Source organism: Buttiauxella sp. JUb87 (assembly GCF_004361975.1).
GTDB classification, from domain to species: domain Bacteria; phylum Pseudomonadota; class Gammaproteobacteria; order Enterobacterales; family Enterobacteriaceae; genus Buttiauxella; species Buttiauxella ferragutiae.
In genome coordinates, this window is sequence record NZ_SNVY01000002.1 from 499943 (window position 1) to 557613 (window position 57671).

Here is a 57671-nt window from a genome sequence, read left to right on the forward strand (position 1 = left end):
GACGAACCTCTTCGTAGGTCGGATAAGCGCAGCGTCATCCGACACTTTTATCTGCAACAACAGGCGAAAATGGTGGATGGCGCTATCGCTTATCCACCCTACAACACCTGTTTAGTGACCTTTGTCAGCAATCTAAAAGGCCAGCGCTCTGCTGGTCTTTTTTATTTCCACAACCCCCATCTGCCCCCCAGCCATCTCCAACAAACGCCCAGTGAAAGCGATTACATATGCGTTAAAAGATAGTTAATTAAGATTAATCCTCATGACAGATTAATGTTGACGCACTGTTTACATAAATGTTCAGACTAGTCCGGATTACTTATTTTCTCTTTTATTATCCGCATTTAATGCTATGTTTTATATAATAAATTTATACATACACTTCTTGACATTAGTGTAAGCGATTACACTAACGTGAGTTGCATCACATAATTTCACGTAGCGTTGCCCTACCCTTAATAGCGAGACACCCCCAAATAATTCAACTGGAGAGCACTATGCCTGACATAAAAAAACAAGGGCGCTCGAACAAAAGCATGACCTTTTTCGTCTGTTTCCTTGCGGCCTTGGCAGGTTTGTTGTTTGGCCTTGATATCGGCGTTATTGCCGGTGCGTTGCCGTTTATCGCGAAAGATTTCCAGATAACCGCACATCAACAAGAGTGGGTTGTCAGCTCGATGATGTTTGGTGCAGCAGTCGGTGCAGTAGGTAGTGGCTGGCTCTCGTTCCGTATCGGGCGCAAATACAGCCTGATGATTGGCGCAGTGCTATTCGTTGCAGGTTCGCTCTGTTCTGCGTTTGCACCGAATACCGAAATCCTGATTCTTTCCCGCGTGTTGCTTGGGCTGGCAGTCGGTGTTGCGTCTTATACCGCACCGCTTTATCTGTCTGAAATTGCGCCAGAAAAAATTCGTGGCAGCATGATTTCGATGTACCAGCTGATGATTACCATCGGGATTCTCGGTGCTTACCTTTCTGATACCGCATTCAGCTACAGCGGCTCATGGCGCTGGATGCTGGGCGTCATTACTATTCCAGCCCTGATTCTTCTGGTTGGCGTGTTCTTCCTGCCAGACAGCCCGCGCTGGTTCGCTGCTAAACGTCGTTTCCACGATGCCGAGCGCGTCCTGTTGCGCCTGCGTGATACCAGTGCCGAAGCCAAACGTGAACTGGAAGAAATCCGTGAAAGCCTGAAAGTTAAACAAAGCGGTTGGTCGCTGTTTAAAGACAACAGCAACTTCCGCCGTGCGGTGTTCCTCGGCATTCTGCTTCAGGTGATGCAGCAGTTCACCGGTATGAACGTCATCATGTATTACGCGCCGAAAATCTTCGAAATAGCGGGCTTTACCAACACCACTCAACAAATGTGGGGCACCGTAATTGTTGGGCTTATCAACGTACTGGCGACATTTATTGCGATCGGTCTGGTGGACCGCTGGGGCCGTAAACCGACGCTGGTACTGGGCTTCATGGTGATGGCTGTTGGCATGGGCATACTGGGTACCATGCTGCACATTGGTATTCACTCCCAGGGCGCGCAATACTTCGCCATCGCAATGCTGTTGATGTTTATCGTCGGTTTTGCAATGAGTGCGGGTCCACTGATTTGGGTGCTGTGTTCTGAAATCCAACCGCTGAAAGGCCGCGATTTTGGTATCACCTGCTCTACCGCCACCAACTGGATTGCCAACATGATCGTCGGCGCAACATTCCTGACCATGCTTAACACTCTGGGTAACGCGAATACCTTCTGGGTCTACGCGGCGTTAAATCTGTTCTTTATTGTGCTCACTCTGTGGCTGATTCCAGAAACCAAACACGTTTCCCTGGAACACATCGAACGTAACTTGATGAAAGGCCGCCGCTTACGTGAGATTGGCGCTCACGAATAAACCACACTCGCCCCTTTCCACAATGGAGAGGGGCTTGCACCCTGCTTCGCCTGGCACTAATCTGTGCCGTTATGAAATCCCCAAGACTCCCCATCGCACTCCAACAGGCCGTTATGCGCTGCCTGCGAGAAAAACTCCAACAAGCCAATCAGCAGTTGGGCCGAAACTATCCTGAACCGAAACTGGTCTATCAGCAGCGCGGCACTGCTGCGGGTACCGCATGGATGGATAGCTACGAAATTCGTCTAAATCCGGTATTGCTGATGGAAAATCAGCAAACTTTCATTGATGAAGTTGTGCCGCATGAACTGGCACATCTGTTGGTCTGGAAACACTTTGGCCGCGTAGCACCACACGGCAAAGAGTGGAAATGGATGATGGAAGCGGTGCTTGGCGTCCCCGCTCGTCGCACGCATAAGTTTGAAGTGCAATCCGTGCGTAAGAACACCTTCCCCTATCGCTGCCGCTGCCAGTTACATCAGCTTACCGTCCGACGCCATAACCGTGTGGTGCGTGGCGAAGCAGAATACCGCTGCGTTCAGTGCGGCGACCTGTTAAAAGCAGACGCTACAACCTCCTGTAATTAAAAATAATAATCGGAAAGTTTCCTGATTTAGCTTATTGAATCCTGATAACCCATCAGTTAGGGTGCGAGCACGTTTTAGTAAGGATTCTGGAAATGTCTCGCAAATATTCTTTGGCTGTTGCAGTTGTTGCAGCCCTCTCCTCTTTTTCCGCACTCAGTGCCGGTATTAATAACTTCTCTCAAGCTAAAGCCGCTGGCGTCAAAGTGAATGCCGACGCGCCGGGTGACTTCTATTGTGGATGTAAAATCAGCTGGGAAGGGAAAAAGGGCGTTCCCGATCTCGAGTCCTGCGGTTACAAAGTCCGTAAGAATGAAAACCGCGCAACACGCATAGAGTGGGAGCATGTCGTACCGGCCTGGCAGTTCGGCCATCAGCGCCAGTGTTGGCAAGATGGCGGCCGTAAAAACTGCTCCAAAGATCCGGAATATCGCAAGATGGAAAGCGATATGCACAACCTGCAACCCGCAGTAGGCGAAGTGAATGCTGACCGTAACAACTTCATGTATAGCCAGTGGAATGGCGGCGAAGGTCAGTACGGGCAATGTGAAATGAAAGTCGACTTCAAAGATAAGATTGCCGAGCCACCTGCGCGTGCGCGTGGTGCTATTGCTCGTACTTATTTCTACATGCGTGACCAATATCAGCTCAACCTTTCTCGCCAGCAAACCCAGCTGTTTGAGGCGTGGAACAAGCAATATCCGGTCACTGCCTGGGAATGTGAGCGCGATGAGCGCATATCCAAAGTTCAGGGTAATCATAACCCTTATGTGCTACGAGCTTGCCAGGCGCAAAACAGCTAACCTACACTAGCGGTTTAGTCCCCTCTCCCTCAGGGGGAGGGAGAAAAACACGACCTCTTTTGGATATTAAAAACCATGCGTATACCCCGCATTCACCATCCTGAATTACTCACCGTTGGCCAGGACGTGGCACTTTGTGAAGATGCGGCTAACCACGTCGGCCGTGTACTGCGCATGAATGCAGGCCACGCACTGCAGTTGTTCGATGGCAGCAATCAAGTTTTTGATGCTGAAATCGTTCAGGCAGATAAGAAAAGTGTGCGGGTGAAAGTGCTTAGTGCCACCATCGATAACCGCGAATCCCCACTGCATCTGCATCTTGGTCAGGTCATGTCGCGTGGCGAGAAAATGGAGTTCACCATTCAGAAGGCCGTTGAGCTGGGTGTGAATGTGATTACCCCTTTGTTTTCTGAACGCTGTGGCGTAAAACTGGATGCCGAGCGGCTGAATAAAAAGCTCTCGCAGTGGCAGAAAATTGCCATTGCTGCCTGTGAACAGTGTGGACGCAATGTGGTGCCGGAAGTGCGCCCGGCGATGGATCTTGAAGCGTGGTGTGCTGAGGACGATGCAAGTCTCAAGCTCAATCTGCATCCACGCGCTAACGCCAGTATTAATACCTTGCCGCAACCTGTTGAACGTGTGCGCCTGCTGATTGGCCCGGAAGGCGGTTTAACTGCTGACGAAATCGCCATGACCTCGCGCCATCAATTTACTGATATTCTGTTGGGACCTCGCGTTCTGCGTACTGAGACTACCGCGCTCACCGCGATTACCGCACTGCAAGTGCGTTTTGGCGACCTGGGCTAAAACCGGAGAAAACAATGATCAAGCTTGGCATCGTGATGGATCCCATCGCAAACATTAACATCAAGAAAGACTCCAGTTTTGCCATGCTGCTGGAAGCCCAGCGCCGTGGTTACGAACTCCACTATATGGAAATGGCCGATCTGTATTTGATCAACGGTGAAGCGCATGCGCGCACCCGTCTGGTCACTGTCGAGCAGAACTACGATAAATGGTACGAATTTGGCAGCGAGCAAGATATTCAGCTTGCCGATCTCGACGTGGTGTTGATGCGCAAAGACCCGCCGTTTGATACCGAGTTTATCTACGCTACCTATATTCTTGAGCGCGCCGAAGAACAAGGCACGCTGATCGTTAACAAACCGCAGAGCCTGCGCGACTGTAACGAAAAGTTGTTCACCGCCTGGTTTGCTGATTTAACCCCAGAAACACTTGTCACTCGCAACAAAGCACAGTTGAAAACATTCTGGCAAAAGCATGGCGACATTATCCTCAAGCCGTTAGATGGCATGGGCGGCACGTCGATTTTCCGCGTCAAAGAAGGCGACCCTAACATTGGCGTTATTGCTGAAACACTAACAGAGCTGGGCAATCGTTACTGCATGGCGCAAAACTACCTGCCAGCCATTGTTGATGGCGACAAACGTGTTCTGGTTGTTGATGGTGAACCTGTTCCATATTGCCTGGCGCGTATTCCGCAAGGTGGTGAGACTCGTGGTAACCTGGCGGCTGGCGGTCGTGGCGAACCACGTCCATTGACTGAAAGCGATTGGGAAATTGCCCGCCGTGTCGGCCCAACATTGAAAGCCAAAGGATTGATTTTTGTTGGTCTGGATATCATCGGTGACCGCCTCACTGAGATTAATGTCACCAGCCCAACCTGCATCCGCGAAATCGAAGCCGAGTTCCCTGTATCGATCACGGGTATGCTGTTCGACGCTATCGAAGTACGTCTGGCGAAATAGCCTGCACCACCCCGGCCCAAGGATGGGCCGAGTGTCCAGTGCAGTTCAAAAGTGATAAACTGACTATTCCTCGCGCATCTAATGCCGCTTTTTCAACCGGAACCAGAACCTCTGACAATGAATTTACAGCATCACTTTCTAATTGCCATGCCGGCGCTCCAGGACCCTCTGTTTAAGCGTGCAGTCGTTTATATCTGTGAATACAGCGAAGATGGCGCAATGGGGATAATCATCAATAAACCTCTCGAAAATCTTCAGGTTGACGGTGTTCTGGAAAAACTCAAAATCGATCCAGAGCCGCGTGACCCAGCCATTCGCCTTGATAAACCGGTGTTTATTGGCGGCCCACTGGCAGAAGACCGTGGTTTTATTCTGCACTCCCCACCGGACTGTTTTGCTTCAAGCATCCGAATTTCAGATGACACAGTGATCACCACATCCCGTGATGTACTCGAAACCATTGGCACCGCAAAGCAGCCAGCCGATATTATTGTCGCGCTCGGCTACTCGTCGTGGGAAAAAGGGCAACTGGAACAAGAGATTTTAGACAACGCCTGGCTCACAGCACCAGCAGACGCGTCGATTCTTTTCCACACCCCTATTTCTGAACGCTGGCGTGAAGCAGCAAAATTAATCGGCATTGATATTCATAATATGCCTAGTGAAGCGGGGCACGCTTAATGAGCAGCGGAACACTGTTATCCTTTGATTTCGGCACCAAAAGTATTGGTGTCGCCATCGGTCAGCGTATTACCCGAACGGCACGGCCTTTAACAGCACTGAAAGCACAAGACGGTACCCCTGACTGGAATGTCATCGAGAAAATCCTTAAAGAGTGGCAACCCGACGAAGTGATTGTTGGCTTACCTCTGAATATGGACGGCACCGAGCAACCGCTTACTGTCCGCGCAAGAAAGTTTGCCAATCGCCTGCATGGCCGTTTTGGTGTAAAAGTTTCGTTGCAAGATGAGCGCCTGAGTACCGTTGAAGCCCGTGCTGGTTTGTTTGAACACGGCGGTTTCCGCGCGCTTAACAAGGGCAGCATTGATTCAGCCTCTGCGGTCATCATTCTTGAAAGCTGGTTTGACTATAACCCTTAGTCTTTTTTGCTATCAGGCATGTCTGAAGACGCACCGATCAGCTCATGCCTTGCCGCGACTGCCAGAAAATGGCTGCGATCCTTGTAACCAGATGACGGCTGTTTTACACGGTTATCAATCCGCTCCAAAAGTGCATCTGGCAGAGAAATATTGATTCGCTGTTGCTTCCCCTCCAAAGCTGACAAATCCACATCCACCAGCAGCCACTGATTACAGTACGCATATTCTGGATTTGCCGCATAAACAAATGGCCCGGCATCTTTAAGCTGAGTGATATCCATACCACGCTCAACCATGAGATCAACAATCGATAAAATCGCCTCGCGTACCATCAGTGCAATTTCATCTTGATTATCTGCCGCTGAAATACAGCCGAAATCATCATTGCATAACGCAGGAACAATCATGCCATACGCTTCGTTATCGTTTGCAGGCATCTCCACGCCAACAGAAAAAAACATAGGCTTTACTCCTGAATTGGAAGAATCCATTGACCTTCCCTGAGATGAAAATCACACACACACAAACACACAGAAGCAATAATTCTAATCATCGGAATATCCCTCACCCCAGCCCTCTCCCCCAGGAGAGGGAGCAATACCAATACGACCTTCCGCACGTAACCGCGCTTGGCTGTGCGAAAAACTCTGCATGCCATATTGCTGCCCGGTTTGAATCTGCCCGGGCAACTGATGAGCTTTCCCTTCACGGATAAGGCTCGCTACGGCTGGTGTATTCACCAACAACTCGAACAAAGCCACCCTTCCACCTTGGGCATCAGGCTGTAATTTCTGCGCCAGCACCGCTTTTAAACTGCCGGCTAATTGGCTGCGCACCATGTTTTTTTCTTCCGCAGGAAAGACATCCACCAGCCGTTCTACAGCTTGTGCGGCTCCGCGAGTATGCAATGTTGCCAGTACCAGATGGCCTGTTTCCGCAGCGGTGAGCGCCAGGCGTATGGTTTCGCTATCGCGTAATTCCCCCAACAAAATCACATCGGGATCTTCACGCAATGCCGCACGTAACGCTGCAGCAAACGAGCGGCAATGTGTGCCAGGTTCTCGTTGTTGAATCAGGCAGCGCTTTGATTGATGGACGAACTCAATAGGATCTTCCAGTGTCAGGATATGCCCATCTAGCTGATGGTTGAGATGCTCAACCATCGCCGCAAGCGTGGTGGATTTACCGCTGCCTGTCGCGCCAGTCACCAGAATTAGCCCGTCTGGGGATTGCAACAATTCGGGGATCAACGGTGGAACGTTTAGCGCCTCGAGTTTGGGACAGTCCGACGCCAATAACCGCAAGGCAAGTGAGTTGCCTTGCAACTGGTGAAAAGCGTTCGCCCGCAATCGTACTCCAGAATGTAGAGTCACGGCGAAATCCACTTGCCCGCTTTCTTCCAGTTGTTCCTTTTGTGCTTTTGACAGCCAGTCATCAAGCAATGCTTGTGGTTCAGGCGCGCTGCCAGGCAGTAGTTCAAGCCGTCCTTGCCGCCGCCAACGAGCAGGAAGCTGCGCGCACAGGTGTAGATCAGAGACATTATGCTTTACACTAAGGGCCACAATTTCTTCGATATCCATATCACTTTCCAACCTATGAACGAGATAACGCACAATCTGGCACAGGTTCAGCACAAAATCTTAGCGGCAACTGAACGCTGCGGCCGTGCTCCAGAAGAAGTTACTTTGCTTGCAGTAAGCAAAACCAAGCCTGCAAGCGCTCTCGCAGAAGCGATTGCTGCCGGCCAACGCGCATTCGGTGAAAACTACGTGCAGGAAGGCGTGGATAAAATTCGTTACTTTGCCGATAACAGTGAAGCCACACTGGAATGGCACTTTATTGGCCCTTTGCAGTCGAACAAAAGCCGTCTGGTGGCTGAACATTTTGACTGGTGCCACACCGTCGACAGGTTACGTATTGCTACTCGTTTAAGCGAACAACGCCCGGTTGAGCTTCCACCGCTTAACGTGCTGATTCAAATCAACATCAGTGATGAGCAAAGCAAGTCTGGTATTACGCTGAGCGAGCTTGAAACGCTTGCTGCTGGTGTCGCTGAATTACCGGGTTTGGTATTACGAGGTTTAATGGCGATCCCTGCCCCTGAGCCTGATTACGAGCATCAGTTAGCGGTTTGCCAGAAGATGGCAGCGGCTTTCGAATCGCTCAAAAACCGCTATGCAACGGTTGATACGTTGTCCCTGGGCATGACCGATGACATGGACGCCGCGATTGCCGCAGGCAGCACCATGGTGCGCATTGGAACCGCTATTTTCGGCGCGCGGGATTACTCCGCTCGTTAATCACCATAATTATTGAGGAACGCCATGCTGACGTTGACTTTCCTGGTCAAAACACTGATTGAACTGTATGTGATGGTGCTGTTGATTCGCATCTGGATGCAGTGGTCGCGTTGTGATTTTTACAACCCTTTTGCACAGTTTATCGTCAAGATTACCCAGCCGATTGTCGGGCCACTGCGTCGGATAATCCCTTCAATTGGGCCGATCGATACTTCTTCCCTGTTGGTGGCGTTTATTCTCACCACGCTGAAGTACCCGATCCTGCTGCTTATTCAGGTCGGTGCGCTATCACTTGACCCAATGAACCTGCTGGTTGGCTTGTTATCGTTGCTCAAGTCCGCCGGTACGCTGGTATTCTGGGTTATTATTATTCGTTCGCTTATGAGCTGGATTAGCCAGGGTCGCAGCCCAGTAGAATATGTGCTGATGCAATTAACTGAACCGATGATGGCACCGATTCGCCGCATTATCCCGGCAATGGGCGGGATTGATTTCTCCGCGATGGTGGTGATTTTGATTCTGTATGCGCTGAACTACCTTGGTATGGATCTGTTCCCGGGGCTTTGGTTCTTGCTGTGAGTGCAGTGAGTCAAACCGCAGACGGGCTGGTTTTACGGCTGTACATTCAGCCGAAAGCCAGCCGCGATAGTATTGTCGGGCTGCATGGCGACGAACTAAAAGTCGCCATCACTGCCCCACCGATTGACGGCAAAGCTAACGCCCATCTGGTAAAATATCTGGCTAAACAGTTCAAAGTCGCCAAAAGTCAGGTGCTGCTTGAGAAAGGCGATCTGGGCCGCCATAAACAAATTAAAATTATCGACCCGCAACACATCCCGACGGAAGTCGCGGCATTGCTCGAATAATTACCTAATTTCACAGGATTTTCTCACTATGCAAAAAGTTGTCCTCGCGACCGGTAACGCCGGTAAAGTGCGTGAACTCGCCGATTTACTGAGCAATTTTGGTCTGGATGTCGTGGCGCAAACCGAACTGGGTGTGGAGTCTGCCGAAGAAACGGGCCTGACATTTATCGAGAACGCCATTCTGAAAGCACGCCATGCGGCGCAGATAACGGGTTTGCCAGCCATTGCTGACGATTCAGGTCTGGCGGTTGATGTGTTGGGTGGTGCGCCGGGGATCTATTCTGCCCGCTACGCAGGCTTAGAAGCCTCCGATCAGCAGAACCTCGAAAAGCTTCTGGCTACACTGAAAGATGTACCAGACGAGCAACGCAAAGCGCGTTTCCATTGTGTGCTGGTTTATATGCGTCATGCAGAAGACCCCACTCCGCTGGTTTGCCACGGCAGTTGGGAAGGCCAGATTACCCGTGAAGCTGCGGGTACCGGTGGCTTCGGCTACGATCCTATTTTCTTTGTCCCGAGTGAAGGCAAAACTGCCGCTGAATTGACTCGTGACGAAAAACGCGCCATTTCCCACCGCGGGCAAGCGCTAAAACTGTTACTGGAAGCAATGAAAAATGGCTAATTTGCCACCACTGAGTCTCTATATTCACATCCCGTGGTGCGTGCAGAAGTGCCCCTACTGTGACTTCAATTCCCATGCACTTAAGGGCGACGTGCCGCACGATGAGTATGTCGCCCACCTGTTGCGCGATCTGGATATCGACGCGCCAATGGCACAAGGACGTGAAATAAAGACCATCTTTATTGGTGGTGGTACGCCTAGCCTGCTTTCAGGCGAGGCGATGCAAAACCTGCTGGACGGTGTGCGCGCGCGCCTGCCGCTGGCAGCCGATGCGGAAATCACAATGGAAGCTAACCCTGGAACGGTAGAAGCTGACCGTTTCGTGAGTTATCAGCGTGCTGGCGTGAACCGTATTTCTATTGGTGTGCAGAGTTTCAGCGAGCCTAAGCTCAAACGTCTGGGGCGTATTCATGATTCTGGTGAAGCGAAACGCGCGGCGAATCTGGCAAGCGGACTCGGTTTGCGCAGCTTTAACCTCGATTTGATGCACGGCCTGCCGGATCAATCGCTAGAAGAAGCGCTGGACGATTTGCGCCAGGCAATTGCACTCAACCCGCCGCATCTTTCCTGGTATCAGTTAACGATTGAGCCGAACACTTTGTTTAGTTCGCGTCCGCCAAAACTGCCGGACGACGACGCATTGTGGGATATTTTCGAGCAAGGCGATAAGCTGCTGACTGCGGCAGGTTATCAGCAATATGAAACCTCGGCCTATGCTAAACCGGGTTACCAGTGCCAGCACAACCTGAACTACTGGCGCTTTGGCGATTACCTGGGGATTGGCTGTGGCGCACACGGCAAGGTAACGTTCGAGGACGGGCGCATTGTTCGTACCGCGAAAACACGCCATCCACGCGGTTATATGGAAGGTAAATACCTCGACAAGCAGCACGATGTGGAACAAGCCGATAAACCGTTCGAGTTCTTTATGAATCGTTTTCGTTTGCTCGAAGCGGCGCCACGCAACGAATTTAGCTTATATACCGGGCTTGATGAGTCGGTGATTCGCGCGCAGTTAGATGAAGCGATAGCTAAAGATTACCTGGTTGAGACTGAGGATTATTGGCAGATTACCGAGCACGGGAAGCTGTTTTTGAATTCGCTGTTGGAGCTGTTTTTGGCTGAATAATCAGGCATTACTGGCGGATGACGCTGCGCTTATCCGCCCTACGAAAACCGATTTGCATTACTGGCGGATGACGCTTGCGCTTATCCGCCCTACAAAAACCGATTTGCATTACTGGCGGATGACGCTTGCGCTTATCCGCCCTACGAAAACCGATTTGCATTACTGGCGGATGACGCTGCGCTTATCCGCCAGTAATGCAGTTGTAGGTCGGATAAGCGCAAGCGTCATCCGACATTACTCCAACACCAAAACTTAAATATTCTTCACCCGGCTGGTCAAAACCAACGCAAACACCGCTAACCCGGCAATCAACCAATATACCGAATAATGCCCAAAACTCTCGGTCAGCGCGCCTTGTAAAACCCCCGCCAGAATCACGCCCGTCGAAATACTATTGGTGAACAACGTGGTCGCCGACCCCGGCCTGCCCGGCATCAAATCCTGGAACCACAACATGCCAATCCCGGCAACAATGCCGATAAATACCGCGTTAAATAGCTGAAGCAACAGCAGCGCCGTACGGCTGTGGAACATAATCAGTCCGACGTAGAACAACACGCCGGCGGCTACGGCAATCACCATCATGCGCCGTTTACCAAAACGCTTTACATAATAGCCCGCAAGGATCATCGCCGGGATCTCAAGCCCCGCCGCCGTCCCCATCAACAGCCCAGCCAGCGATTCGGGCAGGCCTAAATCACTGCTGATCCACAACGGCATGTCGATGATATACATGGTGTTGCAGGTCCACATCAGCATCGAAGCAATAAACAACAGACGGACGTTTTTATCTTTCCAGCCGCTGACCTGGGTAAGCGCCACATCTGCGGGCTGCTCAATCCTTGCGACCGAGGGTAATGCGAAGAAAATCAACGCCAGCGAGATAACAAATATCCCCGCGGCGATAAGAAACATAGTGGTGAAGCCGTAGTTTAATGCCAGCATAAACGATAGCGGCGGGCCAATAACCCAGGCAAGCGAGAGCTGCGCACGCATTATCGAGCTGAACATCACCACTTCACGCGCTGAGTTATCGGCATATTCACGGGCAAGGGCAAATATTTGCGGCATCGCGGTGTTGGCAATAGAGGCGAACATCACGCCAACGGTGATTAACGTCAGGTAATGACGGTTAAAAGCAAAAAGCACACAGTTTGCTACAGCCATCACGCAACAAACCATAATCAGTTTGCGACGATCGCCCCGGTTATCTGAACGCTTCGCCAACGCCAGACTGACGAGGATCCCGGCTATCGCATTGACGGTATAAAACAGGCCAACCCAGAATGGGCGCACTTCCACTTCGCGACTTAAAAACAGGCTAAGAGTGGGCGCCTGGAGTGCCCCCGCAATCCCCATCATGAAAGCCACAATCATAAATGCGGCGTACACCGGGTTAAGGCGTCGTCCTTTGGTCAGAAACCAAATCATGCAGAAAGATCCTTTTTACTTAAGCGGGTGATAAGTGTGCAAGGCCTCGACTATACCCTAAATAATTCGAGTTGCGAGAAGGCGGCACTGCGGCTCGAAGAATGACGGGTATAAAAAAGCCAGCAGTATTAATCTGCTGGCCAGGTGAAAACCACCAATTCTCAGTCACACTTGCTGTCAGCGATTTGGTGCTCTACGAACGCGGACTCCCACTGCATTAAGTTCTCAAGCATCTCCAGACGTTGCTCTGCTTTCAGGCGAGCCAGCCATCCAACAGAAACACTTTGGGTTGCGGCAAAATACTGTTGATAAAACTTAACCACTGGCGACCGTTTCATAAAAACCCCAAATAATTCAAGTTGTGGGAAGGCGGCAAACGCGTGAGTCCCCAGGAGCATAGATAACTATGTGACTGGGGTGAACGCGAGTAGCCAACGCACCAACGACTTGAAGTATGACGGGGTTGTACCTCCTCGCTTTCAACGTTGATGATTATTGGCGTAATATGAGGAAAGTTAAATTGATGAGTTTCTGCCGGGAGTTCCTCTTTTATGTCGTCTGGTCGTCTGCAACAACAGTTCATCCGTTTGTGGCAAAACTTTGAAGGTAAGCCGCAAGAAACGACGTTGAATGATTTGGCCGATTTGCTGAATTGCTCCCGCCGCCATATGCGTACATTGCTTAGCGCGATGCAGGAAAAGGGCTGGCTGAGCTGGAAAGCGGAAGTCGGACGCGGCAAGCGTTCACAGCTTGAGTTCTTGTATACCGGCCTTGCACTCCAGCAACAGCGCGCCGAAGACCTTCTTGAGCAGGACAGGATTGACCAACTGGTGCAGATAGTCGGCGATAAAGCTGCCGTGCGCCAAATGCTGATTTCTCACCTTGGGCGCAGCTTCCGGCAAGGGCGGCATATTCTGCGCGTTCTCTACTATCGCCCGCTGCTCAATCTGTTGCCCGGTTCCGCTTTGCGCCGTTCAGAAACGCATATTGCCCGGCAAATTTTCAGCGGACTGATCCGTATAAATGAGGAAAATGGGGAACTGGAAGCGGATATTGCGCACCACTGGCAACAAATATCCCCATTACACTGGCGTTTTTATCTGCGCCCCGGCATTCATTTTCACCATGGCCGTGAGCTGGATATGCTGGATGTGACGACGTCCCTACAACGCATCAGCTCTTTGCCGCTGTATTCGCATATCACGGAAATTACTTCTCCAACGGCCTGGACGCTGGATATTAAGCTCTCACAGCCCGATAACTGGCTGCCGTGGTTGCTGGGTAGCGTTAACGCGATGATCCTGCCGCGCGAATGGCAAACCTTAAGCCATTTCTCCCGCCAGCCAGTCGGCACCGGTCCCTATTCGGTGGTGCGCAATAATACTAACCAGCTGAAAATTCAGGCCTATGACGATTACTTTGGTTATCGCGCATTGATTGACGAAGTGAATTTCTGGGTGCTGCCGGACATTGGCGAAGAGGTCAGCTGTGCGGTGCAATTATCGGGAATGCCCGACAGCGAGAAAGCCGTCGAAAGCCGCCTTGAAGAAGGCTGCTACTACATTTTATTTGATAACCGCTCAAGCGCCGGCAGCAATAAAGAAGTGCGCCGCTGGCTCAGTCATGTGCTGGCACCGATTCATCTGCTGTATAGCGCGGGCGAGCAAAACCAGCAGTACTGGTTCCCGGCTTACGGACTGCTGCCACGCTGGCACCACACGCATCCACAACCAGCCGTCGAAAAACCGGCCGGGCTGGAATCCGTGACGCTGACGTTTTATCGCGATCACGTCGAACATCGGGTAATCAGCAAAGTGATGGAAGAATTGCTGGCACGTGTTGGCGTAAAACTGGTGGTGCAAGAAGTCAGTTATGAAGAGTGGCATCAGGGCGATGCCGTCAGCGATATCTGGCTCAATAGCGCGAATTTCACCCTGCCGTTAGAGTTTTCGCTTTACTCGCATCTTTATGAAGTGCCGCTGATTCAAAAGTGCATTGCTATCGACTGGGAAACGGATACCCGCAACTGGCATAACGGCGAGCTTTCTCTGCCTGAGTGGTGCCAGAACCTGGTTGAAAACAATGATATTTTACCGTTAATCCACCACTGGCTACGCATCGAAGGGCAACGCAGTATGCGTGGTGTGCGTATGAACACACTGGGATGGTTTGACTTTAAATCGGCGTGGTTTGCCCCACCGGAGCCACCCCCCCTGCGGCTTGAAATATGACGGGTATAATGCTTTCGAATCATTCACAAAGTTATTACAATGCACGCGTTCTCAACGGGGTGCTAAGGCGAAAGTCTGGCTGAGATAATACCCGTCGAACCTGATCCGGATAACGCCGGCGAAGGGATTTGAGGCTCTATTCTCAAATGTCCTTTGCCACCCCTAATTCTAAGAGGTGCAAAGTGTTCAAAAAATTCCTGCCGTTGCTGGCACTGATCGCCGCCCCCGTTTTTGCCAAACCCCTGCTGACTGTTTATACCTACGACTCCTTTGCTGCCGACTGGGGGCCAGGGCCTGCGGTGAAAAAAGCCTTTGAGGCTGACTGTAATTGCCAGCTGAAATTCGTGGCGCTGGAAGATGGCGTTTCGCTGCTCAACCGCCTGCGGATGGAAGGTAAAAACAGCAAAGCTGACGTGGTTCTGGGACTGGATAACAACCTTCTGGAAGCTGCCGCGCAGACTAAATTATTTGCGCCGAGCAAAACAGACATTAGCGCGTTGAAGATCCCTGGCGGCTGGACAAACGACACTTTCGTTCCCTTCGATTACGGCTATTTCGCTTTCGTCTACGATAAAAACAAACTGAAAAACCCACCGAAAAGCCTGAAAGAACTGGTCGAAAGTGACCAACAATGGAAAGTGATTTATCAGGACCCGCGCACCAGCACACCAGGCCTGGGCCTGCTGCTGTGGATGCAGAAAGTGTATGGCGATAAAACGCCTGAAGCCTGGGCAAAGCTTGCGAAGAAAACGGTCACCGTCACCAAAGGCTGGTCCGAGGCTTATGGCCTGTTCCTGAAAGGTGAAGGCGATTTAGTGATGAGCTACACCACCTCTCCGGCTTATCACATTATTGAAGAGAAAAAAGATAACTATGCTGCGGCTAATTTTAGCGAAGGGCATTATTTACAGGTGGAAGTGGCCGGACGTCTGGCATCCAGCAAGCAGCCTGAACTGGCTGAAAAATTCATGAAATTTATCACTTCACCGGGCTTCCAGAACACTGTGGCCACCGGCAACTGGATGTATCCGGTGACCGATGTGAAATTGCCTGAAGGATTTAACGGGCTGGTCAAACCGAACAACACGCTGGAATACAGCGCCGCAGAAGTGTCTAAACAACGCGCCAACTGGATTAGCGAATGGCAACGCGCCGTCAGCCGCTAATTCCCGGCTGGCTGATTCCAGGGCTATGTGCCGCCACACTGGTGGTAGCCGTAGCCCTGGCGGCTTTTATGGCGTTGTGGTTTAACGCGCCACAAACCGATATCCGTGCGCTGGTGCAGGATAGCTATTTGTGGCACGTGCTGCGTTTCTCTTTCTGGCAGGCGTTTCTCTCAGCAAGCCTTTCCGTGTTCCCGGCTATTTTCCTCGCTCGCGCCCTGTATCGCCGCCACTTCCCCGGGCGCGTTGCGCTGTTACGCCTGTGCGCAATGACGCTGGTTCTGCCCGTGTTGGTAGCGGTATTCGGGATTCTGACAGTGTATGGGCGCGAAGGCTGGCTGGCCGTGTTGTGCGCAAGGCTTGGCATCGAATGGAGTTTCTCGCCTTACGGCCTGAAGGGCATTCTACTGGCCCACGTCTTTTTCAACTTACCGATGGCAACACGCCTGCTGCTACAGGCACTGGAAAATATCCCCAACGAACAACGCCAGGTTGCTGCGCAACTGGGCATGCAAGGCTGGAATTTCTTCCGTTTTGTCGAGTGGCCGTGGTTGCGCCGCCAAATTCTGCCCGCTGCGGCACTGATTTTTATGCTCTGTTTCGCAAGCTTTGCCACCGTGCTGTCGCTGGGCGGCGGCCCGCAGGCGACCACTATCGAGCTGGCTATCTTCCAGGCGCTGAGTTACGACTACGACCCCGCACGGGCGGCTCTGCTCGCCGTGGTGCAGATGGTTTGCTGTTTGGGTCTGGTGCTGATGAGCCAGCGGCTGAGCAGAGCCATTTCAGCCGGCGTCAGCCAAATGCAAAGCTGGCGTGATCCGCAAGATAACCTGCCCCGCAAACTGTGCGACGGGCTACTCATCATCCTTGCTCTCTTGCTGTTATTACCGCCGCTGCTGGCAGTAATCATTGATGGCATCAATAGTGGCTTTAACAGCGTGTTGTCGCAACCGGTACTGTGGCAGGCATTATTTACCTCGTTAAGAATTGCGGTTGGCGCTGGGTTAATAAGCGTGGTCATCACGGTGATGTTGCTGTGGAGCTCGCGGGAATTGCGCCTGCGCAACCGCGCTTTTGCAGGCCAGGCGCTGGAGCTCAGCGGTATGTTGATTCTGGCGATGCCGGGTATCGTGCTGGCGACCGGCTTTTTCCTGCTGCTCAATAACACCGTGGGCCTGCCGCAATCCGCCGATGGCATTGTGATTTTCACCAATGCGTTGATGGCAATTCCCTACGCGCTAAAAGTGCTGGAAAACCCGATGCTGGATGTCGCAGAACGCTACAACAAGCTGTGCCAGTCGCTGAACATTACTGGCGTAAACCGTCTGCGTTACATTGAGTTGCGTGCACTCAAGCGCCCACTGGCACAAGCACTGGCGTTTGCCTGCGTGCTGTCGATTGGTGATTTCGGCGTGGTGGCGTTGTTCGGCAATGAAGATTTCCGCACGCTGCCGTTTTATCTCTATCAACAAATTGGTTCATATCGCAGCCAGGATGGTGCCGTTACCGCGCTTGTCCTGCTGATACTGTGCTTTGCTTTATTCACATTGATTGAAAAACTTCCGGGACGCTATTCCCAAAATGATTCGGGTTGCAGGAAGGCGGCAAGTGAATGAAGACTGGGAACATAGAAAACTATGTTACCTGGATGAATGAAAGCAGCCAACACACCTGCAACTTGAAGGATGAAGGGAATGCTAACGCTAACTGATGTAACCTGGCTCTATCACCATTTGCCGATGCGTTTTTCGATGAAGATTCACGCTGGAGAACGCGTTGCAGTACTGGGGCCTAGCGGCGCGGGGAAAAGTACGCTGCTCAGTTTGATTGCCGGGTTTCTGACGCCCGCCAGCGGGCAGATTATGCTGCATGGCGAAGACCATACCCGCACGGCTCCCGCGCAACGTCCGGTTTCAATGCTCTTCCAGGAGAACAACCTTTTCACGCATCTGACGGTGCGGCAAAACATTGGCCTGGGGTTGAATCCTGGCCTGAAGCTCAATGCCACACAACAGGAACGGCTGAAAACGATTGCCGGGCAAATGGCGATCGGCGAACTGCTCGACCGCCTGCCGTCGCAACTTTCTGGCGGCCAGCGGCAACGTGTCGCCCTCGCCCGTTGTCTGGTGCGCGAACAACCTATTTTACTGCTGGATGAACCGTTTTCGGCACTCGACCCGGCGCTGCGCCAGGAAATGCTCCAGTTGCTTGATGACTTATGCCGACAGCAACAACTGACGCTAATCATGGTGTCACACAGTATTGAAGATGCGGCGCGGATAGCCGAAAGAAGCCTGGTGGTGGTCGATGGCCGTATCGCCTGGGATGGCGACACAGCGACCTTATTGAGCGGAGAAGCCAGCGCATCTGCGTTATTGGGGATAAATGTTAGGAATTAATGTTGCCCGGTAAGCACTTTCCATAAAATGCTACGGTAAATCGGCATCATCGGGTGCATCTGAATCGCGACAAAACTACCAATCGCCAGAGCCGTTATGGCTGGTGCCAGCCAGTGCAAACGCGCTCGTGGTAAATATTTGGTCAAGCTATCCTGACCCGCTTTACCGCTTCGCCACCAGCGCCAGCACAACCATGCCGCCAGCCAGATAACCAACGCCACCAGCAACAACAGCCATTTAAAGCTGCCGCTTTGCATATCCGCAGGAATATCAATCGCCGCACCCGCCAGAATCCCCGGTAGAAAATAGATCGGCGGCCAGAAGATACAGCCAATAATATTCGGCACGATAAATTTAGAAACCGGCAGGTCTAACATGCCCGCCACCATGGGTACCAGCGGGCGCGTCGGGCCAACAAAGCGGCCAACCAGGATGGTAAACATGCTGTGCTGATGCAGCGCATGTTCGGTTTTATCCAGCAGCGCCTTGTTCTTTTTCATAAACGACCAGCGATGCAACGGCGCTTTGAAACGCCCACCCAGCCAGAACGAAATCCAGTCCCCCAACAGGCAACCGACAACCCCCGCAGCCCAGGCGTTATAGAAACCGACCTGGCCGCCGCCAATTAGCGCACCCAAGCCTGCCATCATTACGGTACCCGGCAAGATAAGTCCGACCAGCGCCAGTGATTCCAGGAAGGCCACCAGCATCACCGCAAAAAGCGAATATGCCACTGACTGAGTAATAAAGTGTTCCAGCAAAGCTTCCATAAATCATCCGTCAAGTAACGAGTTGGCGATTCTCCTGAGTGTGATGAGAGGCGTCAAGCCAAGTTTTGTTTGACCCAATTATAGTAATCATTCACATCCTGCACGAAACTCACTCGGGCTGGCACCCGTACATTTCTTAAAGACGCGCGAAAAATAGAGCTGATCTTCAAAACCGACATTACGCCCTACGCTGGCAATTGGCATACGAGTGGTGCTCAGCAACAATTTGGCCTGAAGAATGCGTTGATCCTCACGCCAGCTCAACACACTGACACCCAGTTGCTGGCGGAACAAATGCGACAAGCGTGACGGCGACAAACAGACGTGCTGCGCAACGCTGGCAATATCAAAATGGTGATCGGCCAGATGGTCGCTGATGTACTGGCAAGCATCGCGGACGCGGTTATCCAGCGGTGGATTGAGTGATGCGTTCAGCACTTCCATGCGCCGTAACAGTAGTTGCTCTAACAGGTTAATCGCCAGTAATTCGGCATAGCGCCCTTCCGCCTGTCCGGCTTCAATAATTTGCCCAAACAACTGGGAAAAACTTTGCTGGTGGGCGTCATCCGGGCGGAAAAAACCGGTGTGTGCGAAGATAGGATCCCAGTTTAACCACTCCTGCCAATAAGCCCGTGGGCGGAAGTAAACCCACTGGTGATACCACTCTTTGCTGTCCGGTGCGCGGCCATAGTGGTGCACTTCCCCCGGTGGAAACAGCAGAATATCCCCAGGGCGGCAGACATAGTTTTTCCCCTGATTATTGATAACCCCTTCACCCCGCACCGTTAAATTCAGGATGTAACCTTTCATTCCTAATGGCCGGTCGATGAAAAAATCCAAAGGCCCTTCAGCTTCTATCGGCGTTAATCCGGCGACTAAGTGGGCGTTAAAAGAGTACCCCGGCAACAAGGGATCATTTTGCAATTCAGGCATCAATAAGCTCACTTTTCAATTGAGTCACAGAAACAATTTGTCCATATCCGTGCTATTCCTTGCCAGGACAACACTGTCTGAACCGTAAACCGTCAGATTTTCATCATAAAGCCGCAACTTACCTGAACCGGTGCTTTTTACCTGGCAATCGAGGACTTTTGTGAAGATAACCAAAGTGTTTATAAAAGTAGCAGAAATGTCCACATCGATTATTTGCGGAGCGTCACACTTCTCAACGGCACAGCACATTTCTCCATAACTTCAGCGAATACGACCTGACTGTTTTCCGGCATAAAAACTAATGTCATTTGCATAGATAACCAGGTCAGGGAGTTAAAAAATGTCGATTGCGCTGGGCCTCGATTTTGGCAGTGATTCAGTTCGCGCTTTAGCCGTAGATTGTGAAAGCGGTGCCGAACTGGCGACAAGCGTGGAATGGTATCCGCGCTGGCAAGAAAGCCAATATTGCGATGCCGCCAATAACCAATTTCGCCACCATCCACGGGATTACATTGAATCCATGGAGCAGGCGGTAAAAACCGTTCTCGCAGAACTGACCGCTGAACAACGCGCCCGAGTTTGTGGCATTGGCGTCGACAGCACCGGCTCAACTCCCGCGCCGATTGATGCTAACGGCCATGTTCTGGCGCTGACGCCAGAGTTTGCCGACAACCCCAACGCCATGTTTGTGCTGTGGAAAGACCACACTGCCGTTGAAGAAGCCGAAGCGATTACTCACTTATGCCACCAGCCTGGGAAAAATGACTATTCCCGTTACATCGGCGGTATTTATTCCAGCGAATGGTTCTGGGCAAAAATCCTGCACGTCACCCGCGCTGACCCAAAAGTGGCACAGGCTGCGGTGTCGTGGATTGAACTGTGTGACTGGGTTCCGGCGCTGCTTTCCGGCACTACTCGCCCGCAAGATATTCGCCGTGGCCGCTGTAGTGCCGGGCATAAATCTTTGTGGCATGAAAGCTGGGGTGGCCTGCCTCCGGCCAGTTTCTTTGATGAATTAGATCCGTTGATTAACCAGAATCTGGATTACCCGATGTTCAGCGAAACCTGGACTGCGGATATTCCGGTCGGCACGCTTTGCTCTGAATGGTCTGAGCGTCTTGGCCTGCCACAAAACGTGGTGATTTCCGGTGGTGCGTTTGACTGCCATATGGGTGCCGTTGGCGCGGGTGCACAGCCCAACACGCTGGTGAAAGTGATTGGCACCTCGACTTGCGACATTTTGATTGCCGACAAACCGACCGTTGGCGAGCGCGCAGTGAAAGGAATTTGTGGGCAAGTCGACGGCAGCGTGGTGCCCGATTTTATTGGTCTTGAAGCCGGGCAATCGGCATTTGGTGATATCTACGCCTGGTTTGGACGCGTACTGGGTTGGCCGCTGGAACAACTGGCGCAACAGCACCCTGAACTGCGTGAACAAATTAATGCCAGCAAGAAGCAATTGCTGCCCGCACTGACAGAAGCCTGGGCGAAAAACCCTTCACTTGAACATCTGCCAGTGGTGCTCGACTGGTTTAATGGCCGCCGCACCCCAAATGCCAATCAGCGTCTGAAAGGCGTAATTACCGATTTGAACCTTGCCACCGATGCGCCAGCGCTGTTCGGCGGGCTGATTGCCGCTACCGCATTTGGTGCCCGCGCGATCATGGAGTGTTTCACCGAACAAGGGATCCCGGTCACCAACGTGATGGCGCTTGGTGGGATCGCCCGTAAATCCCCCGTGATCATGCAGGTGTGCTGTGACGTGCTGAATCGCCCATTGCAGATCGTCGCTTCGGATCAGTGTTGTGCATTAGGCGCGGCCATTTTTGCCGCCGTTGCCGCAGGCGTTCACGAGGATATTTCCACCGCGCAACAAGCGATGGCCAGCCAAATCGAAAACACCTTGCAGCCTATCCCGCAACGCGCCGAACGCTTTGAACAACTTTACCGCCGTTATCAGCAGTGGGCTGTTAGCGCCGAACAACATTATCTCCCTTCAGCCCCCGCAGCGGTGACTCCCGCAGCCCAGGCCACAGTGACCCATTAAGGACATAACGATGAACATTTTTGAACAATATGAAGTGTGGTTTGTAATTGGTAGCCAGCATCTTTACGGCGCGGAAACATTGCGTCAGGTGAATCAACACGCCGAGCAAGTGGTGAATGCACTCAATAAAGAAGCCAAACTGCCATGCAAACTGGTGCTGAAACCTTTGGGAACCACGCCTGACGAAATTACCGCTATCTGCCGCGATGCGAGTTACAGCGATAAATGCGCGGGCATGGTGGTGTGGCTGCATACCTTCTCGCCTGCCAAAATGTGGATCAATGGCCTGAGCATTCTCACCAAGCCGCTGCTGCAATTCCACACCCAGTTCAATGCGCAGATCCCATGGGGCAGCATTGATATGGACTTTATGAACCTGAACCAGACCGCGCACGGCGGCCGCGAGTTCGGCTTTATCGGCGCTCGTATGCGCCAGCAACACACCGTGGTAACCGGCCACTGGCAGGATCCGCAAGCCCATCAACGCATTGGTTCGTGGATGCGCCAGGCAGTGTCTAAACAAGATACTCGCCAACTCAAAGTGGTGCGTTTCGGCGACAATATGCGTGAAGTTGCCGTCACTGACGGCGACAAAGTAGCAGCGCAGATGAAGTTTGGTTTCGCGGTGAACACTTATGCAGTGGGCGACCTGGTGCAAGTGGTGAATGCCGTCAGCGACGGTGACGTTAACGCATTAGTCGATGAGTACGAAAGCAGCTACCGCCTGAGCGCCGCTGCACAAATCAACGGCGACAAACGCCAGAATGTGATTGATGCTGCACGCATCGAATTGGGGATGAAACAGTTCCTCGTACAAGGCGGATTTAGCGCCTTTACCACCACCTTTGAAGACCTGCACGGCCTGAAACAGCTTCCAGGTCTGGCAGTGCAACGCCTGATGCAGCAAGGCTACGGCTTTGCGGGCGAAGGCGACTGGAAAACCGCAGCCCTGCTGCGCATCATGAAAGTGATGTCGACGGGTCTGGAAGGCGGCACCTCTTTCATGGAGGACTACACCTATCACTTCGAAAATGGCAACGATATGGTGCTCGGCTCCCACATGCTGGAAGTTTGCCCGTCGATCGCCATTGCAGAAAAACCGATTCTTGATGTGCAGCACTTAGGGATCGGCGGAAAAGAAGATCCTGCGCGTCTGATCTTCTCCACAAAAACTGGTCCGGCGCTGAACGCCAGCCTTATCGATCTCGGCGATCGTTTCCGCTTGCTAGTGAACTGTGTTGATACCGTTGAAGCACCGCATCAGTTGCCGAAACTGCCGGTCGCCAACGCGCTGTGGAAAGCCCAACCGGATCTGCCAACCGCTTCTGAAGCGTGGATCCTGGCAGGCGGCGCGCACCACACGGTATTCAGCCAGTCACTGACGCTTGACGATATGCGCCTGTTCAGCGAACTGCACGGTGTTGAGCTGACGGTGATTGATAACGACACTCGCCTGCCTGCGTTTAAAGATTCGCTGCGCTGGAACGAGGTTTATTACAGCTTCAAACGCTAAGGCGTTTTGCCCCTCACCCCGGCCCTCTCCCCAAAGGGGCGAGGGAGGAAAGAAAGTCCCCTCTCCCTGGGGAGAGGGTGAGGGGAAATCCCGGAGAACGATATGTTAGAACAACTCAAACGCCAGGTACTTGAAGCTAATCTCGCGCTACCTAAACATAATCTGGTGACGCTGACCTGGGGTAATGTCAGCGCAGTCGATCGTGAACGCGGCGTGCTGGTGATCAAACCTTCCGGCGTTGATTACAGCATCATGACCGCCGAAGATATGGTAGTGGTGAGCCTCGAAACCGGTGAAGTGATTGAAGGGAATAAAAAACCGTCTTCCGACACCCCGACTCACCGTTTGCTGTACCTGCAATTTCCGCACATCGGCGGCATTGTCCACACCCATTCACGCCACGCGACCATTTGGGCGCAGGCTGGGCAATCAATCCCCGCTACCGGCACCACTCACGCGGATTACTTCTACGGCACCATTCCTTGCACCCGCAAAATGACTGATGAAGAGATCAATGGTGATTACGAGTGGCAAACCGGCGAAGTGATCGTAAAAACCTTTGCCGAACGTGGAATCGACGCCGCACAAATGCCTGGCGTGCTGGTGCATTCCCACGGCCCATTCGCCTGGGGCAAAGATCCGGTCGATGCGGTGCATAACGCAATCGTTCTGGAAGAAGTGGCGTATATGGGCATATTCTGCCGCCAACTCGCACCAGAATTATCCGATATGCAGCAAACGCTGCTCGATAAACATTATTTGCGTAAACATGGTGCGAAGGCTTATTACGGGCAGTAAACCGCTGTACATAAAATCAGTAATCCTGCTTAAAGTGGTCTATAATCAGACCACTTTTTCTTGATGAGAATGCAGCGTGTCACAAGCCCGCTCTGGTTTTTTGCTAACGCGACATTGGCGAGATACACCGCTCGGTACTGAAGTTGATTTTTGGCTGGCAACAGACGATGGTCCGGTTATGGTGCGTCTGCCGCGCCAGGAATCGGTCGCGTTTATTCCTCAGTCGCAACAGTCTGAAGCCATGCGCTTGCTCGCAAATGAAAGCCAGTACCGGCTCACGCCGCTGCCCCTCACAGACTTTCACCGTCAGCCCGTCTGTGGCCTTTATACCCGCCAGCATCGCCAACTCATGCGTATCGAGAAGCTGCTGCGCGATGGCGGTGTCAAGGTTTATGAAGCCGATATTCGTCCGCCAGAGCGCTTCCTTATGGAGCGTTTTATTACCGCGCCAGTCTGGTTTAGCGGTGAGTCGCAAAATAATCTGGTGGTTGATACTAAGCTGAAACCCGCACCGGACTACCGCCCACCGCTGAAATGGGTGTCGCTGGATATCGAAACCAATCGTCATGGCGAGCTGTATTGCATCGGCCTTGAAGGGTGCGGGCAGCGCGTTGTGTACATGCTTGGTCCGGAAAATGGTGACGCCAGCGGGCTCGATTTTACGCTGGAATATGTCGCCAGCCGCCCGCTGCTGATTGAAAAGCTTAATAACTGGTTTGCACAGCACGATCCCGATGTGCTGATCGGCTGGAATGTCGTGCAGTTTGATTTGCGTGTATTGCAAAAAATGGCGGATCGCTATCAAGTCCCGCTGCGTCTTGGGCGTGAGAACAGTTTGCTGGAATGGCGAGAGCATGGCTTCAAGCAAGGTGTGTTTTTCGCACAAGCCGCCGGACGGGTGATTATCGATGGTATCGAAGCGCTGCGATCTGCCTTCTGGAATTTCTCATCGTTCTCCCTGGAGACCGTTTCCCGCGAACTGCTCGGCGAAGGCAAAGCGATTGATAACCCGTGGCAACGAATGGACGAAATTGACCGCCGTTTTGCCGAAGATAAGCCGGCACTGGCGAAATACAATCTGAAGGATTGTGAACTGGTGACGCGGATTTTTCACAAAACAGAACTGATGCCATTTTTACTCGAGCGGGCAACCGTTAACGGCTTACCGCTCGACCGGCATGGCGGGTCCGTCGCCGCTTTTGGTCATCTTTATATACCACGGATGCACCGCGCCGGTTACGTTGCCCCAAATCTTGGCGAAGTGCCACCGCAAGCCAGCCCCGGCGGTTATGTGATGGACTCTCGTCCGGGTCTTTACGACTCGGTATTAGTACTGGATTACAAAAGTCTTTACCCGTCGATTATTCGCACTTTTCTTATCGATCCTGTTGGCCTGGTTGAAGGTATGGCGCACCCGGAACCAGAGCATTCCGTTGACGGCTTTTTGGGGGCACATTTTTCCAGAACGAAACATTGCCTGCCGGACATCGTCGGGCAAATCTGGTCAGGCCGTGACGAGGCAAAACGTCATGGCAATAAGCCGTTATCGCAAGCGCTGAAAATTATCATGAATGCTTTTTATGGCGTGTTAGGCACCAGTGCCTGCCGTTTCTTTGATCCTCGTCTGGCCTCGTCGATCACCATGCGTGGGCATCAGATCATGTTGCAAACCAAGGCGTTGATCGAATCTCAGGGTTATGACGTGATTTACGGTGATACAGATTCCACTTTCGTGTGGCTAAAAAAAGCACATTCAGAAGATGATGCTGTGCGTATCGGCAACGAATTGGTTGAGCATGTCAATGTGTGGTGGAAAGCGCATCTGCAAGAAACGCAGCAGGTAGACAGTAAGCTTGAACTGGAATTTGAGTCGCATTTTTGCCGCTTCTTAATGCCGACGATTCGCGGTACCGTTGAAGGCTCCAAAAAGCGCTATGCCGGGATGATTCAGGAAAATGATCGGCAACGCATGGTGTTTAAAGGGCTGGAAACTGTACGCACTGACTGGACGCCACTGGCGCAGGCATTCCAGAAAACCCTTTATTTACGGATTTTCCGTAACGAACCGTATCAGGATTATATCCGCGAAACTATTGCCAGTTTGATGGCGGGTGAGCTGGATGACCAATTGATTTACCGTAAACGCCTGCGTCGTCCGCTAAGTGAATATCAAAAAAATGTACCGCCGCATGTGCGGGCTGCACGCCTCGCAGATGAGCATAATCAACGGCTTGGCCGCGCGCCACAGTATCAGAACCGTGGGACTATCAAGTACGTGATCACCACTAACGGCCCTGAGCCAGTGGATTACCAGCAATCCCCTCTGGACTATGATCATTACCTGACTCGCCAGCTCCAACCGGTGGCCGAAGGAATTTTACCTTTCCTTGAAGATGACTTTGCTACACTGATGACAGGGCAATTAGGGCTATTTTGACGGTGACGAATGCGCTCCCTTCCAGTACCATAGCGCCCTCCTGAAGTACCCTTAAATCTACTTTTAGACAACCGCTCCCTTTTCTGTGCGGTCGTTATGCTATTGCCTGCAAATCTTAGTAACTGATAATAGAGCCGAAATCTTATGCCTTTTACACTTGGTCAACGTTGGATCAGCGACACCGAAAGCGAACTGGGACTGGGAACTGTGGTCGCTTTAGACCCACGGATGGTTACCTTGCTCTACCCTGCCACCGGTGAAAATCGCCTGTATGCCAGAAATGACTCGCCTATCACCCGTGTGATGTTTAACCCAGGCGACACCATTACCAGCCATGAAGGCTGGCAACTAAAAGTTGATGAAGTTAAAGAAGAAAACGGCTTACTAGCCTACATTGGTACGCGTCTGGACACTGAAGAAACCGGTACGATGCTGCGTGAGGTTTTCCTCGACAGCAAACTGGTGTTCAGTAAGCCGCAAGACCGTCTTTTTGCCGGGCAAATTGACAGGATGGATCGTTTCGCTCTGCGTTACCGTTCCCGCGTCTACCAAAGCGAACAGTATCGCCAACCATGGAGCGGGCTGCGCGGTATGCGCACCAGTCTGATTCCACACCAGTTGAACATCGCCCACGATGTTGGCCGTCGCCATGCACCGCGCGTATTACTGGCTGATGAAGTAGGTTTGGGTAAAACCATCGAAGCCGGGATGATTCTCCACCAGCAACTGCTGGCTGGCAGTGCTGAGCGCGTATTGATTGTGGTGCCGGAAACCCTGCAACACCAATGGCTGGTTGAAATGCTCCGCCGCTTTAACCTGCGTTTTGCTCTCTTTGATGACGAGCGTTATGCCGAAGCCCAGCACGACAGCGATAACCCATTCGAAACAGAACAACTGGTTATCTGTTCGCTGGATTTTGTGCGCCGCAGTAAGCAACGTCTTGAGCACCTTTGTGAAGCTGAATGGGATTTGATGGTGGTCGATGAAGCCCACCATTTGGTGTGGAGCGAGAAGGCACCAAGCCGTGAATACCAGGCGATAGAACAGCTCGCTGAACATGTTCCGGGGATCTTGCTGTTAACCGCAACGCCGGAACAGCTGGGTATGGAAAGCCACTTCGCGCGTCTGCGTTTGCTGGACCCGAGCCGTTTCCACGATTTCGAGCAATTTGTTGAAGAACAGCAGCATTATCGCCCGGTAGCTGATGCCGTTGCACTGCTGCTGGCGGGTAACCATCTGACTAACGATCAGCTCAATATGTTGAGTGAGTTGATTGGCGAGCAGGATATTGAACCGCTGCTGCAAACCGCGAACAGTAACCGTGAAGGTAGCGATGCGGCTCGCCAGGAGCTGATCTCCATGCTGATGGACCGCCATGGCACCAGCCGTGTGTTGTTCCGTAACACCCGTAATGGCGTGAAAGGTTTCCCGAAACGCGAACTGCATACCATTCGTTTGCCGCTGCCGATGCAGTATCAAACCGCGATTAAAGTGTCCGGCATTATGGCCGCACGTAAATCTGTGGAAGAACGCGCTCGCGACATGCTCTACCCGGAGCAGATTTATCAGGAATTTGAAGGCGATAGCGGCACGTGGTGGAACTTCGACCCGCGTGTTGAATGGCTGATGGGCTACCTGACCAGCCACCGTTCTCAGAAGGTGCTGGTGATTTGTGCCAAAGCCGCGACAGCATTGCAGCTCGAGCAAGTTCTGCGTGAACGCGAAGGTATCCGTGCCGCCGTGTTCCATGAAGGTATGTCCATCATCGAGCGTGACCGTGCAGCAGCCTGGTTTGCCGAAGAAGATACCGGCGCTCAGGTGCTGTTATGTTCCGAAATTGGTTCCGAAGGCCGTAACTTCCAGTTCGCCAGCCAACTGGTGATGTTCGATCTGCCGTTTAACCCGGATCTGCTGGAACAGCGTATTGGCCGTCTGGACCGTATCGGCCAGGCGCACGATATCCAGATCCACGTTCCTTATCTTGAGAAAACCGCGCAATCCGTCCTGGTGAAGTGGTTCCATGAAGGCCTGGATGCTTTCGAGCATACTTGCCCAACTGGCCGCACAATTTACGACAGCGTGTATCCGCAACTGATTGAGTATCTTGCAGCACCGGAAAATACCGACGGTTTCGATGCGCTGATTAAGCAATGCCGTGAGCAGCATGATGCGCTGAAGATTCAGCTTGAGCAGGGCCGTGACCGCCTGCTAGAAATTCACTCCAACGGCGGTGAGAAATCCCAAGCGTTGGCTGAGTCCATTTCGGAGCAGGATAACGACACCAACCTGGTGAGTTTTGCCCTGAACTTATTCGACATCGTCGGCATTAATCAGGATGACCGCGGCGACAACATGGTGGTGCTGACCCCTGGTGATCATATGCTGGTGCCTGATTTCCCAGGTCTTCCGGAAGACGGTTGCACCATTACGTTTGAACGTGATGTGGCGTTGTCTCGCGAAGACGCACAGTTCGTCACCTGGGAGCACCCAATTATCCGCAACGGCCTGGATTTGATTCTGTCCGGCGATACCGGTAGCTGCGCCCTGTCTTTGTTGAAAAACAAAGCGTTGCCAGTGGGCACGTTGCTGCTGGAGCTGATTTATGTTGTTGAGGCAAAAGCGCCGAAACAATTGCAGCTCAACCGCTTCCTGCCGCCAACGCCAGTGCGTATGTTGGTGGACAAAAACGGCACCAACCTTGCCGCTCAGGTGGAGTTTGAAAGCTTTAACCGCCAGCTCAGTACGGTGAATCGCCATACCGGCAGTAAGCTGGTGAATGCGGTACAGCAAGATGTCCACGCTATTTTGCAATTGGCAGAAGAGAAAGTGGAAGCCGCAGCACAAGTGTTGATCAAAGCGGCTCGTGAAGAAGCTGATGAGAAGCTGAGTTCCGAGCTTTCCCGTCTGGAAGCGCTGAAAGCGGTCAACCCAAACATTCGTGACGATGAACTTGAAGCTATCGAGAGCAACCGTCAGCAAGTGTTGGAAAGCCTTGCGCAAGCCAACTGGCGCCTGGATGCGTTGCGTTTGATCGTGGTGACACACCAATAATGTTAATGGAGCCCTATAACCCGCCACTGGAGCCATGGTTAGTCATCCTTTATCAGGACGAACATATCATGGTCGTCAACAAGCCTTCGGGCTTGTTATCTGTACCGGGGCGTCTGGATGAGCACAAAGATAGCGTGATGACGCGCATTCAGCGCGACTTCCCGTTGGCGGAATCAGTGCATCGCCTGGATATGGCCACCAGCGGCGTGATTGCCGTTGCGCTGACTAAAGCGGCTGAGCGTGAGCTGAAGCGTCAGTTCCGTGAACGTGAGCCGAAGAAACAGTATGTGGCACGGGTTTGGGGTCATCCTCAGCCGGAAGAGGGGCTGGTAGATTTACCGCTGATTTGTGACTGGCCAAACAGGCCTAAACAGAAAGTGTGTTATGAAACCGGCAAAGCGGCACAGACGGAATATCAGGTGCTGGAGTATGCGGCGGATAATACCGCGCGTGTGCTGCTAAAACCGATCACCGGGCGTTCGCATCAGTTACGCGTCCATATGCTTGCAATGGGACACCCGATTCTGGGCGATCGTTTTTACGCGTCACCTGAAGCGCTAGCGATGGCGCCGCGTTTGCAGCTCCATGCGGAAATGCTGACTATCACTCACCCTGAATATGGCACGCCGATGACGTTCCGTGCTCCGGCTGACTTCTAAATCCCCTCACCCTAACCCTCTCCCACAGGAGAGGGAATTGTCCGGTTTTCTCCCTCTCCCTGAGGGAGAGGGCCGGGGTGAGGGTCTCTTCTATTACTTAAACCCTTTTGCCGTCTTGATCAGATCGTACGCTTTCTGAATTTCCTGCGCTTTCTGTTTGGCCATCTCCATCATTTCTGGCGGCAAGCCTTTGGCGACCAGTTTGTCGGGATGGTGTTCACTCATTAATTTGCGGTATGCGCGCTTAATGATAGTGGCATCATCGCTACTTTTGACACCCAATACGTTACATGCATCTTCAAGCGTTGGCCCACGTTGTTGCTGGAAACCACCTTGCGATTGGTTGTAACCACCACCGAATTGCTGCCCGCCTTCCATCATGCGTAAGAACTGGTCGAACTGCATTCGTGAAATACCGAGTTCTTCGGCAATTACGTACAACACTTCCCGCTCGTTCGGATGCAGAGAACCATCAGCAAACGCCGCCTGAATTTGAATTTCAAGAAACATCCGAATTAGGTCAAAACGCCCGAAACATACGCTGCGTAGCTGACGCATTTTTTCACGCAGCGGGTAGCCATTTTCTTTACCCACCCGGAACGCATGCTGCGCGGCACTTCGCGCATCACCGTGTAACTGCATACGATCCATTAATAGTGAGGCTATCTGGATATCCGCTTCCGTGACGCGCCCTTTTGACTTAGTCAGGTGGCCCATCACTTCAAATGTGGTGCTAAAGAACAATGACTGGCGCTGTTGTTGGTTAGAAAACCAGGACTGACGGCGGCTGCGCACCTTGTCAATGGCATGACCGATCAGCAACCCTATAACCACACCCCAGAAGCCACCACCCATAATAAGTGCTATTGCGACACCGAGTACTTTTCCCCAATACTGCATATACTCCCCAAATCGTCATGTCGTCGGCTAGAATTTGCTTTATCATACCCGTCATTGATAGTAGTGCCTAACGGCAGACTATTGAGCGGGCAGGATTAACACTAGCGCTGTAGTGATGAGTAAGTTAGTCTCTGACCGTTTGCCGACGCTATACCCTATAGCATTCAATATGAAGCAAAGCGGCAATTGAGAAAATATCCCGTCATTAAGTTAACCCAATGACAGGAACCACCAAATCTGTTCAGAGCAGATTTGGACGCTGCTTAGAGCGGCCCCAAAAGGGTGAGGCTCATGATGAGTCAAATAACTAAGTGCCGCCAACGCCTCTGCATCTTGAATGATGATGGGTATAAGCCATTGATGACGGAACAACGAATAACACGTATGAAAAAACGTATTCCCACCTTGCTGGCCACCTTGATTGGCGCAGCGCTGTATAGTCAACAAGGCATGGCGGCCGATCTCGCGTCGCAATGTATGCTTGGCGTCCCAAGTTACAACCGCCCTTTGGTTGAAGGGGACACCAACAACCTGCCTGTCACTATAAATGCCGATCACGCAAAAGGAAATTATCCTGACGATGCGGTATTTAGTGGCAATGTGGATATACAGCAAGGCAATAGCCGCCTGCAATCTGACGAAGTTCTACTGCATCAGAAACAAGTTGAGGGTCAACCTGACCCCGTTCGTACTGTTGATGCCGTTGGCAACGTCTACTACGACGATAATCAGGTCATTCTTAAAGGGCCAAAAGCCTGGTCAAACCTGAATACCAAAGATACCAATGTCTGGGAAGGCGACTATCAAATGGTAGACCGCCAGGGTCGTGGTACTGCCGACCTGATGAAGCAGCGCGGTAATAATCGCTACACCATTCTCGAAAATGGCACCTTTACTTCCTGTTTGCCAGGTTCTAATACCTGGAGCGTGGTAGGTAGCGAAGTGATTCAGGACCGCGAAGAAGAAGTCGCGGAAATCTGGAACGCCCGCTTTAAGGTGGGTCCGGTTCCGATATTTTACAGCCCATATTTACAGTTGCCAATCGGTGATAAACGCCGTTCCGGTTTCCTGCTCCCAAATGCGAAATACAGTAGCAATAGCGGTCTTGAGTTCACTCTGCCGTATTACTGGAACATTGCACCCAACTTTGATGCCACCATTACTCCGCACTATATGGAAGAGCGTGGCATGCAGTGGCAGAACGAATTCCGTTATCTGACCAAAGCTGGGGCAGGTATCATTGAATTCGATTACATGCTTTCTGATAAAGAATATAAAGACAACACGGCTGCTAACCCAGACCAGGACGAGCGACGCTGGTTGTTCTACTGGAACCACGGTGGGGTGGTAGATCAGGTGTGGCGTTTTAATGTTGACTACACCAAAGTCAGCGATCCAACCTACTTCACCGACTTTAGTTCGCAATACGGTTCCAGCACCGACGGTTACGCAACGCAAAAATTCAGTGTCGGTTATGCCGTTGAAAACTTTGATGCAACGCTGTCAACAAAACAGTTTCAGGTCTTTGGTTCCCAGTTGAATAGCGGCACTAGCTCTTACAGTGCACAACCGCAACTGGATATGAATTACTACCAAAATGATGTTGGGCCATTTGATACGCGTATTTACGGTCAAGCCGTTCATTTTACTAACGTAAATGACAGCCAGCCCGAAGCGACTCGTCTGCATATTGAGCCAGTCATTAGTCTGCCAGTGTCTAACGGCTGGGCAAGTCTGAATACTGAAGCCAAAGTGATGGCAACGCACTATCAGCAGACCAATCTGGATTCCTACAACGCTGCTCACGCTGATAATCAACTGGATGAGACTGTTAACCGTGTTCTGCCGCAGTTCAAAATGGATGGTAAGCTGATTTTCGACCGCGCCATGGACTCAGCCCTGGGCTGGGAACAAACGCTGGAGCCGCGTGTACAATATTTGTATGTGCCGTATCGCGATCAGAGCAATATCAATAACTACGACTCATCTCTGCTGCAGTCTGACTACAACGGCTTATTCCGTGACCGTAGCTATGGTGGGCTTGACCGTATCGCCTCCGCCAATCAGGTCACAACCGGTATTACCACCCGTATTTATGATGATGCCGCAGTTGAACGTTTTAACGTTTCTGTGGGTCAAATCTACTACTTCACTCCGTCTCGTACCGGTGACGAGACGATCAACAGTGAAAAAGGTGACGAAACTGGTTCTGTTGTATGGGCTGGTGATACTTACTGGCGTATGACCGATCGTTGGGGTGTACGTGGCGGTCTACAGTACGATACGCGTCTGGATAACATAGCGACCGGCAACGGCGTTATCGAATATCGCAAAGACAACGATCGTCTGGTTCAGTTTAATTACCGTTACGCAAGCCCGGAATATATTGGTGCAACAATCTCAAATATTGATGTTAATGCGCCACAATACAAGAACGGCATCTCGCAGGTTGGGATGACAGCAAGTTGGCCAGTTGTTGATCGTTGGTCTGTCGTTGGGGCTTATTACTACGACACCAAAGCACAACAAACCGCAGACTCCATGCTGGCGGTGCAGTACAACTCTTGCTGTTATGCCATTCGCTTGGGTTACGAGCGTAAAATTAATGGCTGGGAAAACGACGAAAGCAAATACGATAATGTAATTGGCTTTAACATCGAGTTACGTGGCTTGAGTTCTAACTATGGCCTGGGCACACAGCAGATGTTGCGTTCAAACATTCTGCCGTATCAAAGCTCGATGTAATTCACTTTGACTAGTAAAACGTAATCCGCTTTGCGGCTAAGTAAATGGAAAAAGTATGAAGAATTTGAGAACGCTGCTTCTCGGTGTCGTCCTGGTGGCGAATACCTCTTTCGCGGCCCCGCAAGTGGTCGACAAAGTTGCAGCCGTAGTGAACAACGGTGTTGTGCTGGAAAGTGACGTTAACGGAATGATGCAGTCAGTGAAGACAGGTGCCCAACAAGCCGGGCAGCAACTTCCTGACGACAACACGCTGCGTCATCAAATTATTGAACGTCTGATCATGGACCAAATTCTGTTACAAATGGGCCAGAAAATGGGCGTCAAAGTGACAGATGAACAGCTTGATAAGGCGATCGCTGATATCGCAGCTCAAAACAAGATGAGCATGGATCAGATGCGTAGCCGTCTGGCCTATGACGGCATTAATTACAACACTTACCGTGCTCAAATCCGTAAAGAGATGACGATTTCGGAAGTGCGTAATAACGAAGTCCGTCGTCGTGTATCCATCCTGCCGCAAGAAGTCGATGCTCTTGCACAGCAAGTGGGTAGCCAGAACGACAGCAGCACTGAGCTGAACCTCAGCCACATCCTGATTCCATTACCTGAAAACCCAACCTCTACTCAAGTAGATGATGCGGAAAAACAAGCGCGTGACATCGTTTCACAAGCGCAAAGCGGTGGTGATTTCGGCAAACTGGCTATCACCTACTCTGCTGACCAGCAAGCCCTGAAAGGCGGTCAAATGGGTTGGGGACGAATCCAGGAGCTGCCATCTATTTTCGCACAGGCGTTAAGCACTGCGAAAAAAGGCGATATCATCGGCCCGATTCGTTCAGGTGTAGGTTTCCACATTCTGAAAGTGAACGACCTGCGTGGTCAAAGCAAGAGCATTTCTGTTACCGAAGTTCACGCCCGACATATTTTGCTGAAGTCGTCGCCAATCATGAATGATGACCAGGCGCGAGCTAAGCTGAACCAGATTGCAGCTGATATTAAGAGTGGCAAAACCACTTTCGAAAAAGCGGCAAAAGAGTTCTCCGACGATCCAGGCTCTGCTAACCAGGGTGGGGATTTAGGTTGGGCTTCAGCAGACATTTATGATCCGGCGTTCCGTGATGCCTTGATGAAACTGAACAAAGGCCAAACGAGCGAACCTGTTCACTCATCATTTGGTTGGCATTTGATTCAGCTTATGGATACACGCAACGTTGATAAGACTGATGCAGCACAGAAAGATCGTGCATATCGTATGTTGTTCAACCGTAAGTTCTCTGAAGAAGCACAAACCTGGATGCAGGAACAACGGGCTTCTGCTTACGTAAAAATTATAGGCGACAATGGCTAACATCCATCGTGTGGTCATCACTCCCGGCGAACCCGCCGGGATTGGTCCTGACCTGATTATCGCACTGGCAAACCGTGACTGGCCTGTTGAGCTGGTTGCGGTTGCCGCACCTGAACTCCTTCAGGAACGTGCAGCCCTCCTCGGCCTTCCTCTACAACTCAAAACTTACCAACCAGGCACACCTGCAACTCCGCATGTTGCCGGAACCCTGACCGTGCTCCCCATCGAATTACGCGCTCCAGTCATCCCTGGGCAGTTGGATGTGAGAAACAGTGAGTACGTGGTAGAGATGTTGGCTCGTGCCTGTGACGGCTGCATTAACGGCGAATTTGCGGCACTGATTACCGGGCCGGTGCACAAAGGCATCATCAACGATGCTGGCATTCCGTTTATCGGGCATACCGAATTTTTCGAAGAGCGATCGCACAGTGAAAAAGTGGTGATGATGCTGGCGACCGAAGAGCTACGTGTGGCTCTGGCGACAACACATCTGCCGCTAAAAGCCATTAGTGATGCAATAACGCCAGATTTATTACGCCAGATAATCACCATCCTGTATCATGACCTGCAAACCAAGTTTGGTATCGCACAGCCGCACGTGCTGGTTTGTGGCCTCAACCCCCATGCCGGGGAAGGTGGTCACATGGGTACCGAAGAAATTGACACCATCATTCCAGTACTGAATGAAATGCGCGCTCAAGGGATGAATCTTTCTGGCCCACTACCGGCAGATACCCTGTTTCAGCCTAAGTATCTCGATAATGCCGATGCAGTTCTGGCGATGTACCACGATCAAGGCTTGCCAGTCCTTAAGTACCAGGGCTTTGGCCGCGCAGTCAATATCACGCTAGGCTTACCTTTTATCCGCACTTCGGTTGACCATGGAACCGCGCTAGAACTAGCGGGTCAGGGGAAAGCCGAGGTCGGCAGTTTTATTACGGCGCTTAATCTCGCCATCAAAATGATTGTTAATACTCAATGAATACTCGTGTCCACCAGGGCCATTTAGCCCGTAAACGTTTTGGACAAAACTTCCTTAATGACCAGTTCGTTATCGACAGTATTGTCTCTGCTATAAATCCACTCAAAGGCCAGGCAATGGTTGAGATCGGCCCCGGCCTCGGCGCATTAACCGAGCCTGTGGGTGAACGCCTGGATGAAATGACCGTCATCGAGCTGGACCGCGATCTTGCGGCTCGCCTGCAAACGCATCCTTTCCTGGCACCAAAGCTGACAATTTATCAGCAAGATGCCATGACCATGGATTTTGGAGAGCTGTCGCAAAAAATCGGTAAGCCGTTGCGCGTATTTGGCAACCTGCCGTATAACATCTCCACGCCATTGATGTTCCATCTCTTTAGCTATACTGATGCCATTGCTGACATGCACTTCATGCTGCAAAAAGAGGTGGTAAACCGTTTAGTTGCTGGCCCTAACTGTAAAGCGTATGGTCGTTTATCAGTGATGGCGCAGTATTATTGCAATGTGATTCCAGTGCTTGAAGTGCCACCAACCGCCTTCACACCGGCACCAAAAGTGGATTCTGCCGTCGTGCGCCTGGTACCACATGCAACAATACCGAACCCAGTAAAAGAGCTGCGCGTATTAAGCCGTATCACTACTGAAGCCTTTAATAAGCGTCGCAAAACGATTCGTAACAGCCTTGGCCATCTGTTTAGCCCAGAGGTGATGGCGGAGCTGGGAATCGACGCAACTCTGCGCGCTGAGAACATCTCAGTTGCTCAGTATTGCAAACTGGCAAACTATTTGGCTGAGCACCCACAGCAGCAGCCGAAGGAGAGTTAACGATGTTAAATTCGCCCCGCGTATGCATTCAGGTACAAAGCGTCTATATCGAATCACAGTCCTCTGTGGAGCACGAACGTTTCGTCTTTGCTTATACCGTAACCATCCGTAACCTGGGGCGAACACCGGTGCAATTGCTTGGCCGTTACTGGCTTATCACCAATGGTAACGGTCATGAAACTGAAGTTCAGGGCGAGGGTGTGATTGGCGTCCAGCCGCATATTGAACCGGGCAACGAATACAGCTATACAAGCGGCGCGGTACTTGAAACACCGCTTGGCACCATGCAAGGCCATTACGAAATGGTCGACTCTCAGGGCGATGCCTTCCGCGTCGCTATTCCCGTATTCCGTTTGGCTATTCCAGCCTTCATTCACTAATCCAATGTCTACATACCTGATTGGCGATGTTCACGGCTGTTACGATGAACTGGTCGCTCTACTGCAACAGGTTGATTTTAAGCCTGGCGAAGATACTTTATGGCTTACGGGCGATCTTGTCGCGCGTGGGCCGGGTTCACTTGAAGTCCTGCGTTTTGTGCGTGGACTGGGTAACAGCGTGCGTCTGGTTCTCGGTAACCATGACCTACATCTGCTGGCCGTTTATGCAGGCATCAGCCGTAATAAGCCCAAAGATCGTGTGTCCCAGCTTCTGGAAGCACCTGATGCTGACGAATTGCTTAACTGGCTACGCCGCCAGCCGCTGCTTCAGGTTGATGAAGAGAAAAAACTGGTAATGGCTCACGCCGGAATTACGCCGCAGTGGGATTTGAATACCGCCATGGCTTGTGCGCGTGATGTCGAAGCCGTGTTATCGAGTGACAGCTATCCGTTATTCCTCGATGCGATGTATGGCGATATGCCTAACAACTGGTCACCAGAACTTTCAGGATTAGCGCGCCTGCGGTTTATTACCAATTCACTGACCCGTATGCGTTATTGCTTCCCGAACGGGCAACTGGATATGTACTGCAAAGACACGCCTGAAAGCGCGCCCACTCCGCTGAAGCCGTGGTTTGCGATCCCTGGGCCTGTGACTGCTGAATATTCCGTTATCTTCGGGCACTGGGCATCGCTGGAAGGCAAAGGCACGCCAGAGGGCATATACGGGCTTGATACCGGCTGTTGCTGGGGTGGCGATCTAACTTGCTTACGCTGGGAAGACAAAACCTATTTCGTTCAGCCCTCCAATCGCCAGAAAGATGTGGGCGATGGTGAAACGGCTATCGCTTCATAAGAAAAAACCCGGTCATTAACCGGGTTTTTTCTTTTCCAGCCCGTCTTATCGACGTTCCAGAACCTCGAAACAGTAGCCGTGCGAGTTATTCTCGTCCGCATCATGGAATTCGCTGAACGTTGACTGCCACTCGTCCGGGTCGTAATCCGGGAAATGCGTGTCACCTTCCACTTCTGCGTCAATGTGCGTCAGATACAGACGCTGTGCTTTTGGCAGGAACTGTTCGTAAACACGCCCACCGCCAATCACCATAATTTCTTCCGCATCGCCACAGGCTTTAATAGCGTCCTCTACGGACGAAACCCACTCAACGCGGTCATCGGTGCCTGGCTTGCTGCTAATGACAATATTCTTGCGCCCTGGAAGCGGACGACCGATAGATTCCCAGGTCAAACGCCCCATAACGACAGGTTTATTCAGTGTATTACGTTTAAACCATGCCAGATCGGCAGGGATGTCCCAGGGCATGGCGTTTTCCATGCCAATTACACGATCTACCGCTAATGCAGCAATCAGACTGATCATTCTATTAACCCACGGGTGGTGAAAAAAATTGCCGCCACTATACGGAAAGCGCAATCTTTCGTCGACTATCCACAAGCTTCTGCGTAAGAATTTTTTCGTTCTGCGACTGTAAACCTGTCACGTAATGCTTCCTGATATAACAGGAACAATGAGTTAGCGTAAAAGCGCCCAAAGTAACGTAAAAAATTCTTAACTGTGGCCTGCCACATACTATAAGTCTATGCTCTAGCTGCGGTATAGTTCACGATTATTGATCGTATCTTTACCGGACATTGCCATGCTGGAAACCACGCTTTTTGTCGCCACTATTGCCACTTTGGGGATGCTCTCCCCTGGGCCTGATTTCTTCCTGGTTATTAAGAACGCCGCTCGCTATTCACGCTCGGCAGCAATGATGACCTCGCTGGGAGTTATCAGCGGAGTGGCAACGCACATGACTTATTGTGTTGCCGGGTTAGCGGTAGTGATTACCACCACTCCGTGGTTGTTCGGCTTGCTGAAATATGCCGGTGCTGCATATCTAATTTGGATTGGCGTACAGGCACTGTTAGCACGCGGCGGCGGCAAAATGGATGTCAGTAATATTGAACGCCAGCAAACCACGCTAACAAAAGCCTTTTTACAAGGCTATCTGTGCAACCTGTTGAACCCGAAAGCAACTTTGTTCTTCCTCTCTGTTTTCACCCAGGTTTTGAGCGTGAACTCAGGCACGATGGAAAAACTGTGGTACGCAGGCGTCATCCTGATGCTGTCCGTCGTCTGGTGGCCGTTATTAGTGGTGCTGATTCAAAGCGAGCCGGTGCGTCGTGGACTTGCCAAAGCGCAGAAAATTGTTGATAAATTGCTGGGCGGGATGTTGATAGCTCTGGGAATAAAAGTCGCCTTGAGCTGATTTCTTACCGCAAAAAATCGGTGGATGTCGCTAACGCTAATCCACCCTAAAACGGTTTGCATAGGTCGGATAAGCGTTAGCGTCATCCGACACAGCCTTTAGCTACTCGGGCTTAACAGGCGGTTCATCAGCCAGTTTCCCCGAATGAATCCCCTCCTCAGTACCCTGCCAGCCATGGCGCTGAATCACATTGAGATGCGCACGGTCTTCGTTAATCACATCGGCCAACATGGCGCTGGTGCGTTTGAGAACATCGGCGCGTGCTGACCAGTCAGGTGCAGGCACCATTTCTTCCACCATCTGCGCATTGAAGCGGCGGAAATGGTCGGCTCGTTCACGTGCCTCATAACTCCCTACACCCAGCCCTTCGAGCGCTCTACGCCCCACTTTCAACGCACCTTCAAAAGTCTCACGCTCAGGTTGGTCAACCCCCAACTGTCGCAGGCGAATGAAATGGTCGAGGTCACGTGCGCGCGCAATCACTTTCAGATGTGGGAAATGCTCTTGTACAAGTTCTGCTAACTGCATATTTGCATCCGGATCGTCGATGGCATTGATCAGCACTTCCGCTTTTGCAGCACCCGCGGACTCCAGCAAATCCACGCGCGTCGCATCGCCATAAAACACTTTAGTGCCAAACTTTCTCAGCGTTTCGATATGATCTGGGTCGTGATCGAGAACCACCATTTTCACGCCGCTGGTCAGTAACAAACGCCCGGCGATTTGCCCAAAACGACCAAAGCCTGCGATGATCACACGCGGCTGTTCCTCATCGATTTCATCCGCTTCTTGCGCCTGCTCTGGGCCTGATTTTTCCAGGCGGTTGAGCAGCACCAGCAACAATGGCGTGGCCGCCATCGATAGCGCGACAGCAAGCGTAAGCGATTTTGCCCAACTGTCGTCCAGTACCTCAGCCATTCTCGCAGTACCAAAAATGACGAATGCGAATTCACTGCCCTGCCCTAACAGGACGGCAAACCAGCGCCGTTGTTTACGCGGCACGTTAAGCGGTTTTGCTACGATCCATAGCGTGATGATTTTTATCGCCAGGAAACCGAGTAACAGAACGATAATCCGCAAAGGGCTCTCCAGCAAAGTGCCGAAGTCTATCGACATGCCCACGCCAATAAAGAACAGCCCGAGCAACAAGCCTTTAAACGGTTCAATATCACTTTCCAGCGCATGACGATATTCAGAGCTTGCCAGTAACACGCCCGCCAGAAATGCCCCCATCGCCATTGAAAGCCCGGCTTCTTCAAGCAACAGGCCAAAGCCGAACACCATAAACAACGCCATGGCACTGAACACTTCGCGCAGGCCTGAACGCGCCACAAACCGCAGAACCGGGCGTGTGACGTAACGCCCAAGCAAAACAACAATGGTCAAAGCGCCAACCACTTTCAGAGCCGAAATAGAAAAGGCGGCAAAGGTCGTGGTTGCGCTACTGCTGGCTAATAAGGGAATCATCGCCACCAGCGGAATTGCTGCAATGTCCTGGAATAACAGCACCGCAAAGGCACTGCGCCCCATTTGTGAAACGGTCAGGTTACGCTCGTTCATCGCCTGCATGGCGATTGCGGTAGAAGAAAGTGCCAGAGTCAGGCCGATTAACACCGCCACTTGCCAGCGCAATCCTAAGAACATACAGAACAAGCCGAGCAGCAATCCACACGCCACCATTTGCAGCGCACCGCCGCCAAATACTGACGCACGCAGCGTCCACAAACGTTGTGGGTCCAGTTCCAGTCCGATGACGAATAGCATCAAGACCACGCCGATCTCCGCAAAGTGAAGAATAGTTTCGGCGTCCGTCACCAGTCGCAATCCCCACGGCCCGATAATGCAGCCTGCGATTAGGTAGCCCAACACTGACCCCAGGCCAAGACGCACCGCAATCGGTACTATGATCGCCGCTGAACCGAGGTAAATCAGCGCCTGGATCATGCTGTGGCTATCCATGATTTGCCTCCTGCCAGTCGAGCAAACGTTGCTTGTACATTTCGGCTTGTACCTCGAGGGTATTTTCGTCACAGACAAACGTGAAATGGATAGTGAAATGCGGCAGCCAGTTCATGCCGCAGTACAGCGCCGTAGCTTGCAATGGTTGGCCGAGAACAGCAAAACCCGGATGGTCGCCGAGTTCGAAATGGTTATCGCCACCACCAGTGGTAACAGCCCACATCACGGGTTTACCGCGCAGCGCCTTGCCGCCGTGGCCATACGCCCAGCCATGAGCCAGCACTTTATCAATCCACAATTTCATCAAAGGCGGCGTGCTATACCACTGCATCGGATGTTGCCAGATAACCAAATCAGCGCGGCTTAGCGCTTCTTGTTCAGCGGCAATATCGATGTTGAAATCTGGGTATAACTCATAAAGAGAGCGCACTTCCACATCAGGTAATAGTGAAGCCTGTTCGAGCATTTTTCGGTTGGCGTGGGAGTGCTGCGGGTAAGGATGTGCATAAATAATTAAGATCATGAATAAGCCTGTTGTTTTACTGCTCTCTTTTAACGAAAGAGTGTAGTCAGTAATTCAACAGGCTAATAGTCAATATTCTTGACGGGTTAAGTGGATAAGTCTGAATTAGTTATCCAGTTCGCCCATTGATTTAACCTGGTCACGGTTAATCTGTTCTGTTTTTCCGGTTTCCGCATTTTTGTATGACACCAGCCCGGTATCATCATCCACTTGCGGCTTGCCATCGGTGACAATAGTTTTCCCGTCAGCAGTTTTCACCGATTGGTTGGAAGAACAACCCGCAACAGACATCAGCGCAATAGCGGCAAGAATTGGAGTGATGATTGATTTATTGAGCATTATTTTCTCCCTGCGTTCAATTTTCATTAGCAGGGTAATTATAGTCAGCGGCATGCGCTTCGCTTTCAGAACCAGAACACTCTTAAACGACAAACGGCCCCTGCAATGAGGAGCCGTTTATTTTTTATATCAGTTAAAGAAATTAGCCTTTAATCTGCGCGTGCATTTCCTGAACTGAAATCACTTTCTCTGTCGCGTCAGAGTTCAACGCCATCGCCGTAGCAAAGCCGCCGTTCAGCGTGGTGTCGTAATGCACTTTATATTGCAGTGCGCTGCGGCGGATGAGTTTGGAATCCTCAATCGCCTGGCGGCCTGCGGTGGTGTTGATGATGTAGGTGTATTCGCCATTCTTGATACGGTCCTGAATGTGCGGACGGCCTTCATGCACCTTGTTCACCAGACGCGGGTTAATGCCAGCTTCGCCTAACACCACAGCGGTGCCATGAGTTGCATCCAGTTCAAAGCCCTGTTTCAGCAGTTTTGCTGCCAGGTCAACCACACGCTTTTTGTCGCCTTCGCGAACAGAAAGTAGCGCGCGGCCTGGTTTACGCATCGTAGACTGGCTGCCCAGCATCGCTTTGGCGAACGCTTCTGCGAAGGTACGACCCACGCCCATCACTTCACCGGTGGAGCGCATTTCTGGCCCTAACAGTGGGTCAACGCCCGGGAATTTGTTGAACGGCAGTACCACTTCTTTCACCGAGTAGTAAGGCGGGATGATTTCTTTGGTCATGCCCTGTTGCACCAGAGTTTGCCCAACCATCACACGCGCCGCCACTTTCGCCAGTGCCATGCCGGTCGCTTTAGAGACAAACGGTACGGTACGCGCAGCACGCGGGTTCACTTCAATCAGGTAGACTTCGTTGTCTTTCACCGCAAACTGCACGTTCATCAAACCGCGAACTTGCAGCTCGAAAGCCAGTTTCTGCACCTGTTGGCGCATCACGTCCTGGATTTCCTGGCTCAGCGTGTAAGCTGGCAGAGAACATGCGGAGTCACCGGAGTGAACACCAGCTTGTTCGATGTGCTCCATAATACCGCCAATCAGTACGGTTTCACCGTCGCAGATGGCATCAACATCCACTTCTACCGCATCGTCAAGGAAGCGGTCGAGCAGCACTGGCGCGTCGTTTGAAACGCTAACCGCAGTCTGGAAGTAACGACGTAAATCCACTTCGTCATAGACGATTTCCATCGCGCGGCCACCCAGAACGTAGGATGGACGCACAACCAGCGGGTAACCAATATGGGCCGCTTTCTCGACCGCCATTTCGATGGCGGTGACGGTGGCGTTGGCAGGCTGTTTCAGCTTCAGGCGGTCAACAGCGTGCTGGAAACGCTCACGGTCTTCTGCACGGTCGATGGCATCCGGGCTGGTACCGATAATCGGTACGCCAGCGGCTTCCAGTTCACGAGCCAGTTTCAGCGGAGTCTGGCCACCGTACTGCACGATGACGCCTTTTGGTTTCTCAACGCGCACGATTTCCAGCACGTCTTCCAGGGTTACTGGTTCGAAGTACAGGCGGTCGGACGTGTCGTAGTCGGTTGAAACAGTTTCTGGGTTGCAGTTAACCATGATGGTTTCGTAACCATCTTCACGCAGCGCAAGGGATGCGTGGACGCAGCAGTAGTCAAACTCGATACCCTGGCCGATACGGTTCGGGCCGCCACCCAACACCATGATTTTGTCACGGTCGTTGTTCGGGTTAGCTTCACACTCGTCTTCATAAGTAGAGTACATGTACGCCGTGTCGGTAGAGAACTCTGCCGCACAGGTATCAACACGCTTATAAACCGGGTGTAAGTTGTATTGCTCACGCAGTTTGCGGATTTCTGATTCGCGAACGCCAGCCAGTTTCGCCAGGCGCGCATCGGCAAAGCCTTTGCGTTTCAGGAAGCGCAGGAAGTCATGAGTCAGACCGGTAATGCCGATCTCTTCTACTTTTTCTTCCAGGCGAACCAGCTCTTCAATCTGTACCAGGAACCAGCGGTCAATGTTGGTCAGGTTGAACACGCCATCAACGGAGAGACCCGCACGGAAGGCATCAGCAACGTACCAGATACGCTCAGCGCCAGCGTCTTTCAGCTCGCGGCGGATTTTGGTCAGCGCTTCCGGGTCATCCAGATTCACTTTCGGGTCAAAACCGGTCGCGCCCACTTCCAGGCCGCGCAGGGCTTTTTGCAGTGATTCCTGTTGGGTGCGGCCAATCGCCATCACTTCACCGACAGATTTCATCTGCGTGGTCAGGCGGTCGTTAGCGCCGACGAATTTCTCGAAGTTAAAGCGAGGAATTTTAGTCACAACGTAGTCGATAGACGGTTCGAACGAGGCTGGCGTTTTACCACCGGTGATATCGTTCATCAGCTCATCAAGCGTGTAACCCACCGCCAGTTTTGCCGCGACTTTGGCAATCGGGAAGCCGGTTGCTTTAGAAGCCAGCGCAGAAGAGCGCGACACACGCGGGTTCATCTCGATAACAATCAGACGGCCAGTTTTCGGGTTAACCGAGAACTGCACGTTAGAACCGCCAGTTTCCACGCCGATTTCACGCAGCACCGCCATCGAGGCGTTACGCATGATTTGGTACTCTTTGTCGGTCAGCGTTTGCGCTGGCGCAACGGTGATGGAGTCACCGGTGTGAATACCCATCGGGTCAAGGTTTTCGATAGAGCAGACGATAATGCAGTTGTCGTTTTTATCACGCACAACCTCCATCTCGTACTCTTTCCAGCCAATCAGCGATTCATCAATCAGCAGCTCTTTGGTTGGCGAAAGATCCAGGCCACGCTCGCAAATTTCTTCGAATTCTTCACGGTTGTATGCAATACCGCCGCCGGTGCCGCCCATGGTGAATGAAGGGCGGATGATGCACGGATAACCGACGTCCGCCGCAACCGCCAACGCTTCTTCCATATTGTGAGCAATGCCAGAGCGCGCAGTATCAAGGCCGATTTTTTTCATCGCCACGTCGAAACGGCGGCGGTCTTCAGCTTTATCAATGGCGTCTGCGGTTGCACCAATCATGGTGACACCGAATTCTGCCAGCACGCCTTCACGCTCCAGCTCCAGCGCACAGTTCAGTGCAGTCTGGCCGCCCATGGTTGGCAGAACCGCGTCCGGGCGCTCTTTCTCAATGATTTTGCGCACCACTTCCCAGTGAATCGGCTCGATGTAAGTTGCATCGGCCATTTCCGGGTCGGTCATAATCGTTGCCGGGTTGGAGTTCACCAGAATGACGCGGTAACCCTCTTCACGCAGCGCTTTACACGCCTGGGCACCGGAGTAGTCGAACTCACACGCCTGGCCGATAACAATCGGGCCTGCGCCGAGGATCAGGATGCTTTTTATATCTGTACGTTTTGGCATTTTCTTAGCTCCTGATACTTACTTGCTATTAAGAGTGGCGGTAGAACGGTAGTGCTTAATCAATTCGATAAAGTGGTCAAACAGCGGCGCCGCATCGTGCGGGCCAGGGCTTGCTTCTGGGTGCCCCTGGAAGCTGAATGCTGCTTTATCTGTACGATGAATGCCTTGCAGCGTGCCATCGAACAGTGACTTATGAGTCACGCGCAGGTTCGCCGGAAGTGTTGATTCCTCTACGGCGAAACCATGGTTCTGAGCAGTGATCATCACGCAATCGCGATCCAAATCTTTAACCGGGTGGTTGCCACCGTGGTGACCAAACTTCATCTTCACGGTTTTCGCGCCGCTCGCCAGAGCCAGCAACTGGTGGCCCAGGCAGATACCGAATACCGGCACGTCTGTTTCCAGGAAGGATTTAATGGCGCTGATGGCGTAGTCGCACGGCGCCGGGTCACCAGGGCCGTTAGATAAGAAGATGCCGTCTGGATTCATCTTCAACACATCTTCAGCTGATGTTTGCGCCGGAACCACCGTCAGGCGGCAGCCGCGGTCAACCAACATACGCAGAATGTTGCGTTTCACGCCGTAATCGTAGGCGACGACATGGAACGGTAAATCGTCTTCTTTAGCCGCTTCAGGCAACTCACCTTCAAGTGTCCAGCTCCCCTGCTGCCAGGCGTAAGCTTCCTTCGTGGTGACTTCTTTCGCGAGATCCATACCGTTGAGGCCTGGGAAAGCTTTTGCTTTTTCCAGCGCCAGTGCGGCATCAAGGTTATCACCGGCAATAATGCAGCCGTTCTGTGCACCTTTCTCACGCAGAATACGTGTCAGCTTACGGGTATCGATATCGGCGATGGCCACAATGTTATGGCGCTTGAGATAAGAAGAAAGGTCTTCGGTATTGCGATAGTTGCTGGCAATCAGTGGTAGGTCACGGATGACGAGGCCTTGCGCATGTACCTGGGAGGATTCTTCATCAGCAGCATTGGTGCCGACATTTCCGATATGAGGATAAGTAAGAGTGACAATCTGGCGGGAGTAGGAAGGATCAGTGAGGATTTCTTGATAACCGGTCAAAGAGGTGTTGAAAACGACTTCCCCAATGGCCGAACCCGATGCCCCAATGGCCCGACCGTGGAATTGGGTTCCGTCTTCCAGAACCAATATTGCTGACTTAATCAAAACGCCCTCCAGGGAATAAACAGTCAATTTATTTGCATATTAATTCAAAATGAATTCAGGAATCAATGCAAAACAGCCTGTCATTTGGATTTTTGACAAACGGCGGCATTCTAGTGAGAGGCCGGGTAAAAGTCTACCATAAGCGCAACTTTTTATGTGTTTTTTACCAATCTAATGGATAAAAGAGGAATTGACCGATGAAATCAACAACTAACTTATAGTGCGTAATCGGTTGCGGACCAGGATGAGCAGGAAAGCTGGGCATGGCGGCATGAAAAGTGGACCAAATGGTCAAAATTAGACATAGAACAACGATTATTAGCAGGAAAAGTAAAACTTATGATGGTTACAATTAAAAAACATAAAAAAATGCGGATAAAACATAACAAATAAAAAGGGCAATAAAACATTGCCCTATCAATCAAACAGTTATGATTGCAATAACCACATCACGATGGGTAATAACGATTACAAACTATTGAGATCAAGCACATCTCGCATATCGTAAAGTCCACTTTTCATCGAACTCAGCCACAATGCAGATTTGACTGCACCGTTTGCAAAAGTCATGCGACTTGATGCTTTATGGCTGATCTCAATACGCTCGCCGATGTCCGCAAACATCGCCGTATGTTCACCAATAATGTCGCCCGCACGCACCGTCGCAAAACCAATAGTGCCTGGAACGCGCTCGCCGGTGTACCCTTCACGGGAGTAAACCGCGCAATCTTTCAAATCTTTGTCCATGGCATGAGCAATGGCTTCGCCCATTGCCAATGCGGTGCCTGATGGCGCATCCACTTTATGGCGATGGTGCGCTTCGATGATCTCAATGTCGGTATAATCACCCATCACTTTGGCGGCTTTCTCCAGAAGCTTAAGCATCACGTTCACACCCACGCTGAAGTTGGCCGCAAAGACAATCGGCACTTCTGCTGAAGCATCAGTAATCGCCTGCTTGCCCGCATCATCAAAACCGGTGGTGCCGATAACCATGCCTTTAGCGTGCTGGCGGCAAAAAGCCAGATGATGAAGCGTGCCTTCGGGACGAGTAAAATCGATAAAGACATCGAAATCATTCACTACCGCATCCAGGCTATCGCTGACGATAACTCCCGTTTTGGCGACGCCAGCTAATTCACCCGCGTCGCTGCCCACTAAGGATGACCCCGTGCGTTCAAGCGCTGCACCCAGTTTTACGCCATCCATCTGTAATGCTGCCTGAATCAGCTGTCGCCCCATGCGACCACCCGCACCCGCGATTGCAACGCGGACTTGTGACTCATCCATATCGACTCTCTTTTCTTTATTCAATAACCAATGAAACTGTTCTCAGATTAACGAGGCCTTGGGAGGCTCGCCACATGAAAACACCGATAATAAGAAATTTATGACAAAACGGCTGAATTATCAGTAAAACCCATTAATGCCTTAAAAGAATTATGGAATTGAATGAGTTTGATACAGTTCCCGACGCCGCCAGTTCACATCTGCCACCGAATCCCCCGGCTGAATGGAACCCTGAAGCAATAAATTAAAGCGCGGGCTGACTTCACGCATTAAACGACTTTGCAGAACATAAACCGCTTCGCTGCCCAATTCACGGCAAGGCTGGCAGGCCGCGGATAAACCGAGCTGTTTAATTTCATCCATTTCATGGGAATAGGCACAACTCATCAGAGAAATATCCTCAGGCACTTGCAGATGCTGGTTTTTTAGCTCACTCAATACGGCCCGCGCAATGGCTGCGCTGCCGCAAAAAATAGCCGAAGGGAGTTCGGCTTTAGTGCGCGACTGGAGGTATTTTTTGAAATTGGCGCGGGCTTCGGTTTCACCATAACCTTTGGTTACCAGCAAATGCTCGGATTCATCAAACACCAGGTGATGGTCGAGGCAGGCTCTTTTAAAGCCGTCAAGACGCTGGATCATGGTTTCACGGCGCAAATCGGTAAATAGCAGAACGGGACGATGCCCCTTCTCTAATAAATAGTTTGCCGCGCTATAGCCAATGGAATAATGGTCTGGCGAGACACAATCAAGACGCATTTTCTTATCTCTGGCATTTATCGTCACGATAGGCTTATTGCTTTCCGCGGCTATGCGATACAGTGATTCATCATCAATACCAATAATTATTACGCCATCAACATCCGACTGACTAATCGACCTCATGAATAATGAAGTATCAGCTTCATTAATATCAAGAGAACACTTTTTAACATGCGTATCATAATGTGAGACAGCGGAAACAACCCCCTGAATCACTTCGTAATAATAATGATCACCATGAGGAGTAAACGCTTCCGCAGGGGCACATATTAATAATGAGTTAATAAGTAAACGGCTGGCGGGAATATCCCGTAAAATATCCATATGACGAGCATGGTAAAATACCTTTTCTTTGGCCTGCGGGCTGACATTACTTTTACCAGCCAGCACCCGTGACACAGTGCTCGGTGACAGCCCTGTCAGCACAGCTATCTCTTTAATTTTCAGCTTCCCCGTCATTTTGTGATCGATACCTCATTAGAGAAATTACATTATTTTCACCATCAACTCTTTATAATCCAGAGCATTTCACTTTCTGCTTGCCCGTAATATTTTCGTCGTGCAATTCCTGTCATAAATAGCTGTTGTGTGCAAAAAAAACCATAACTATGCTCTCAAAAAATGATTCTTGTTGAAAATAAACAGTAACTTTTATTGTCTGTATCAAACGCTACCCTTGATAAGAGAGAGCATAATGCAAAGAATCGCAATTATCGGAACCGGTAATATTTCCCACAATCACATCCAAAGTTATCTTGAATTTCCTGATCGTTGCCAGATTGTCGCGCTGGTAGATATCTACCCAGAAAAAGCTGAAGAAAAGAAAAAACATTACGGATTAACAGCCGCAAAAGTTTACAACAACCACCAGAATATTCTTAATGATCCCACCATTGATGTGTTCGATATCTGTACCCCGCCTTATGTTCACGCCGCTATTTCTATTGATGCGCTGAATGCGGGAAAACACGTCCTGTGTGAAAAACCGATGGCTGCTTCACTTCAGGAATGCGACGCGATGATCAACGCCGCCGTGGCGAGCGGTAAAACGCTGTCTATCATTGCCCAAAACCGTTTTACCGATGCATTCTGGCGTTTGAAAAAAGTGCTCGAAAGTGACCAAATCGGCAAAGTTTGCCACGCGCAGGTGGATTCATTCTGGTGGCGTGGCCACTCCTATTACGACCTGTGGTGGCGCGGCACATGGGAAAAAGAAGGCGGTGGTTGCACGCTCAACCATGCGGTACACCATATTGATGCCATTCAGTGGATGCTGGGCTTCCCGACTGAAGTGGTTGCAGTCACCACCAACGTCTCCCATGACAACGCCGAAGTGGAAGACCTCAGTGCGGCAATTTTCAAATATGGCAATGGTGCACTCACGCAACTGACCTCCTCCGTAGTGCATCACGGCGAAGATCAGAAGATTGTGATTCAGGGTGAAAAAGCACGTATTTCCGCACCATGGGATAAATTCGCCAGCATCGCCGCCGCCAACGGTTTCCCGCTTGAAGAGCGTAATGCCCCGCTGGAAAACCAGCTTGAAGATAGCTACCAGTCGGTGCCGCGCCTGGCCTGGACACTGCACACCGGGCAAATCGATAACTTCCTGCACGCGCTACACACTGGCACCGCCCCGTTAGTTGATGGGCCGCAAGGCAAGCGTTCGCTGGAACTCATCACCGCAATCTATAAATCCGCCATCACCCGCAGCTTTGTCTCATTGCCGATCGCGGCCAGTGACCCGTATTACCTGACTGGCGGCCTGGTCAACCAGGCTCCCCACTTCTTTGAAAAATCGTCCTCGGTGGAAAATTTTGCCGAACAAGGCGCCATCCCGCTGGGCAAAAATATGGATCAAGGAGCATAAGCATGAGTCTCAACGACGGTATGAATTACGCGCCAACAGGCAAACCGCAGCCAGTCGTGCAACCGGGTGATTTCGTTTTTGCCGCCGCCGCACTCGATCACGGCCATATCTACGGCATGTCCAACGGCCTGATTGAAGCGGGTGCCACGCTTAAATGGGTTTACGACCCTGACCCGCAGAAAGTGGAACAGTTTGTTAAGCAATATCCGCAGGTCAACGTTGCACCATCACTTGAAGTGATTCTTGGCGATGACAGTGTGAACCTGGTTGCCGGAGCAGCGATACCAGAGGAGCGTTGTGCACTTGGCCTGAAGGTGATGGATGCCGGAAAGGACTATTTCACCGATAAAGCGCCGCTGACAACCCTTGCACAACTTGCCGCAGCCAAAGAAAAAGTGGCGGAAACCGGATGCAAATATGCAGTGTATTACAGCGAACGTTTGCACGTTGAAAGCGCAGTTTTTGCCGGGCAACTGGTGCGCGAGGGTGCCATTGGCCGGGTTATTCAAACCCTGGGAACCGGGCCGCATCGCGAAGGGCAGGGCCGCCCGGACTGGTTCTACGTTAAGAAGCGTTTCGGCGGCATTCTCTGCGATATTGGCAGCCATCAAATTGAACAGTTCCTGTTTTATACCGGCAACCACGACGCGCAAGTTGTGGCAGCACAAACCAGTAATTATACCCATCCTCAATACCCAGAATTTGAAGATTTCGGCGACGCCATGCTCAAGGGCGAAAACGGAGCCAGCGGCTATTTTCGCTGCGACTGGTTTACGCCAGAAGGTCTAAGTTCCTGGGGCGACGGGCGTCTTACCCTGCTCGGGACTGACGGCTATATCGAAATCCGCAAATACGTCGACATCACCCGCCAGCAACAAGACGTGGTGTATCTGGTAAATCAAGAGGGTGAATTCCGCTATCCGGTGGCCGGAAAAGTCGGTTTCCCGTTCTTCGGCGAGCTGATTCTGGATTGTTTGAATCGCACCGAAAATGCGATGACACAGGAACATGCGTTCAAAGCGGCTGAATTGTGTGTCCGCGCCCAAATGCTGGCCAATGGAGTGGAAGAATGATGAAAGCGATTCAAGCTGCGGTTGTCGGGTGTGGCGCAATCCACACCTTGCATGTGGAGGCCATTCAGTCCAACCCAGCCTGCCAATTACGGGCCATTGTCGAAACCGACCCCGTAAAAGGCCAGGCACTCGCCGAACGCTACGGTTGCCGCTATTACGCAGATTACTGTGAGATGCTGCTCGATAACGAGATTGATGTGGTGCATATCTGCACCCCGCACGCCGCGCATAAAGAGATGATTACCAAAGCGCTCATCGCCGGAAAACATGTGTTCACCGAAAAACCGGTGGCGCTCAATCCCGCCGAAGTCAAAGACATCAAAAATACGCTGGCGATTACGACCTCACAGCTTGGCGTTTGCTACCAAAATCGCCTGAACCCCAGCAGCCAGAAGATTAAAGCGTTACTAGAAGAGAACCACTACGGAAAAATTCTGAGTATTAAAGCAGTGTTGACCTGGAGCCGTTCGCTCGATTATTACGCGCAAAGTCCTTGGCGCGGGAGTTGGGCCAGCGAAGGCGGTAGCCTGCTGATCAACCAGGCGATTCATACGCTGGATTTAATGCAGTGGTTTGCCGGGGGCGTGGACGCAATAAAAGGTGTGGTGGAAAGCAGTTTTCTGAGCCACGCCACACAAGCTGAAGACACGGCAATGGCCAATATGGAACTTGCCAACGGGGCGCGTGGGATTTTTTATGCTACCAACTGCCATACCACCGACTCGCCGCTGCTTTTAGAGATCCACTGCGAAAACGGTTTACTGCAACTTCATCACAATAATTTGTGGTGCATTTCAGGTGAAGGTAAAGAACTGCTGGCCAGTGATGAATCCCCCAATGCCGCGCAAAAATGTTATTGGGGCAGCAGCCACCAGTTAGCAATTAATAATTTTTATCACTCATTGTCAGAAACAAACGTCCGTAATTACGTCGATATTCACCAGGCAGAAATATCGCTACGGATGGTAGAGGCTATTTATCAATCTTCGATAACCAGGAACTGGATAGAGATTTCAGAATAAACACACTTTCCTTTTTCCCTACAAAAATGGAATAACAATATGAAACCTACTGAACGCAGAGTTGGCTACGGAACAGCCATAGGATATGGTGTTACCGATTTATTTGGCGGCGGAGCTTTTGCCATTATTGGCACATGGTTATTATTTTTCTACACCACCTATTGTGGATTATCAGTACTGGAAGCCGGTTCGATATTTGCTATTGCCCGTGTTATTGACGCCGTATTAAGCCCGATTATGGGTTATATCACCGATAACTTCGCCAATACCTGGCTGGGTAAACGTTTCGGTCGCCGTCGCTTCTTTTTACTGCTCAGCGCCCCACTGATGTTCTTATACGCCCTGCTGTGGGTAACAGATATGGGCTATTGGTATTATCTCGGTACCTATCTTTCCATTGAACTGCTGTCAGCGATGGTGCTGGTGCCGTGGGAAACATTGGCCGCAGAAATGACTAACCGCTATGCCGAGCGCGCCCGTTTATCGGGTGTGCGAATGATCTGTTCACAACTCGGTGGTTTTCTGGCAGTTTCAGTGCCGGGCGTGATTATGCAGTTCACCGGCAAAGATAACCCGATGACTTATACCTACACCGGCCTGTTGTTCTCGGCTATTTTCTGCATCGCCGTCTTCACTACCTGGATGTGCACCTGGGAAGCGAAAGATGTGCGCGAAGAGTTTGAACCCGAAGCGGAAGGCGCAAATAGCGGCAATCTCTGGCATCATTTAAAGAGCCTGGTTTTAGACCTTCTCTCCTCATTTAAAATTAAAATGTTCCGCCAGCACATTATTATCTATATTGCCTCATTTACGGCGATGGATGTCTTTGGTTCAGTATTTACCTATTACGTGGTTTACGGTTTACATCAGGATACGGCTGCGGTTTCAGGTTATTTAAGCGTTGCCGCATTTGTTTCTGTTCCGGGAACATTTGTCTTTATGATGCTCCTCAGCAAATTTGACTTCTCACCGTCCGCTGCTCTGCGTTTATCTTATGGCTGTATTTTCTCGGTATTAGCCTTCTTATTTTATGCCTATATCACCAACCTGAATGTCTCGTTCATGGTGTTCTCAGCAGTATTTGTGGTATTGGGTATTTCGCGTGCGGGTCTTTATTTTATCCCATGGAACATTTACAGCTTTATTCCCGACATTGATGAAATTGTCACCAAAAAACGCCGCGAGGGAATATTTGCCGGTGTCATGGTATTAACCCGCAAAAGTACCGTGGCGATAGCCATCATGTTGATTGGTGTGGTGTTGGAAGAGAACGGTTTTGTTAAAGGCCAGGGCGAGCAACCTATTCAAGCCTTGCACGCCATTGTTGGGCTAATGATCTTTGCCACCGCAGCCTTACTGGCTATCAGCTTCTATATGACGTTCAAATTCAAGTTAACGCGTGAATCCCACAAGACGCTGATCAAAGAAGTGGCGCGCCTGAAACTGGGCGGCAATCTGGAAGATTGCGACATGGAAACCCGCAAAGTCATCAAAGATCTTACCGGTTATGAATATGACAAAGTCTGGGGCAATACGCCGGGGCGTAAAACCACCGCAACTTTAACCCCAGATGCACCGTAAAGGAGCCGACACATGCGTACCCAATGGAGCAAACAACAAGCCGCAGAATGGCACAAAAATCAGGGCTGGATCTGCGGCTTTAACTACCTGCCACGCAGTGCCGTGAACTGGACAGAACTGTGGCAACGCGAAACTTTTGACGCCGAAACCATCGACCAGGAACTGGGTTGGGCGCAGGAGATTGGCTATAACCAACTGCGCATCAATCTGCCGTTTATTATCTGGCAGAACGACCGCGACGGGCTGCTGGAGCGTATCGAACAGTTTCTGGCGATAGCCGATAGCCACAGCATAAAAGTGATGCTGACATTAATGGATGACTGTGCATTTTCCGGGGACGAACCATTTTTAGGGCCACAAAAAGCACCGATTCCCGGCAAACATAACAGCCAGGCGGCAGCCAGCCCTGGGCGAGAAATTGTCTGCAACCGCGAGATGTGGCCGCAGCTTGAGCGCTACGTGCGAGACATTGTGCGCCATTTCAGAAGCGATTCGCGCATCGCTATCTGGGATTTGTACAACGAGCCAGGCAACCGTGGCACGTTTACCAGCGGGCTTGAGGAAATACAGTTCGATGAAAAACTGGAACATTTTGCGCTGGAGCTGCTGCATAAAGTTTTCGCCTGGGCGCGTGACGAAGATCCTGCGCAACCGCTGACTGTTGGCGCATGGCATATTTCGCAGGATCCCGATCAACCGCTAACGGAGTATTTCGCGCATCCAATCGACGTTGCCGCCGCCAGGCTTTCGGACGTGGTGAGTTTCCACGCATATCTTGCAACGCCGAAAATGCTGCAAGTATTGCGCTTCTGGCATACGTTCGAGCGCCCGCTGTTATGCACTGAATGGCTGGCGCGCCACGTCGGTTGCGTTATGGAGGAGCAACTGCCGCTGTTTGCCGCCCTGAACGTCGGTTGTTACCAGTGGGGGCTGGTACGCGGTAAAACGCAAACCACCCTCCCCTGGCCGTCAGTACGCAAAAGCGGCGTGGATTACGCGCACTTGTGGTTCCACGATGTGCTCGACGAATACGGCATTCCCTTCCGCCAGCGCGAAATGGAATTGGTGCGCCGTTTAACCGAGACTGAGGACAAACTTTTATCGTAGGTCGGATTAGCGTAGCGACATCCGACGCTTTTATCTGTAACAACAGGCGCAAATGGTGGATGACGCTATCGCTTATCCACCCTACAAAACCCGTTTATCTATCTTAAACCAAACCCGCAGGACTCCCGCACCACCAGCGTGGGCGGGAGAATAATCCGTTTTGGCGGCTCGTCGTTGCCCTGAATGCGGCTAAACAACAACTCTCCGGCTTTGCGGCCAATCTCTTTGGCTGCCACCGAAACAGTGGTCAATGCAGGCTGCACTAACGACGCTTCGGTAATATCGTCAAACCCCACCAGCGCGAAATCCACACCGGTCTGACGCCCCATTTTGCGCAGCGTCTGCATCACGCCCAATGCCACAATATCCTGATAACACACCGCTGCCGTAATTTCCGGATAACGGCGGAACAACTCCTCGGCCACCCGGGCACCATCACTTTGGCTGGCAAGCGATGAAACCACCCATTCGCTTTTCGGCTGTATTCGATGCTCCAGCAATTTGCTGCTGTAACCGCCGATACGCTGCGCCCGGCTGATAGAGTTTTCACTACCGCCGATAAACGCAATATTGCGATGCCCCATGCGCAGCAAATGTTGTGTTGCCAGTTGGGTGCCAAGGAAGTTGTCGGTGCCGACAAAATCGAAATCCACGTCATCCATCGGGCGCACCACCATAATCGCCGGAATATTGCGCCGCTTCAGGGTTTCAAAAAACAGCGGAGGCGTTTCCCGCGCCGCGCACAACACCATGCCGCAGGCGTTATTGCGCATCAGAGAATCAACGAACTTTTGCTGACGCTCGCCAGATTCCTCACTGTTTGCCAGAAACAGCAGCAAGTCGTGGCGTTCCATTTCCTGGCTAAGTCCCGCCGTCATTTCACCGTAAAAAGGGTTGGTGATGTCGTGCAATAACAGCCCCACCTGGTTGCTGGTGCGGTTGCGTAAATTCGCTGCTGTCTGGTTGTACACGTAGCCCAAATCATCCAGAGCTTTGAGCACGCGTTGGCGAGTAGCGTCAGAAATGCGGCCACGATTGCGCAGCACCATCGAAACGGTTGCGGTGGAAACTTCCGCTTGTTTTGCCACCTGGGCAAGGGTAACGGTGCTCATCGGCACTCCTCGGAATTACGTAATTCCCAATAGATTAATCGAATAACCAAAAATTTGCTTATCCACGTGTGAATGCCATCACAGATAACCCAACTTTAGGCAACATCTTAGCAAAAGTGACAGGTTAATCGCGTTTACCACTCTGTTCAAAGACGGTTAATCGATTAATCTTAATCTATCAGAAACAGGGAGAAAACTATGTATCCGGCATCTTATGACAAGTATCCCGAAGTCCGCGTTTCGGGATTTGACCATCAAGCCTGGCAGGGATGGTCTGCCATCAAACATGCAGTAAGCGAGAAACTGACACGCTCAGCGAAAACCGTGCTGGTGATTGACTGCTATCCCGGCGTTGAACTCGACACGCTCCACGCACAATTGATTAGCCAACTGAACCCGCAATGCGTGATTAACGCGGAATCTGCGCGCCTCAGTGAACAACATCTGCATGATTTACTGGCCTATAACCTGACGGATGACCGCGTATTCGGCGTACTTTCTTGCCACCAGTTACCTGAGTTTTTCTGCCCCGACAAACTGG

The 57671-nt window shown here is 51.5% G+C and carries 51 protein-coding genes and 1 riboswitch (1 of these 52 cut by a window edge); of the genes, 35 read left to right on the forward strand and 16 right to left on the reverse strand.

The features are described 5' to 3' along the window. Positions 1 to 497 precede the first annotated feature (497 nt). The 7 genes from EC843_RS10510 (at position 498) to ruvX (ending at position 6148) form a co-directional block, all read left to right on the forward strand. Positions 498 to 1892, forward strand: a complete 1395-nt coding sequence (locus EC843_RS10510; RefSeq protein WP_121814912.1) for a sugar porter family MFS transporter — start codon at positions 498 to 500, stop codon at positions 1890 to 1892. A gap of 71 nt (positions 1893 to 1963) precedes the next feature. Continuing rightward, the gene (locus EC843_RS10515; RefSeq protein WP_121814911.1) at positions 1964 to 2479 is read left to right on the forward strand and encodes a SprT family zinc-dependent metalloprotease; all 516 of its coding nucleotides are present in this window, start codon (positions 1964 to 1966) and stop codon (positions 2477 to 2479) included. Positions 2480 to 2571: 92 nt separating this feature from the next. After that, complete coding sequence (gene endA, locus EC843_RS10520) at positions 2572 to 3279, forward strand: deoxyribonuclease I (protein ID WP_064543538.1); 708 nt, start codon at positions 2572 to 2574, stop codon at positions 3277 to 3279. Between the two features lie 75 nt (positions 3280 to 3354). Beyond that, complete coding sequence (rsmE, locus tag EC843_RS10525; protein WP_121814910.1) at positions 3355 to 4086, forward strand: 16S rRNA (uracil(1498)-N(3))-methyltransferase; 732 nt, start codon at positions 3355 to 3357, stop codon at positions 4084 to 4086. A gap of 14 nt (positions 4087 to 4100) precedes the next feature. Beyond that, positions 4101 to 5048 carry a glutathione synthase gene (gshB, locus tag EC843_RS10530; RefSeq protein WP_133522220.1) on the forward strand — a complete coding sequence of 316 codons (948 nt, stop codon included), beginning with the start codon at positions 4101 to 4103 and terminating at the stop codon, positions 5046 to 5048. A 117-nt stretch (positions 5049 to 5165) separates the two neighbouring features. After that, positions 5166 to 5729, forward strand: a complete 564-nt coding sequence (locus tag EC843_RS10535; RefSeq protein ID WP_064543533.1) for a YqgE/AlgH family protein — start codon at positions 5166 to 5168, stop codon at positions 5727 to 5729. Further along, positions 5729 to 6148: a Holliday junction resolvase RuvX gene (gene ruvX, locus EC843_RS10540; protein ID WP_064543531.1), complete on the forward strand. Its 420-nt coding sequence runs from the start codon at positions 5729 to 5731 to the stop codon at positions 6146 to 6148. The genes EC843_RS10535 and ruvX overlap by 1 nt, the downstream gene beginning before the upstream one ends. On the opposite strand, the gene EC843_RS10545 is transcribed toward ruvX, so the two are convergent. Further along, the gene (locus EC843_RS10545; protein ID WP_133522295.1) at positions 6145 to 6609 is read right to left on the reverse strand and encodes a type II toxin-antitoxin system HicB family antitoxin; all 465 of its coding nucleotides are present in this window, start codon (positions 6607 to 6609) and stop codon (positions 6145 to 6147) included. The genes ruvX and EC843_RS10545 overlap by 4 nt on opposite strands. Positions 6610 to 6693: 84 nt before the next feature. Continuing rightward, positions 6694 to 7728, reverse strand: coding sequence for a type IV pilus twitching motility protein PilT (locus EC843_RS10550; RefSeq protein WP_133522221.1), 1035 nt, complete (start codon positions 7726 to 7728; stop codon positions 6694 to 6696). 15 nt (positions 7729 to 7743) lie between these two features. Between EC843_RS10550 and EC843_RS10555 the strand changes: the two genes are divergently transcribed. Genes EC843_RS10555 through hemW form a run of 5 tightly spaced genes read left to right on the forward strand, consistent with a single transcriptional unit; the run spans position 7744 to position 11065 of the window. Then, on the forward strand, positions 7744 to 8448 hold the full coding sequence (locus EC843_RS10555) for a YggS family pyridoxal phosphate-dependent enzyme (RefSeq protein WP_133522296.1): 705 nt from the start codon (positions 7744 to 7746) through the stop codon (positions 8446 to 8448). 24 nt (positions 8449 to 8472) lie between these two features. Further along, positions 8473 to 9027 carry a YggT family protein gene (locus EC843_RS10560; protein WP_064543525.1) on the forward strand — a complete coding sequence of 185 codons (555 nt, stop codon included), beginning with the start codon at positions 8473 to 8475 and terminating at the stop codon, positions 9025 to 9027. Beyond that, positions 9024 to 9314: a DUF167 family protein YggU gene (gene yggU / locus EC843_RS10565; protein ID WP_064543523.1), complete on the forward strand. Its 291-nt coding sequence runs from the start codon at positions 9024 to 9026 to the stop codon at positions 9312 to 9314. The genes EC843_RS10560 and yggU overlap by 4 nt, the downstream gene beginning before the upstream one ends. 28 nt (positions 9315 to 9342) lie before the next feature. Then, positions 9343 to 9936 carry an XTP/dITP diphosphatase gene (locus EC843_RS10570; RefSeq protein WP_133522222.1) on the forward strand — a complete coding sequence of 198 codons (594 nt, stop codon included), beginning with the start codon at positions 9343 to 9345 and terminating at the stop codon, positions 9934 to 9936. Beyond that, entirely contained in the window at positions 9929 to 11065 is a 1137-nt protein-coding gene (hemW, locus tag EC843_RS10575; RefSeq protein WP_121814905.1) for a radical SAM family heme chaperone HemW, read from the forward strand. The genes EC843_RS10570 and hemW overlap by 8 nt, the downstream gene beginning before the upstream one ends. Positions 11066 to 11317: 252 nt before the next feature. Here the strand turns inward: hemW and EC843_RS10580 are convergent, their stop codons facing one another. Beyond that, a complete protein-coding gene (locus tag EC843_RS10580) occupies positions 11318 to 12496 on the reverse strand; it encodes a sugar efflux transporter (RefSeq protein WP_064543515.1) in 1179 nt (392 codons plus the stop codon). A 161-nt stretch (positions 12497 to 12657) separates the two neighbouring features. Continuing rightward, positions 12658 to 12834 carry a glucose uptake inhibitor SgrT gene (gene sgrT, locus EC843_RS10585; RefSeq protein ID WP_074388521.1) on the reverse strand — a complete coding sequence of 59 codons (177 nt, stop codon included), beginning with the start codon at positions 12832 to 12834 and terminating at the stop codon, positions 12658 to 12660. Positions 12835 to 13047: 213 nt separating this feature from the next. On the opposite strand from sgrT, the gene sgrR reads away from it, so the two are divergent. The 4 genes from sgrR (at position 13048) to thiQ (ending at position 18289) form a co-directional block, all read left to right on the forward strand. Continuing rightward, positions 13048 to 14727, forward strand: coding sequence for an HTH-type transcriptional regulator SgrR (sgrR, locus tag EC843_RS10590; protein WP_133522223.1), 1680 nt, complete (start codon positions 13048 to 13050; stop codon positions 14725 to 14727). A 45-nt stretch (positions 14728 to 14772) separates the two neighbouring features. Beyond that, a riboswitch (TPP riboswitch) is annotated at positions 14773 to 14872 on the forward strand. A 37-nt stretch (positions 14873 to 14909) separates the two neighbouring features. Then, on the forward strand, positions 14910 to 15893 hold the full coding sequence (gene thiB / locus EC843_RS10595) for a thiamine ABC transporter substrate binding subunit (RefSeq protein ID WP_064543509.1): 984 nt from the start codon (positions 14910 to 14912) through the stop codon (positions 15891 to 15893). Further along, complete coding sequence (gene thiP, locus EC843_RS10600; protein ID WP_133522224.1) at positions 15869 to 17506, forward strand: thiamine/thiamine pyrophosphate ABC transporter permease ThiP; 1638 nt, start codon at positions 15869 to 15871, stop codon at positions 17504 to 17506. The genes thiB and thiP overlap by 25 nt, the downstream gene beginning before the upstream one ends. Before the next feature lie 78 nt (positions 17507 to 17584). Continuing rightward, on the forward strand, positions 17585 to 18289 hold the full coding sequence (thiQ, locus tag EC843_RS10605; protein WP_064543506.1) for a thiamine ABC transporter ATP-binding protein ThiQ: 705 nt from the start codon (positions 17585 to 17587) through the stop codon (positions 18287 to 18289). Here the strand turns inward: thiQ and EC843_RS10610 are convergent. Beyond that, positions 18286 to 19059: a DedA family protein gene (locus EC843_RS10610; protein WP_064543504.1), complete on the reverse strand. Its 774-nt coding sequence runs from the start codon at positions 19057 to 19059 to the stop codon at positions 18286 to 18288. The genes thiQ and EC843_RS10610 overlap by 4 nt on opposite strands. Positions 19060 to 19146: 87 nt before the next feature. Continuing rightward, entirely contained in the window at positions 19147 to 19992 is an 846-nt protein-coding gene (araC, locus tag EC843_RS10615) for an arabinose operon transcriptional regulator AraC (protein WP_064543502.1), read from the reverse strand. A 340-nt stretch (positions 19993 to 20332) separates the two neighbouring features. Here araC and araB point away from each other — a divergent pair, with 340 nt between their 5' ends. The 6 genes from araB to rluA all read left to right on the forward strand — a co-directional run bounded on the left by araB (position 20333) and on the right by rluA (position 30497). Further along, a complete protein-coding gene (araB, locus tag EC843_RS10620; protein ID WP_133522225.1) occupies positions 20333 to 22039 on the forward strand; it encodes a ribulokinase in 1707 nt (568 codons plus the stop codon). A gap of 10 nt (positions 22040 to 22049) precedes the next feature. Further along, positions 22050 to 23552 carry an L-arabinose isomerase gene (gene araA, locus EC843_RS10625; protein WP_133522226.1) on the forward strand — a complete coding sequence of 501 codons (1503 nt, stop codon included), beginning with the start codon at positions 22050 to 22052 and terminating at the stop codon, positions 23550 to 23552. A gap of 102 nt (positions 23553 to 23654) precedes the next feature. Continuing rightward, entirely contained in the window at positions 23655 to 24350 is a 696-nt protein-coding gene (gene araD, locus EC843_RS10630) for an L-ribulose-5-phosphate 4-epimerase (RefSeq protein WP_133522227.1), read from the forward strand. 76 nt (positions 24351 to 24426) lie between these two features. Beyond that, entirely contained in the window at positions 24427 to 26787 is a 2361-nt protein-coding gene (gene polB, locus EC843_RS10635) for a DNA polymerase II (RefSeq protein WP_133522228.1), read from the forward strand. A 144-nt stretch (positions 26788 to 26931) separates the two neighbouring features. Beyond that, a complete protein-coding gene (rapA, locus tag EC843_RS10640; protein WP_133522229.1) occupies positions 26932 to 29838 on the forward strand; it encodes an RNA polymerase-associated protein RapA in 2907 nt (968 codons plus the stop codon). Then, complete coding sequence (rluA, locus tag EC843_RS10645; RefSeq protein WP_133522230.1) at positions 29838 to 30497, forward strand: bifunctional tRNA pseudouridine(32) synthase/23S rRNA pseudouridine(746) synthase RluA; 660 nt, start codon at positions 29838 to 29840, stop codon at positions 30495 to 30497. Before rapA ends, rluA begins: the two co-directional genes overlap by 1 nt. A gap of 93 nt (positions 30498 to 30590) precedes the next feature. Here the strand turns inward: rluA and djlA are convergent, their stop codons facing one another. Further along, positions 30591 to 31397, reverse strand: coding sequence for a co-chaperone DjlA (djlA, locus tag EC843_RS10650; protein WP_064543487.1), 807 nt, complete (start codon positions 31395 to 31397; stop codon positions 30591 to 30593). Positions 31398 to 31781: 384 nt separating this feature from the next. Between djlA and lptD the strand changes: the two genes are divergently transcribed. Genes lptD through apaH form a run of 6 tightly spaced genes read left to right on the forward strand, consistent with a single transcriptional unit; the run spans position 31782 to position 38532 of the window. After that, positions 31782 to 34142 (forward strand): LPS assembly protein LptD, encoded by a 2361-nt coding sequence (gene lptD, locus EC843_RS10655; RefSeq protein ID WP_064543485.1) that lies wholly within the window; start codon positions 31782 to 31784, stop codon positions 34140 to 34142. A gap of 55 nt (positions 34143 to 34197) precedes the next feature. Then, a complete protein-coding gene (surA, locus tag EC843_RS10660) occupies positions 34198 to 35490 on the forward strand; it encodes a peptidylprolyl isomerase SurA (RefSeq protein ID WP_064543483.1) in 1293 nt (430 codons plus the stop codon). After that, on the forward strand, positions 35483 to 36472 hold the full coding sequence (pdxA, locus tag EC843_RS10665; protein WP_064543481.1) for a 4-hydroxythreonine-4-phosphate dehydrogenase PdxA: 990 nt from the start codon (positions 35483 to 35485) through the stop codon (positions 36470 to 36472). The genes surA and pdxA overlap by 8 nt, the downstream gene beginning before the upstream one ends. Then, positions 36469 to 37296, forward strand: a complete 828-nt coding sequence (gene rsmA, locus EC843_RS10670) for a 16S rRNA (adenine(1518)-N(6)/adenine(1519)-N(6))-dimethyltransferase RsmA (RefSeq protein ID WP_064543479.1) — start codon at positions 36469 to 36471, stop codon at positions 37294 to 37296. The genes pdxA and rsmA overlap by 4 nt, the downstream gene beginning before the upstream one ends. A gap of 2 nt (positions 37297 to 37298) precedes the next feature. Beyond that, positions 37299 to 37676, forward strand: coding sequence for a Co2+/Mg2+ efflux protein ApaG (gene apaG / locus EC843_RS10675; protein WP_064543478.1), 378 nt, complete (start codon positions 37299 to 37301; stop codon positions 37674 to 37676). 4 nt (positions 37677 to 37680) lie between these two features. Next, positions 37681 to 38532: a bis(5'-nucleosyl)-tetraphosphatase (symmetrical) ApaH gene (apaH, locus tag EC843_RS10680; protein WP_133522231.1), complete on the forward strand. Its 852-nt coding sequence runs from the start codon at positions 37681 to 37683 to the stop codon at positions 38530 to 38532. Positions 38533 to 38577: 45 nt separating this feature from the next. On the opposite strand, the gene folA is transcribed toward apaH, so the two are convergent. After that, positions 38578 to 39057 (reverse strand): type 3 dihydrofolate reductase, encoded by a 480-nt coding sequence (gene folA / locus EC843_RS10685; protein WP_064543474.1) that lies wholly within the window; start codon positions 39055 to 39057, stop codon positions 38578 to 38580. A 277-nt stretch (positions 39058 to 39334) separates the two neighbouring features. On the opposite strand from folA, the gene EC843_RS10690 reads away from it, so the two are divergent. Further along, entirely contained in the window at positions 39335 to 39949 is a 615-nt protein-coding gene (locus EC843_RS10690; RefSeq protein ID WP_133522232.1) for a LysE family translocator, read from the forward strand. A gap of 102 nt (positions 39950 to 40051) precedes the next feature. On the opposite strand, the gene kefC is transcribed toward EC843_RS10690, so the two are convergent. The 7 genes from kefC to EC843_RS10725 all read right to left on the reverse strand — a co-directional run bounded on the left by kefC (position 40052) and on the right by EC843_RS10725 (position 49824). Then, positions 40052 to 41908: a glutathione-regulated potassium-efflux system protein KefC gene (gene kefC, locus EC843_RS10695; RefSeq protein ID WP_064543470.1), complete on the reverse strand. Its 1857-nt coding sequence runs from the start codon at positions 41906 to 41908 to the stop codon at positions 40052 to 40054. Next, positions 41901 to 42431 carry a glutathione-regulated potassium-efflux system oxidoreductase KefF gene (gene kefF, locus EC843_RS10700; protein WP_064543468.1) on the reverse strand — a complete coding sequence of 177 codons (531 nt, stop codon included), beginning with the start codon at positions 42429 to 42431 and terminating at the stop codon, positions 41901 to 41903. The genes kefC and kefF overlap by 8 nt, the downstream gene beginning before the upstream one ends. 105 nt (positions 42432 to 42536) lie before the next feature. After that, positions 42537 to 42770 (reverse strand): YgdI/YgdR family lipoprotein, encoded by a 234-nt coding sequence (locus EC843_RS10705; RefSeq protein WP_064543466.1) that lies wholly within the window; start codon positions 42768 to 42770, stop codon positions 42537 to 42539. Between the two features lie 142 nt (positions 42771 to 42912). After that, positions 42913 to 46137, reverse strand: a complete 3225-nt coding sequence (carB, locus tag EC843_RS10710; RefSeq protein ID WP_064543464.1) for a carbamoyl-phosphate synthase large subunit — start codon at positions 46135 to 46137, stop codon at positions 42913 to 42915. Positions 46138 to 46155: 18 nt separating this feature from the next. Beyond that, positions 46156 to 47316 carry a glutamine-hydrolyzing carbamoyl-phosphate synthase small subunit gene (carA, locus tag EC843_RS10715; protein ID WP_133522233.1) on the reverse strand — a complete coding sequence of 387 codons (1161 nt, stop codon included), beginning with the start codon at positions 47314 to 47316 and terminating at the stop codon, positions 46156 to 46158. Positions 47317 to 47784: 468 nt separating this feature from the next. Then, entirely contained in the window at positions 47785 to 48606 is an 822-nt protein-coding gene (gene dapB / locus EC843_RS10720; RefSeq protein ID WP_121814891.1) for a 4-hydroxy-tetrahydrodipicolinate reductase, read from the reverse strand. A gap of 150 nt (positions 48607 to 48756) precedes the next feature. Next, complete coding sequence (locus tag EC843_RS10725; protein WP_064543457.1) at positions 48757 to 49824, reverse strand: LacI family DNA-binding transcriptional regulator; 1068 nt, start codon at positions 49822 to 49824, stop codon at positions 48757 to 48759. Between the two features lie 235 nt (positions 49825 to 50059). On the opposite strand from EC843_RS10725, the gene EC843_RS10730 reads away from it, so the two are divergent. From EC843_RS10730 to EC843_RS10750, 5 genes are read left to right on the forward strand one after another with little or no spacing between them, the layout of a single operon-like run. Beyond that, positions 50060 to 51235, forward strand: coding sequence for a Gfo/Idh/MocA family oxidoreductase (locus EC843_RS10730; protein ID WP_133522234.1), 1176 nt, complete (start codon positions 50060 to 50062; stop codon positions 51233 to 51235). Positions 51236 to 51237: 2 nt separating this feature from the next. Next, complete coding sequence (locus EC843_RS10735) at positions 51238 to 52308, forward strand: Gfo/Idh/MocA family oxidoreductase (protein WP_064543454.1); 1071 nt, start codon at positions 51238 to 51240, stop codon at positions 52306 to 52308. Beyond that, positions 52308 to 53330, forward strand: a complete 1023-nt coding sequence (locus tag EC843_RS10740) for a Gfo/Idh/MocA family oxidoreductase (RefSeq protein ID WP_064543566.1) — start codon at positions 52308 to 52310, stop codon at positions 53328 to 53330. Before EC843_RS10735 ends, EC843_RS10740 begins: the two co-directional genes overlap by 1 nt. Before the next feature lie 39 nt (positions 53331 to 53369). Further along, complete coding sequence (locus EC843_RS10745; protein ID WP_064543452.1) at positions 53370 to 54911, forward strand: MFS transporter; 1542 nt, start codon at positions 53370 to 53372, stop codon at positions 54909 to 54911. Positions 54912 to 54923: 12 nt separating this feature from the next. After that, positions 54924 to 56018, forward strand: a complete 1095-nt coding sequence (locus EC843_RS10750; protein WP_133522235.1) for a cellulase family glycosylhydrolase — start codon at positions 54924 to 54926, stop codon at positions 56016 to 56018. A gap of 98 nt (positions 56019 to 56116) precedes the next feature. Here the strand turns inward: EC843_RS10750 and EC843_RS10755 are convergent, their stop codons facing one another. After that, complete coding sequence (locus EC843_RS10755) at positions 56117 to 57130, reverse strand: LacI family DNA-binding transcriptional regulator (RefSeq protein ID WP_121814887.1); 1014 nt, start codon at positions 57128 to 57130, stop codon at positions 56117 to 56119. Positions 57131 to 57328: 198 nt separating this feature from the next. Between EC843_RS10755 and EC843_RS10760 the strand changes: the two genes are divergently transcribed. Then, positions 57329 to 57671, forward strand: the 5' portion of a protein-coding gene (locus EC843_RS10760; protein ID WP_133522236.1) for a class I mannose-6-phosphate isomerase. The gene runs 1406 nt beyond the window's last position; the window shows 343 of its 1749 coding nt (coding positions 1-343); its start codon is at positions 57329 to 57331; its stop codon lies beyond the right edge, outside the window.

Excerpts from the sequence above, each read along its gene's own strand:
- EC843_RS10510 (WP_121814912.1), top strand. The coding sequence starts at position 498 with ATGCCTGACATAAAAAAACAAGGGCGCTCGAACAAAAGCATGACCTTT.
- EC843_RS10515 (WP_121814911.1), top strand. The coding sequence starts at position 1,964 with ATGAAATCCCCAAGACTCCCCATCGCACTCCAACAGGCCGTTATGCGC.
- endA (WP_064543538.1), top strand. The coding sequence starts at position 2,572 with ATGTCTCGCAAATATTCTTTGGCTGTTGCAGTTGTTGCAGCCCTCTCC.
- rsmE (WP_121814910.1), top strand. The coding sequence starts at position 3,355 with ATGCGTATACCCCGCATTCACCATCCTGAATTACTCACCGTTGGCCAG.
- gshB (WP_133522220.1), top strand. The coding sequence starts at position 4,101 with ATGATCAAGCTTGGCATCGTGATGGATCCCATCGCAAACATTAACATC.
- EC843_RS10535 (WP_064543533.1), top strand. The coding sequence starts at position 5,166 with ATGAATTTACAGCATCACTTTCTAATTGCCATGCCGGCGCTCCAGGAC.
- ruvX (WP_064543531.1), top strand. The coding sequence starts at position 5,729 with ATGAGCAGCGGAACACTGTTATCCTTTGATTTCGGCACCAAAAGTATT.
- EC843_RS10545 (WP_133522295.1), bottom strand. The coding sequence starts at position 6,609 with ATGTTTTTTTCTGTTGGCGTGGAGATGCCTGCAAACGATAACGAAGCG.
- EC843_RS10550 (WP_133522221.1), bottom strand. The coding sequence starts at position 7,728 with ATGGATATCGAAGAAATTGTGGCCCTTAGTGTAAAGCATAATGTCTCT.
- EC843_RS10555 (WP_133522296.1), top strand. The coding sequence starts at position 7,744 with ATGAACGAGATAACGCACAATCTGGCACAGGTTCAGCACAAAATCTTA.
- EC843_RS10560 (WP_064543525.1), top strand. The coding sequence starts at position 8,473 with ATGCTGACGTTGACTTTCCTGGTCAAAACACTGATTGAACTGTATGTG.
- EC843_RS10570 (WP_133522222.1), top strand. The coding sequence starts at position 9,343 with ATGCAAAAAGTTGTCCTCGCGACCGGTAACGCCGGTAAAGTGCGTGAA.
- hemW (WP_121814905.1), top strand. The coding sequence starts at position 9,929 with ATGGCTAATTTGCCACCACTGAGTCTCTATATTCACATCCCGTGGTGC.
- EC843_RS10580 (WP_064543515.1), bottom strand. The coding sequence starts at position 12,496 with ATGATTTGGTTTCTGACCAAAGGACGACGCCTTAACCCGGTGTACGCC.
- sgrT (WP_074388521.1), bottom strand. The coding sequence starts at position 12,834 with ATGAAACGGTCGCCAGTGGTTAAGTTTTATCAACAGTATTTTGCCGCA.
- sgrR (WP_133522223.1), top strand. The coding sequence starts at position 13,048 with ATGTCGTCTGGTCGTCTGCAACAACAGTTCATCCGTTTGTGGCAAAAC.
- thiP (WP_133522224.1), top strand. The coding sequence starts at position 15,869 with ATGGCAACGCGCCGTCAGCCGCTAATTCCCGGCTGGCTGATTCCAGGG.
- thiQ (WP_064543506.1), top strand. The coding sequence starts at position 17,585 with ATGCTAACGCTAACTGATGTAACCTGGCTCTATCACCATTTGCCGATG.
- EC843_RS10610 (WP_064543504.1), bottom strand. The coding sequence starts at position 19,059 with ATGGAAGCTTTGCTGGAACACTTTATTACTCAGTCAGTGGCATATTCG.
- araC (WP_064543502.1), bottom strand. The coding sequence starts at position 19,992 with ATGCCTGAATTGCAAAATGATCCCTTGTTGCCGGGGTACTCTTTTAAC.
- araB (WP_133522225.1), top strand. The coding sequence starts at position 20,333 with ATGTCGATTGCGCTGGGCCTCGATTTTGGCAGTGATTCAGTTCGCGCT.
- araA (WP_133522226.1), top strand. The coding sequence starts at position 22,050 with ATGAACATTTTTGAACAATATGAAGTGTGGTTTGTAATTGGTAGCCAG.
- araD (WP_133522227.1), top strand. The coding sequence starts at position 23,655 with ATGTTAGAACAACTCAAACGCCAGGTACTTGAAGCTAATCTCGCGCTA.
- rapA (WP_133522229.1), top strand. The coding sequence starts at position 26,932 with ATGCCTTTTACACTTGGTCAACGTTGGATCAGCGACACCGAAAGCGAA.
- rluA (WP_133522230.1), top strand. The coding sequence starts at position 29,838 with ATGTTAATGGAGCCCTATAACCCGCCACTGGAGCCATGGTTAGTCATC.
- djlA (WP_064543487.1), bottom strand. The coding sequence starts at position 31,397 with ATGCAGTATTGGGGAAAAGTACTCGGTGTCGCAATAGCACTTATTATG.
- lptD (WP_064543485.1), top strand. The coding sequence starts at position 31,782 with ATGAAAAAACGTATTCCCACCTTGCTGGCCACCTTGATTGGCGCAGCG.
- surA (WP_064543483.1), top strand. The coding sequence starts at position 34,198 with ATGAAGAATTTGAGAACGCTGCTTCTCGGTGTCGTCCTGGTGGCGAAT.
- pdxA (WP_064543481.1), top strand. The coding sequence starts at position 35,483 with ATGGCTAACATCCATCGTGTGGTCATCACTCCCGGCGAACCCGCCGGG.
- rsmA (WP_064543479.1), top strand. The coding sequence starts at position 36,469 with ATGAATACTCGTGTCCACCAGGGCCATTTAGCCCGTAAACGTTTTGGA.
- apaG (WP_064543478.1), top strand. The coding sequence starts at position 37,299 with ATGTTAAATTCGCCCCGCGTATGCATTCAGGTACAAAGCGTCTATATC.
- apaH (WP_133522231.1), top strand. The coding sequence starts at position 37,681 with ATGTCTACATACCTGATTGGCGATGTTCACGGCTGTTACGATGAACTG.
- folA (WP_064543474.1), bottom strand. The coding sequence starts at position 39,057 with ATGATCAGTCTGATTGCTGCATTAGCGGTAGATCGTGTAATTGGCATG.
- EC843_RS10690 (WP_133522232.1), top strand. The coding sequence starts at position 39,335 with ATGCTGGAAACCACGCTTTTTGTCGCCACTATTGCCACTTTGGGGATG.
- kefC (WP_064543470.1), bottom strand. The coding sequence starts at position 41,908 with ATGGATAGCCACAGCATGATCCAGGCGCTGATTTACCTCGGTTCAGCG.
- kefF (WP_064543468.1), bottom strand. The coding sequence starts at position 42,431 with ATGATCTTAATTATTTATGCACATCCTTACCCGCAGCACTCCCACGCC.
- EC843_RS10705 (WP_064543466.1), bottom strand. The coding sequence starts at position 42,770 with ATGCTCAATAAATCAATCATCACTCCAATTCTTGCCGCTATTGCGCTG.
- carB (WP_064543464.1), bottom strand. The coding sequence starts at position 46,137 with ATGCCAAAACGTACAGATATAAAAAGCATCCTGATCCTCGGCGCAGGC.
- dapB (WP_121814891.1), bottom strand. The coding sequence starts at position 48,606 with ATGGATGAGTCACAAGTCCGCGTTGCAATCGCGGGTGCGGGTGGTCGC.
- EC843_RS10725 (WP_064543457.1), bottom strand. The coding sequence starts at position 49,824 with ATGACGGGGAAGCTGAAAATTAAAGAGATAGCTGTGCTGACAGGGCTG.
- EC843_RS10730 (WP_133522234.1), top strand. The coding sequence starts at position 50,060 with ATGCAAAGAATCGCAATTATCGGAACCGGTAATATTTCCCACAATCAC.
- EC843_RS10735 (WP_064543454.1), top strand. The coding sequence starts at position 51,238 with ATGAGTCTCAACGACGGTATGAATTACGCGCCAACAGGCAAACCGCAG.
- EC843_RS10740 (WP_064543566.1), top strand. The coding sequence starts at position 52,308 with ATGAAAGCGATTCAAGCTGCGGTTGTCGGGTGTGGCGCAATCCACACC.
- EC843_RS10745 (WP_064543452.1), top strand. The coding sequence starts at position 53,370 with ATGAAACCTACTGAACGCAGAGTTGGCTACGGAACAGCCATAGGATAT.
- EC843_RS10750 (WP_133522235.1), top strand. The coding sequence starts at position 54,924 with ATGCGTACCCAATGGAGCAAACAACAAGCCGCAGAATGGCACAAAAAT.
- EC843_RS10755 (WP_121814887.1), bottom strand. The coding sequence starts at position 57,130 with ATGAGCACCGTTACCCTTGCCCAGGTGGCAAAACAAGCGGAAGTTTCC.